The sequence below is a fragment of the Paenibacillus cymbidii genome (genome assembly GCF_004764705.1).
Taxonomy (GTDB): Bacteria; Bacillota; Bacilli; order Paenibacillales; family NBRC-103111; genus Paenibacillus_AN; species Paenibacillus_AN cymbidii.
Genome location: NZ_SHLX01000030.1, coordinates 1 through 57671, shown reverse-complemented (window position 1 = coordinate 57671; position 57671 = coordinate 1). Strand labels below are relative to the sequence as shown.

Here is a 57671-nt window from a genome sequence, read left to right as displayed (position 1 = left end):
CGAAACGCTCATGCAGTTGAGCGATTTTATTTTTTCCATTTATTATGTTAATCCGGCGCGCGGCATCGTGCTGACGTCCGGCTCGCTGCAATATGAAATCGGCCGGTTCTACGACAGCGGCTGGGATGCCCAACTCCAGCCCACGGCGCTTGGCTATCCGATCATGATGAATGTGCGCAATGCCAAGCAGGAGGACGGCAGTGTCAAACGTGTCGTTCCCGTCGTGTTCCGCCCGCTGGACGCGAAATATACGGTCGTCATCAACCTGGATGCCGACGCCTTCTATACGAATTTAATCAGCCGGCTGGAGTCGAAGGACAAGTCGTCGCTGTATGTATTTTCCCGCAATGGCGAGCCGCTCTTGTACGACAGCGACGCCGGCAAAGCGGGAGACTTGTCGCTTGTGCAGAGCGTCGTAGGAGGCCCGAACGTCGGTTTCGACGGCGGAACCAAATCGAACCAGGTGCTCAGCGGGCGCGAGCTCATCTCGTGGCGCTCGTCGGGCGTGCTCGGCTGGAAAATCGCCAGCGTCACCAGCCTGCACGACATGTACAGCAACATTTCGAGCATACGCAATCTGTTCTTTACGATCTCCGTGCTGCTGGCGATTGCGGCGGCGATATTGGCCGTGCTGACGAGCAGCCGGATGTATCGTCCGGTGTCGATGCTGCTGCAGTTCGTCAAGGAAGGCAGCTGGCGCGACCCGGGCGGCAAACCGGCGCAAGGCGAGTTCCACGTGATCCGCGAAGGGCTGGCCGACGCTTACGAAACGAAGCGCAACCTGCAAATTCGGCTGCGGGAAAGCTTGCCGGCGCACCAGGAGAAGTTTGTCCGCTCCCTGCTGAAAACGAACGCCTTCGACGAAAAATATATCGAGGAACGTTTCGGTTTCCTCGGCATCGGTTTGCCGACGCGCGGCCTCGTGCCGCTGCTCGTCTCCGCGGAAGGAAGCGACGGCGCCGCGGCCAGCATCGAAAGCGAAAAAATCGAACGTTTGCTCGTGACCGATACGATTGCCGGCGCGCTCGACCCGATTTTGGCCCACTGGGTGCTGGAGCTTGACGATCAGTTGTACCTCGCGCTCGTCCATTGCGGCGAAATGGAGATGGCCGTCGTGTTCGAGGCGGCGGAATCGATCCGCGACTTGCTTGCCGAACGGCACAACCTGGCGTGCACGATCGGGATCGGCACTTATTGCGGCACCATCGCCGACTTGCCGGGGGCGTTCCGGGAAGCGGAAGAGACGCTGCAGTTCCGGGGCATGAGCAGCGGCAGCGACATCATTTATATCGAAGACGTCCGCCTGCACGCGCACAAGCCGCTGCATTACCCGAAGGAGAAGGAGGCGGCGCTGCTCGTTTGCCTGAAGAACGGCGACAAGGACAAGGCGCTGGACGTATTCGCCGAAATGGTGCGCGACCTGCGGGCGCAAACGGGCAAAATCGCTTTTCCCCAAGTGCAGCAAACGTTCCTGCTCCTGCTTGTCAAGCTGATCGAAACGGTGCGCGATCTGCAGCTTGACATGGAGCAGATTGTGCCCGGCGAGCGCCCGAACGCGGTGGCGGCATTCCTGCAGAAGGAAGGCTGGCGCGAAATGACGATCTGGTTCGAAGGGTTGATCGGCACGATGGCGACCTACATCGGCCAGGCATTCCTGGAGAAGAAAAACGCCCACGTCGAAAACGCGAAGCAACTGATCGACACCGAAAACATCAATACGTTGTCGCTGACGTTTGTGGCGGATAAGCTGAACCTGAACCCGGCGTATCTCAGCCGCATTTTCAAAGAGTATACCGGCGTTACGTTCACCGATTACGTCACGCGGGCGAGGGTGCTGCGCAGCAAGGAACTGCTGCTGCACACGGAGCTGAAGGTGCAGGACATCAGCGAGCAGCTCGGGTACGCCAAGGTGACGCATTTTATCAAGCTGTTCAAGGAGATGAACGGAATCACACCCGGCGAATATCGCAAACAGCACATTTAAACTCACAATCGCACTCGAAAGCAGATAAGGAGGGCAGCAGCCACTGTCCTCCTTTTGTTTTCTTCGCTGCTCTCGGATATTCGCGATACCGTTATTTTTACTTTATCATCAAACAGGAGATCGAAGTCACGATTGCGGTATTCTCGGCAGGCGGGATCTCCCCGTACGATCAAAGAGCAACACACATGCCAAGGGGAGGAAGGGATTCGTTTGGAACAAGTCAAACAAATTGCATGGGGGAAAACGGCAAAATGGATCGCGGTAGCCGCGGTAACGACAACGATCGTCAGCGGCTGCAGCGGCAAAGATTCGGGCGAAGGCGCCAAAGCAAGCCCAAGCGCGTCGGCATCGTCATCGTCTCCGGCCGCGGGATCGGCGTCGCCGGTGGCGGGCCCGTACGCCAAACATCTTGATATTTCGTGGATCGGGCACAACCAGATCGGCAAAACGAATTTCAACAACGACAACAAGATCAAGAAGCTGATCGAGGAGAAGTTCAACGTCACGCTCACGATGGTGCCGCTCGACGTGCACAACAAGGAGCAGGTGAACCTGTTTTTCGCCGACGGCAAAACGGCAGACCACATCCGGCTCAACGTCGACTCGACGTTCGTCATGGAGCAGGGACTCGTCCGGGAAGTTCCGGAAGACAAGCTGCGCAAGCTGATGCCGAGCTGGATGAAAAGCATCGAAAGCATGGTCGATCCGAAAATCGTCTCTTCCACGATGAAGTACAAAGGCAAGCTGTACGCCGTGCCGTTCATCAACTACGCGGCGCTGCAGCCGTGGGTCATGGGCATCCGCAAAGATTGGCTCGACAACGTAGGCATTACCAAGCTGCCGGAAACGATGGACGAGTTTCACGAGGTGCTGAAGCGCTTCACCTTCAACGATCCCGACCAGAACGGCAAAAAGGACACGTTCGGCAGCCACGGCTTGCAGCTGTATTTGCGCGGCGCGTACGGTCTCGGCGGTTCCGCGGTGGGCGTGCAGTATTACGCCGACAGCGCCGGCAAAGTGAATGCCAGCGTGCTGGGCGACAATTACAAGGATTATTTGAAAACGCTTCAATCGTGGTACAAGGAAGGCTTGATCGATCCGGAATCGATCACCGACCTGCGTCCGCAGCAGCGGGCCAAGTGGGCCGACGGCAAGTTCGGCGTGCTCGCCGACCATCCGTGGTGGTACGCGTCGACGACGGCGACCAACGTCACGCAGATGGTGACCGACAAAAACCCGAAAGCGAAAATCGACTTCCTCAAGCCGTTTACCGGCCCGACCGGAGATAAAGGCGCAGGCGGCGCCGCTTATCCGTCGATGCAGCGCGGGTTCTTCTTCGGCAAAAACACAAGCGACGAAAAGATGGAGCGGATCATGGCGATCAAGGAGTACATGTCCGCGGACGACAAGTTCTATATCCGCGCCTACTTCGGCGAAGAAGGCAAAGGCTATACGCTTGACAAGGACGGCGTCATCCAGGTGCCGGCGGACTACTTGAACGTCGACAAGATCACGCAGGAAGGCATCGGCCAATATTTCGCGCTGCGTCCGGACAACTGGGATTTCTACAAAAAGAACAACGTGCTGAAGATAGACGCTCCCGCTTACGACGTCGCCATGGCCAGCCCGAAAAAGTACAACGACATCAACTTTACGGTCGCCGGCACGAATGATTCGCTGCTGAAGTACGGCACCGCAGTCAACACGGTCGTCACCGAATTCGAAACAAACGCATCCAGCGGCAAAATCGACATCGACAAGGAATGGGAAGGCTTCAAGAAAAAGTTCCTCGACGCCGGCGGCCAGTCGATCATTGCCGATTACCAGAAGCTGTACGACGAATCGAACAAGAAGTAAGCTTCTTGGACGCCGGGAAAGGAGACGATCCGCATGAGCGAAAACGCGGCCGAATTGCCGGCGCAAGGGGCGAACAAGTGGGCGGGAAGATGGAACAGGTACGGATTTTATTACTTGATGCTGGCCCCGGCGATCGTCTGTTTCATCGTGTTTAACTATGTGCCGATGTACGGCGTCATCATGGCGTTCAAAAACTACCGGTTTGTCGACGGCATTATCGGCAGCCCGTGGATCGGTTTGGAAAATTTCAGCCAGCTGTTTGGCGACATCTTTTTCTGGCGCATCTTGCGCAATACGCTGATCATCAGCGGACTGCATATTGTATTCGGTTTTCCGGCGCCGATCGTGCTGGCGCTGCTGTTCAACGAGCTGGCTGGCGGCAGGTTCAAAAAAGCGGTGCAAACGATCTCCTATTTGCCCCATTTCATGTCCTGGGTCATTCTGTCCGGGATCATGATCGAGCTGCTGTCGCCGTCGCGCGGCGCGTTCAACTATATCATTACGCTGTTCGGCGGCAAGCCGATCCACTTTCTGGCCAACCCGGACGCGTTTGTCGGCGTGCTGGTCGTCAGCCACCTGTGGCAAACCGTCGGCTGGGGCAGCGTCGTTTATTTGGCGGCGATCGCCGGCATCAGCCAGGATCAGTACGAATCCGCGCGCATGGACGGGGCGAACCGGTTCCAGCAGATGCGCTACATTACGCTGCCGTCGCTTGTGCCGATCATGACCGTGCTGTTCATTCTCAGCATCGGCGGCATCATGAACGCGGGCTTCGATCAAATCTTCAACCTGTACAACCCGGCGGTATACAGCGTCGCGGACGTCATCGACACGTACGTGTACCGGATCGGGCTGCTGGAGACCAAGTACGGTTTCTCCACGGCAGTCGGCCTGTTCAAAAATGTGGTGGCGCTCGTGCTCGTCGTCGGCACCAATTACATCATCAAACGCTTCAACGAATACGGCATTTGGTAAGCATATGCTTCCGAAGCAAGTTTTGCTCGCAGGAGGCAGATCAGGTAGTATCGCAAACCTTTCAGGGGGACGTCAAGATGACGACATTTCGCCGCAAAACGATGGCAGGCCAAGCTTTCGACGTGTTTAATATCGCTTTCATGCTCGTGCTGGCGCTGCTGTTTCTGTATCCGTTCTGGAACCTGCTGATGCTGTCGATGACCGCCCCCGCCTATGTCGACAAGCTTGGGCTGCGTATGTGGGCGGAGGGGATGAACCTCGCCACCTACAAGCAGTTGTTCGCCAGCGACGTCATCTACGTCGCTTATAAGAACACAATCATTCGGACCGTGCTGGGCGCGGGATTGACCGTGGTCGTAACGATGTGCGCCGCCTACGGGCTGTCGCGCCGGGATTTGCCGCTGCGCGGCGTCATTACGCTGTTCATGCTGTTTACGATCTTCTTCAGCGGCGGGCTCATTCCGACGTTTCTGAACATTCGCAAGCTCGGGCTGCTCGGCTCGATGTGGTCGCTCATCCTGCCGACGCTGGCGAACGCCTGGTACATTATCCTGGCGCGCAATTTCCTGATGGGTTTTCCGAAGGAACTGGAGGAATCGGCGCTCATCGACGGCGCGAATCCGGTGCAGACGGCGTTTCGCATTATCTTCCCGCTGTCGGCGCCGATCATCGCCGTCATCGCCCTCTGGTCGGGCGTGGCGCACTGGAACGCCTGGTTCGACGCGATGATTTATTTGCGCGAGAAGAACGACTTCGTTGTGCAGCTGCTCGTGCAAAAGATTTTCCAGCAGGATAAAATCGATCCGTCCAGCACCGGCACGTACATCCAGATTACGCCGGAAGTGACGAACCAGTCGGTAAAAGCCGCAACGATTATCGCCGCGATTGTGCCGATCGTCATCGTATATCCGTTTCTGCAAAAATATTTCGCCAAAGGCGTAATGGTCGGTTCGCTCAAGGGCTGACCTCAGGAAAGGTGGAGCCATGTCCAAAGTTACACCGCTGCAGCATGTGGAAATTTACCGGGATGCCCATTACAATTCGTTCCCTTCGGCCGTACGGCTGCCGGACGGCTCGTTCCGGCTGAGCTTCCGCCAGGCGCCCGATCGGCGCGCGGCATACGACGGAATGATTACGCACCTCGACGCCTCTTCGAAAGGCGTGTCGCTAAGCTCGAAGGACGGGATCGTCTGGGATGCCGCCGCGTCGGTCATCTGGGACGATTTTTTCCACGGCGTGCAGGATCCTTGTCTGAACGTGCTGTCCGACGGAACGCTATTTGCGACTTATTTTACGTGGAAAGTGTACGAGGAGCAGGACGCGCCGCCGCTGGCGGAACGGAGCTCCGGCGCATGGACGACCGCCGTGCAGGGCCGCTGGGTCGGGCAAATGGCCGGCACGTATTCGATCCGTTCGACGGACGGCGGAGCGACCTGGGATCGCCCGCTGCCGGCCGGCCTCGGCGACGTCGCCGTGCGCGGCAACAGCGTCGAACTGCCGGACGGCGCCATTCTGACGCCGTTCTACGGGCAGGAAGGCGACACGCACAACGTAGTCGTCGGGCGTACGGTCGACCGTGGGCAAACGTGGGAGCGGCTGGCGGTGCTGCCGGGGTACGAAGGGCAGTATCATTTTCATGAGCCGAATTTGTTCCGCACGGCCGGGGGCAAGGTTGTGCTGTTCATCCGCAGCGTCAAGCTGGAGAAGACGCCGGGCGAAGAGCATCTTGCGTCGCCGCTGTTTACGTCCGAATCGACAGACGGCGGGCGGACATGGAGCCCGGTTGAGATGTGGCCGATCTATTCGCCGAGTCCGTTCAACGCGCTGCAGCTGGCCGACGGACGGGTACTGCTTAACTACGGCTACCGGCTGAAGCCGTTCGGCGTGCGCGCGCTTGTGCTGGACGCGGAATGCACGAATCTCGGCAGCGCGGAGGAATTCGTCGTGCGCGACGACGGCCTTGGCGGCGACATCGGCTACACGAGCGCGGTACAGCTCGCGGATGGACGCGTGTTGATTACGTACTATTACTACCTGGCGGATGGAGTCCGGTTTATCGCCGGTTCCTTGTGCGCAGTCGAATAGCTCGCGCCAAAGCGAGCCCCAAAGGAGCGTGCCGTGATGGCCGAAACGGGCAACATTATCGCAGCGGATAACAGGGTGAAGGCGGCATTAGGCGAAGAAGTGACGATGCTGGAAGGCGGGCTGCAGCCGTTTCTGCTCGTAACGTCGCAAGGGACGATGGTGGCGCAGGCGCAGCTGCCGGAGAAACCGTTCGGCACGAAGCCGATGGTGTATGCGCACTTGATCGCAACGGTCGTTTCCCGGGACGGCGGCGTTTCGTGGCAGCGGACGACGCGCCGGGAAGGCTTCGACGAAGTGAACATCGAAGGCGGCGCGGCGCAACTGTCCGACGGGTCGATTATCGCGCTCGACACGTACGTGGTGGCCGATCCGGCAAATCCGGACCGCGGCACCGGGGAAGTGGCATACTCCTACGACGATTGGCATACGCTGGAGGAGCCGATTCCCGTTTCGTTCGAGCTGACGAATGTCGACGTCGCTTCGAGGAAAGACGACGGCGGCCACGACCATCAGGCGGCGCGGCTGCATCGCTCCGTGCTGGAGCTGCCGGACGGCGACCTGCTGACGCTGATGTACACGTGGTTTTACGGCGACGACATCCCGTGCTCCTATACGCCGAGCATGCACAAGTGCCGGACGATTCTGTACCGCTCCTCGGACAAGGGCAGGTCGTGGCGGCAAATCGGCTGCGTTGTCGACGGCACGGACGTCGGCACCGAAGGCTACGTCGAGCCCGTGCTCGTTCGGTTGTCGCAAGGGACGCATGAGGGCAGGCTCATCTGCATGATGCGCACCGGACGGGACATGATGTCGGCGTATTCCGACGACGAAGGGCTGACCTGGAGCGAACCGCGCGTGGAGCAGTTCGGCGACATCGACATTCACGCCACCGCGTCGTGGGCGGAGCAGTTCCGCGAGATCGCGGCCCAGACGCACGAAGATCGGCGCGAGCTGCGCGGCATGTACGCCGACCCGGATCTGATCGAGCTGCGGAACGGCGTGCTCGTCTGCGTCTTCGGCGTACGCATTTCGGAGAAGATGTGCTGGGCGGATCCAAGCCATCCGTGGAACGGCAATTACGTGGCGTTCAGCTTCGATCAGGGGGAGACGTGGAGCCATGTCGTGCAAGTGACGTCGGGCGTCATGACGACTCATTACATGGCGGTGCGCGAGCTTCAGCCGAACGTACTGTACATCGCTTACGACCTCGGCGCCTGGGGCAAACCCGGCCGGCGCGCGGTCGGGCGGCGGGTGGAGTTGAGCTTTTCGCCCGAGCTGTAATCGCGAAAATAGCCAATGAAAAATGGCTTATTCGCCCATTTTTAGTCGGCTCGGCGAAATAGCCAGTGAAAACACTGGCTATTCTGCCCAAGCAGCCTCAAAATCGAGCTTGTCGGCCAAATAGCCAGCGAAATCGCTGGCTATTTTTTTGCGGCAGGCTGTTTTTAACGAAATAGCCAATCAAACATGGCTTATTTTGAATCGGCCGCCAATGTCCGACGAGTAGCAACAGCTAATCGAGCGCTTGCAGCTCGAAATGAAGCGCAATCGCACGCGACTCGCGGCTTGTCCACTGCGCCAGCCGGTAGTGGCCGTTGCGGTTCGGCATCAGGCCGGGCAGCAGTTCGTACGTTAGCGGAGCGTCCCCGTCGACCGGACGAACGGTGTACCGGTACCTGTCGTGCGTAACCTGGACGCAGCGGGTATCGCCGGTAACGGCGGCCTCCCCGGCTCCATTGGTCGCAAGCAGCGGAACGCCGACGCCAAACGCCGTAATGTCGCCGCCCTCCGCCGCTTTCACACTCCAGGTTACCGTGACGCCATCTGGTCCGAGACGGTATTCCTCGACGATTTCCGCCGCGCTGCCCGCACCCGGCCGCGGCCGGATGTCTCCCATGGCCTTCTCGTACGTCGTTTGCGCATTCGCGCCATGCCCGTCGCTGCCGAACTCGGCTGTGCGGACGTTGCGGTCGGCAACGTAACGTACTTGCAGCCGGAGCCCGGAGGCAGCTTCTTCCACCGCTTCGACCGATGTGCGCCAATCCAGCTTCTCGCCGTCGATCGGCTGACCGTTTTCGTCCAGTTCGTGAAACACTTCGTGTTTTTTTCGGCCGTAGCGGGCGAGCCGGTCCCATGTTCCATGCTCGTCGCGCCACATCGGGCCGATCGCTGCGGCTTGGCGCGGGGAGGGAATGAGCAAACGCGGCCGGATGAATATCCACGGTACTTCGTCGTCCATCCCCGCAATGCCTGTCGAAAGCGCCGTTTCCTCCGCGACGCCGCGCTTGTGCAGGCGAACGAGGCCGGTTGCGTCGTGACCCATTTGTGCCGCCGTGTCCACAACAAGGTGGTAGCCGTTGCTGCTGGCGTACAGCCGGTGAAACGACGGCACGTGGAACGCGTAGCCGCCCGTATCGGCAGGCGCGGGAAGCTCGGCGATGCGCTCGTCCGCCGCTTCATAACAGGAAGCGGCGATTTGGGCGGCATACAGACTGTAGGGAGAATAGTACGCATACAGCTCCCAGCCGGCGCGATGCTTCGCGTCGAACCGATTTTTGAACAGCCGGAATTGCTCCGGATCGTCGCTCCAGCTGCGGATCGACTGCAGCGCGAGCCGCGCGGCCCGCTTGAAGCTTCCGGCCGTTCGCGTATCGCCGGCGGCATAATAAAGCGAAGCTTCTCTTTCGCACAGATGCGCGAACGTCAAGTCGTTCCAGACGATCTGGTTGCTGCGTCCGCCGCAGCTTACCGTGCCCGTCGTCGATTGCATGAACAGCATTGCCCATGCTCCGCGCCGCAGGACAGCGCGCAGAAACGGCGCATGTTCGCCGGTATATCCCGCGTCCAGCAGACCGCTTAATTGCTGGCGGGCGGCCAGGTCGTAGGCAACCGGCAAATTCGGGTCGCGATACAGCCCCTCGGGCGTAAAGCGGGTGAGCTGGGGCGCCAGGTACTTGTCCACGAAAGCGGCGGAATCGGTCAGCCCTTCGCGTTGCCGCATCATTTCCCCGTGCATGGCGTATGTCGCCCAGTTGCGAATCGATTTGAGATTGGCGAAATTGCGTTCGGTTTGGGAATAAGTAGCTTCCGGCACGATACGGGACAGGCTCGTTCGCCAGGACAACACGCGTTCGTCGGTCGTTTCCGGCGCCAGCAGCTGCAGCGCCCTGACCAGCATATGGGTCGTAAAATCGGCATGGTCGTCCGGTATCTTGTTTTCCCCGAGGCAATAAGACGCCCAGTCCATCGCCTTCCGCACCGATTCGCCCAGATCGCCGCAGCGTCCTGCGTTTAGCAGCACGGCTCCCGCTTTGGCGAAGCAGGCGGTCGCGAACTGGCGCTCGACGCCGTCGTAAGGATCAAGGATTGCGCCGCGTTCGTCCTGCTCCGATGCAAACTGGCGCAGCCGCTGTTCCGCAAACGCCAAATAATGCTCGCGTGTCGCGCCCGATTCCTCAAACGGTTCGCCAGTTTGCTTCGCGAGGAAGCGTTCCACATGCGGCGTTACCGGATCGTCCCGCAGCAGCCGCGTCAGGTATATTTGCTCGTGATTCGTCTCCATTCGGTTTTCCTCCACATTCTGTTCGCCATTCCGTGTGCCGGCGATGACCGGTTAGTCCCCATCGTATCACTGGCCGTATAAGCGCAGTTTTCCCGAATCGACCAATAATGTTGCGCAAATGCACAGTTTCGGAGGCAAGAGGACGGCAGGGGCGGCAGCGGACATGTCAAGAACGGGGCGATAAATCGCAAGATTGCGGCATAGGCTTCCGCCCGGGTGGCGGGGTACGATAACGATGCAACAAGATCCGAATAGGGGAGTGAAGCAAGTGGAACGATTCATCGCCATCGACAATGTATGCGCATGGCCGAACCTGACGCTGCTGCAGAATGGTGCGATCACCGCCGTCATCTTCGGCAAGCCGAATCACGGCGTAACGGAAGGCGACGTGGAATGCTGGATCAGCGGCGACGAAGGCCGAACGTGGGCCCGCGGCGGCGTGCCTTCCGGGCACCTGCCGAAGCAGAACCGGATGAACGTGGCGGCGGGGCTTGCAACGGACGGCTCCCTGGTCGTGCTCAGCTCGGGGTGGGACGACGTTTCACCCGCCAACGATCCGGCCCGCGTGTCGGGGCAGAGGGGCAATATTTTGCCGGCGAGGGTGAGCCGTTCCAGCGACGGAGGGCTTTCATGGACGATCGAAGGCGGCATCGAGCTGCCGGAAGGCACGGAAGCGGTCATCCCGTTCGGGGATATCGTCAGCAGCGGCGACGGCACGCTTGGCTCCGCCTGCTATTCTTTTTCGCGCGATGCGGCACGCACGGGACGGGACGCTGTCCTCAACCGCAGTTGGTTTTTCCGCAGCTACGATCAAGGCAAGTCATGGGTCAATCCGCGTCCGATCGCGCCGATCAAAGGCAACGAAACCGCTATCGTTGCGCTGGGGGACTCGCGGCTGCTGGCAGCGGTGCGCACTTGGGAGAGCGAGCACCTGGAGCTGTTCGGCTCGGACGACTTCGGCGACAGCTGGAGCCCGCGCGGAGCGGTATCGCTTCCCGGACAAATTCCGGCTCATCTGCTGAAATTGTTGGATGGACGCATTCTGCTTACCTACGGGGCGCGCAATAACGGCCACTACGGCGTCGACGCCCGAATCAGCGACGACAACGGCGCGAGCTGGAGCAAGCCTGTCTTCCTTGTCGACTTCATTACCGCAACGGACGGCGGCTATCCGTCGTGCGTGCAAACGAGCGACGGCACGCTTGTGCTTGCCTACTACGCCAACCGGGTGCCGCAGCATCAGCGTTACCACATGGGCGTCGTCCGCTTCCGCATCGACGAGTTGTTCTAACCAGCCCGGGCCGTCCATCGCCCGAAGGCGCACGAGTGCCGCATCGCCGGCACCGTGCGCCTGTTCCGCTTTTCCGCTTATCCTCCTCCACAAGTGAACATCAGGGCAACGAATGTCAAAATTAAAGCATGTCCCGGTCCCCGTCGATTCGCCTATACTGGACATATTACTACCAACGACGGAGAGGATGCCCCTTGTTCGACAAACTGCTGATTTATTCGCGGCACAAACGCTTTTTGATCCGTCTGGTCACTTATATGCTGCTCATTTGTACGATTCCGATCGTGACGCTCGTCTTTTTCTTCTATTACAATGTACAATCGTCGATGAAGCGGGAAATCGAACAAGCCAATGCCCGCTACCTGAAACAAACGGCCAACGCGATGGAGTTGATCGTCAATCAGATCGGCAGCGGCTACCGGCAATTCGCCACCAATAAATCGCTGCTGACGTTCGACCAGTCGCCGCTCGGCGATTATTACTCCGAGCTCGGCCAGTGGCACAACGCCGCCGAATCGGAGCGGCAGCGCATCGTCGACTATATCGACAGCAAGGCCAAAGTGCTGCAAAGCCTCGTCGATCTGAAAAATCTCAACGAATTTATTTATTCCGTTTACTATATCAATCCGAACCGGGGCATCGTGCTCACCTCCGATCATATGCAATACCCCGTCGGGCAATTTTACGATAGCAACTGGGACGAACACGTACACCAGAATGCGTTCGGCTATCCGATCATGACGGATGTGCGGGATGCCGCGCTGCCGAACGGCGGCGTCAAGCGCGTCATTCCGATCGTTTTCCGGCCGGCGCAAGTCAATTATGCGGTTGTGATCAATCTGGATGCTGAAGCCTACTATAGGAATCTGATCAGCAAGCTGGGCATTGACCGCGGCACGACGCTGATCGTTCTTTCCCCGGAAGGAGAACCGTTGCTGTACGACAATTCCGCCGCTGCGGCGCCGCTCGTCGACACCAGCCGCGCGGCGATCGCCGCCGCCGACGCGGACGGACGCACGCCCGGGGAACATGCCATGAGGCATAACCGCTGGCTTGTTTCCTGGCAGTCGTCGGAGCTGCTCGGCTGGACGATATCCAGCGTCACCGACATGAACGCCATGTACGCCACCATCGCCGGCATCCGCAATTTGTTCATCGTGTTTACGGCGCTCCTGCTGCTGGCAACCGCCTCGTTGGCGCTTGTCTCCAGCCGCCGCATGTACAAGCCGATCTCCCGCCTGCTGCAGCTGATCAAAAACGATCACCAGGGCGACGGTGAGCGCAAGCCGGTCGGATCGCCCGTCGTTCCTGGCCTTCGGACGCGGACCGCCGGCGAATTCCAGGTCATCAGCGAAAGCCTGACCGGCGCGTACGAAGCGCGCAACCGGTATCGGCAGCGGCTTCGCGAAAGCTTGCCCGCCTATCAGGAGAAATTCGTCCGCTCCTTGCTCAAGGAACACGACTACGGGCTGGAGGCGATCGAGGAGCGGCTGCGCTATTTTGGCGTCGAGCTGGGGACGCTTGACATCGGTCTGCTGCTGGTCGCCGTGGAAACGCAAGTACAGTGGAGCCGGCACGCCGACATCGAAGCGGAGAAGCTGGAGCAGTTGAAAGTGAAAGACTCCATCGCGGAATCGCTCGACCCGGTTGGAACGCGCTGGGTAACCGAAATCGACGACCATCTGTACGCCGTACTGCTCAATAGCGGCGGCAGCGGCATGGCCGACGTGTTTGCCGCGGCCGAAGCGATCCGCCGCTGCCTGCACGATCGGCACCGCGTCGCCTGCACGATCGGCATCGGCGGCTATTGCCGGACTGCCCTGGAGCTGCCGCGGGCTTATACGGAGGCGCAGGAGTCGCTTTGTTACCGGAAGCTGAGCGGAGAAGGGGAAATCATTTATATCGACGACGTCAGGCTGCAAGCGTACGATCCGCTGCCGTACCCGAAGGAAATGGAAGCGGCGCTTGTCGTCTGCCTGAAGAATGGCGAAAGGGCGAAGGCGCTTGGCGTGTTCGCCGATATGGTGCAAACGATGCGCGCCGGGTCAAGGCGGGCAGCCTTCCCGCAAGTGCAGCACGCCTTTCTGCAGCTGCTCGTCCGGCTGAACGAAACCGTCATGGATTTGCACCTCGACATGAAAGCGATCGTTCCGCAGGAACGTCCGCACCTGCTCGCCTCTTTTCTGCTGAAGAACGACTGGCAGGAGCTTTCCGTCTGGTTCGAAGGAGTGATCGCCGCCATGGCGGACTATATCGGTCAGGCGTTCCAGGAAAAACGAAACATGCACGTCGAGCATGCCCGGCGCATGGTAGAGCAAGATTGCGGCGATAAAATCTCGCTTTCGTCGGTTGCGGAAGCGCTTAACCTGAATCCCGCTTATTTGAGCCGAATCTTCAAGGAGCATACCGGCGGAAACTTCAGCGATTTCGTCACCAGGACTCGTATAACGCGAAGCAAGGAGCTTCTTCTCCTGCCCGGCGCCAAAATCCAGGATATCAGCAGCCAGCTCGGCTATATCAAGGTCAATCATTTCATCAAGCTGTTCAAGGAATCGACTGGCCTCACGCCCGGCGAATACCGGAAGCTGCACAGCTGAACGGAACGATCGCCGGCCGGCCCGGATTTTTCCCGCCATTGTCAAGATCGGGGCAATAAACGTCAAGATTGCAGCATTTCGCTCCGCGCCTGTCCGACCGTATGCTGGGCTGGCAACACCATTTCGAACGAGGAGTGAGACGATGGAGAAGATTGGCGGGGGTATCGTGGCAAGAAAAAAATGGATGGCCGGACTGGCGGGAGCAATCGCCATTGTAACGGTGCTGGCAGGCTGCAGCGGCGGCAAGGAGGAAGCAGGCAAGGGCGCGTCGCCTTCGCCGGCGGCGTCGGCGAAGGCGGGAGCATCGGCAGCACCCAATCCGTATGCGCAGAAGCTTGAGCTTTCCTGGATCGGATTCAACCAGACCGGCAAGGCGAACGACAAACTGGACAGCCCGACGAAGAAGCTGATCGAAGAGAAGTTTAACGTAAAAATCAATCAGGTCATGCTCGATATGTCCAACAAGGAGCAGGTAAACCTGTATTTCGCCGAAGGCAAAACGGCGGATTACATCAGCCTGAACGTGCCTTACCAGTTCCTGATCGATCAGGGCTTGCTTAAGGAACTGAGCGAAGAGAAAATTCGCTCCGCGATGCCCAAGTGGATGGAGAGAGTCGACGCCATGCTGGGCAAAGACGTCGCCAGCACGACGATGAAGTACAAGGGCAAAAACTACTTCATCCCGTTCCTCAGCTACGCGCAGCTGCAGCCGTGGGTCATGGCCTTGCGCAAGGACTGGCTCGACAACGTCGGCATCGCCAAGCTGCCGGAAACGATGGACGAATACCACGAGGTGCTGAAGCGCTTCACCTTTAACGATCCGGACAAAAACGGCAAAAACGATACGTTCGGCGGCCACGGCATCCAGCTTTATTTGCGGGGAGCTTACGGGCTCGGTTCGTCGAACACCGCCTTCTACGCGGACAAGAGCGGCAAAGTATCGCCCGTTGCGCTGTCCGACGGCTTCCGGGATTATCTGAAAACGATGCAGGCATGGAACAAGGAAGGGCTGATCGATCCCGAGTCGCTCACCGATCAGCGTCCGCAGCAGCGGGCCAAATGGGAAAGCGGCAAGTTCGGCGTGCTGGCCGACCATCCGTGGTGGTTCGCGTTGTCGACGGCAGCCAATTTGACGAGCATGGTAACCGATAAAAATGCCGCCGCCAAAATTGAATTCATCAAGCCTTTCACCGGCCCGACCGGCGACAAAGGCGCGGGCGGCATCAACTTCCCGTCAGCCGGCTTCGGCTTTGCGTTCGGCAAAAACACGAGCGACGACAAAGTGGCGCGCATCATGGCGATCAAGGAATTTCTGGTGGCAAACGACGATTTCTACAAACGCGTCTATTACGGCGAACAAGGCAAGGGGTATACGCTCGACAAGGACGGCATCATCCAACTGACGCCGGAATACTCGAAGGTGGACAAGATCAACGAGGAAGGCATCGCCCAATATTTTGGCCTGACTCCGGTCACGTGGGATTACGCCAAAAAAAATCTGGTCACCAAGGCGGACAGCCCCGCCTACGACGTGTCCATGTCGAGTCCGATCAAATATACCAACGTCAACTTCAGCTTCAGCGGCACGAACGAGTCGCTCGTCAAATACGGCACGGCGATCGCAACGGTAGCGACCGAATTCGAAACGAACGCGGTAGCCGGCAAGCTCGACATCGACAAGGAATGGGAAGCGTTCAAGAAAAAGTTCCTCGACGCCGGCGGGCAGGCGGTAATGGACGAATACCAGAAGCTGTACGACGCGTCCAATAAGAAGTAACGATGATGCGAGACCGCTTCGGCAAATACGGTTATTACTACCTGATGCTTGCTCCCGCGATCGTTTTGTTCGCCTTGTTCAGTTATGTGCCCATGTATGGCGTCATCATCGCCTTCAAGGACTACAGGTTCATCGACGGCATATGGGGCAGTCCGTGGGTCGGTTTCGACTATTTCGAACAGTTTTTTCACGACGTGTTTTTTTGGCGGATCATTCGCAACACGCTGACGATCAGCGGTCTGCATCTGCTGTTCGGCTTCCCGGCTCCCGTTGTGCTGGCGCTGCTGTTTAACGAGCTGATCCACGGCAAATTCAAAAAATTCGTGCAAAGCGTCTCGTACTTGCCCCACTTCATGTCGTGGGTCATATTGGCCAGCTTGCTGACCGAAATTTTGTCCCCGTCGCGGGGAGCGCTCAACTATGTGCTCACCTTCTTCGGCGGCAAGCCGATTCATTTTCTCGCCGATCCGGACACGTTCGTGGGCATGCTGGTCATCACGCATATTTGGCAAAGCGTCGGCTGGGGAAGCGTCGTCTATTTGGCCGCCATTGCCGGCATCAGCCAGGATCAATACGAATCGGCCACGATCGACGGCGCGGGCCGCTTGCAGAAAATCGTGCACATTACCTTGCCGTCGCTGGTGCCGATCATGACGATCCTGTTCATCCTGAATGTCGGCGGCATCATGAACGCGGGCTTCGATCAAATTTTTAACCTGTACAACCCGGCCGTGTACCGCGTCGCCGACATTATCGACACGTACGTGTACCGGATCGGCTTGCTGGAAACGAAGTACGGCTTTTCCTCGGCCATCGGCTTGTTCAAAAACGTGATCGCGCTCGCGCTTGTCATGGGCACCAACTTTCTCGTCAAACGGTTCAACGATTACGGCATCTGGTGAGGGGGAGGGCTCCGTCATGACCGTATTCCGCCGCAAAAGCCCGGCTGGCAAATTATTCGATGTGTTCAACGTGTTGCTTATGATCGTGTTGTCCATCCTGTTCGTGTATCCGTTCTGGAACTTGCTTATGCTGTCCGTGACCGGACCGGCCTATGTGAACCGGCTCGGACTGCGCTTGTGGCCGGAAGGCTTCAATCTGTCGGCGTACGGGCAGGTGCTGCGCAGCGACATCCTTTATTCGGCCTTCGGCAATACGTTGTTCCGCACGTCGTTCGGCGTTACGCTGACGGTGGCGGTGACGATGCTCGCCGCGTTTGCGCTGTCGCGTCGCGACTTGCCTTTGCGCGGGGCGATTACGCTGTTTTTGCTGTTTACGATGTTTTTCAGCGGCGGGCTCATTCCGACCTATCTGACGATGAAATCGTACGGCTTGATCGGCTCCTTGTGGGTGCTGGTGCTTCCCGGCCTGGCGAACGCTTGGTACATTATCCTGGCGCGCAATTTCCTGATGGGATTCCCGCGGGAACTGGAGGAATCGGCGCTGATCGACGGGGCGAATCCGGTGCAAACGGCGTTTCGGATCATTTTTCCGCTGTCGATGCCGATCATTGCCGTCATTGCGCTTTGGTCGGGGGTGGCTCATTGGAACGCTTGGTTCGATGCAATGATTTATTTGCGCGAAAAAAACAGCTTCGTGCTACAATTGCTGGTGCAGAAGCTGTTTCTGCAGGAGCGGATCGACCCGACCAACACCGGCTCCTATATCGACATGACCGAGCAGGTGACCAGCCAGTCGATCAAAGCGGCGACGATCGTCATCGCCGTTGCGCCGATTATCGCTTTTTACCCGTTCCTGCAAAAATATTTCGTCAAAGGCATCATGATCGGATCTCTCAAAGGGTAAGCAAGGCGGGGGCGGGACAAATCCGATAGAAACGGGAAGTGGCTGTGGGCACGACAAGACCAAAAGAAGCGGGGAAATGGAATGGATGGAGAAGACAGGCTGCGCGGCATGCTTGGCGCCGATGAGCTGGATCAGCCGGCAGCCGGCGGGGAACCGTCCGCAGCGGGCGGCCGGCGGGGAGTACCGTACAATCCGGCCGCCTTCGCACGGAACCGGATTATCGACACGTGGGACAAATACGACGGGGCGCTGAGCTGGGGCAAAGGCCAGTGCCTGGCCATTCTGGACGACGGCTGCGACTTGTCCGTTCCCGAGTGGCAGGCCCGGCTGCCATGGGGACCGAAGGTGATCGCCGCCTACAACAGCATCGACGGCAACGACGATCCGACGCCGGTCCCGCCGGGTTATCACGGCACCAGCGTCGGTTATCCGTCCTCGCTCCACTACAACGGCTTGCTGGGCGCCGCTTACAACAATCACGTCGCGCACGTTCGCTGCGCAAGCATCGTTCATTTGCGGCGGGACGAATCCGCTTCGATCGCGGAAGGGCTGCAATGGGTCGTCGATCATCGCGAACGGTACGGCATCACGGCTGTCAACTTGTCCGTGCTCGACGACCTAATGCATGAAACGCCGATCGCGACGATGATCGACGCGAAGCTGGAGGAACTGCGGCGCCTTGGCGTGTGGGTAAGCGCGCCGTGCGGGAACAACGGCTACACCGCCGGCATTTCCTGGCCCGCCTGCCAACCGGCGTGCTTCGCGATCGGCGCCGTGCATCCGGACACGGGCGAGGTGCATCTGGACCGGGGCGCCGGCACGGACCTGCTGGTCGCCGCAACGGCGACCTCTTCGTCGAACGCTTATGCGGCGGCGTGTGCGATGATTTTGCGCGAAGCCGTGGCTGTCAGCGGGTTTCGCTGGGAAGCGTGGGGCGCCACGCTGCCGGATGCGCTGATGGCGATTTTTCGCCATACGGGGACCGCAGTCGACGATCCGGCTTCCGGCCGCAGCTTTCTTTGCCTCGACCTGCTGGCTGCCGTCGACTTCCTTTTTGCGGCACCGATGCGGACGAAATAAGCCAAGAAAAATGGCTTATTGGCCCGATTCGGGGTGCCTCGTTGGAAATAGCCAGTGAAAACATGGCCTATTTGCTCCGTCAGGCCCCGGATCGGGCCTTTTCGCCGGAATAGCCAGTGATTTCACTGGTTATTATGGAGGGACTGGGTGCCGATTTTGGTGAAATAGGCAATAAAATAGGGCCTATTTTTCAAGAAGCTTCATCGGAGCGGCACAAAAGCGAATTGGTTAGTTGGCGGAGGGCAGAATGCCGCGCTTTGTGCAACATGTCTGCATGGAGAGGGTTAAACAGGGGGCGAGGGGCGGGAGCGGAGAGCGGGGGTTGGTATGGAGAAGCTGAGCGCTTTCTGCAAGAAAGCGGCTTCGGAAGCATACTCTAGCGTTCGCCTTTGTTTTCCGGATTCCCCCTTGGCTGATCGTTCGAAGAATCCGGAAAACAAGAATCGATCGGAGTACCAACCCCCGCGCGCAGCGGGAGCCGGTTTCGCCGGGGTTCGCAGTTTGTCTTGCTCTGACGACCATACTCAGTCGACGCCAAACAACCGTCGCTTCCTCCAAAAGGGGAATGCGGCGGTTGTTTGGCATGTTCGCTACTTACAATACAACCGTACGCCCTTCGGCGGCGGAACGGTTCGACGCTTCCATCAGCACAGTCAGCTGACGGCCTTGATCGATCGTAATCGTCGGCGCCGTGCCGTGCACGATATGATCGACCCATTGATTGAGCGGTTGTGGCGGCACGGCCGGCAGCCGGTCCGGCGTCACCCAGCCGTCGTTTGCGCCGAGGCCAAGCTTGCGGCTGCGCAATTGGATCGTGTTGCCGATGAGCAGGCAGCCTTCGGTGCCGTGCACTTCGACGCTGAACGGGCTGAAGCGGCTGGCGAAGCCGGCTTCGACTACCGCCAGCGCGCCGTTCTCGTACGCCAGCACGGATACGGCGTTGTCTTCGACATCGCGGCCGGTTACATGACCGAACTGTGCGGTGACGCTCTTCGGCATGCCGAGATAGAACGCGGCCAAATACATCGGATGGCAGCCCAGGTCGATCAGGGCGCCGCCGCCGCATTGCTCGCGGCTGAAGAAATGCTCCGGCAGCCAGCCTTTGTCCGAACTCGCGGTCGGCAGCGCGCCGTCATGGGCGAGCCGGATGCGAAGCAGCGTCACGTCGCCGACGAGACCTTGGTCGATGACTTGTTTGGCATAGAGGAACTTGTTCTCCGTCAGCCGCGGCAGCGAAATCATGAACGATTTGCCGGAGGCGTTCACCGCTTCGATGATCCGGTCGGCGTCCGCCGTTGTGATGGCAAGCACTTTTTCCGTAAAAATATGTTTGCCGGCATTCGCCGCCGCGATCATCACTTCCGCGTGCAAATGGGAAGGCGTGTCGACGACAACCGCATCGATATCCGGGTTGTCCAGCAGTTCCTGCAGCCGTTCATAGAAAGGTACGCCCAACTCGTTTGCCATTTGCCGGCCGCGATCCGGCAGTTCGTCCCATACGGCGACGATTTGACATTCGGGTCTTGCCTGCACTTGGCGGGTATAATCTTTGGCATGTACGTGCCAGTAGCTGAGCATCGCGACTTTGATCGTCATCGGTCGTTCCACCATCCTATTCTGGCGTTTTGTTTCATAAGGAGCCGTGTAACTGACGGCTTTCCCCAACGATCATACCACCATCTGCCCGGGCAAATATATTGTGAATATGCGACATTTGTCTGAGATTTCGGGACATGCTATGATAGGCGTGGAAGTTTGTGATGACGTTCGTCGCCCGGTCACGGGAGGAACGCCGAAACCATGACGCGGGGTGAACATAATGTGGAACTGGATCATACCGATCGTAACGCTGATTGTCGGCGCTGTCGCCGGATTTTTCGTCGGCGTGTACTACTTGCGCGGGCAAATTGAGCGGATGCAGAACAACCCGGACATGTTGGCCAAGATGGCGAAGCAGATGGGCTACAACATGAACAAGCAGCAGTTGAACAAGGCGCAGCAAATGCTGAAGAAACAGAAGTTCAAATAAATCCGCGCCGGTTTGCCGGCAAGCGGACGGAACCAAAGACAGCGGGGGGTGCCGACGCTACGTCGGTGCGCCCCGCTTCCTGCCATTATAGCGATGAAAGGAGTACTACCTCCATGCCTGCCAAAGATTACAGAAACGAAAGCGTCGCCCGCAACCGGGAGCAACTGGAATATCATGTCCGCGAAATATTGCGGTTGATCGGCGAGGACGTGGACCGCGAAGGCTTGCTGGACACGCCCGCCCGCGTCGTCCGCATGTACGAGGAAATTTTCGGCGGTTACGAAGCCGATTTGAACGACGTAATCGGCGTTACGTTTGACGAAAACCACAAGGAGCTCGTGATCGTCAAAGATATCGTCTACTACAGCCAATGCGAGCATCATATGGCCCCGTTCTATGGCCACGTGCACATCGGCTATATCCCAAGCGGCAAAATAGCCGGCCTCAGCAAGTTCGCCCGCCTGGTCGAGGCGGTCACCCGCAAGCTGCAGGTGCAGGAGCGCATCACGTCGGAGCTGGCGGATGTGATCGACGAAGTGCTGAAGCCGCAAGGCTGCATGGTCGTCGTGCAAGGCGAGCATCTGTGCATGTGCGCCCGCGGCGTGAAGAAGCCCGGCAGCAAAACCGTCACCTCCGCGGTGCGCGGCGAATTCAAGTCGAACGCGGCGCTGCGCTCGGAGTTTCTGTCGCTGCTCAAGGAGTAGCGGCAACGCGGGCGCGTTCGCCGCGCCAGCGGCCGATCAGCGCGACGGCAAGGCAAATGCAGCCGCTCGCGGCGAATAACCAGCGCAGGCCCGATGCGGTCTGCGCTTGTGCCGCTGCGCTGGCGTCGGTAGCGCCTGCGCCGATGAGCAGCACGGCAAGCGCGATGCCGCCGACCATGCCGAGATAGCGGATCAGCGCCAGCATGCTGCCGACGAGGCTCGCTTTGCTGCCGGGCGCGGCGCTCATGATCGTCGCATTGTTCGCGGCGAGGAACAAGCCGGTGCCGAGGCCGAACATCGCGTTGAACGCGATCAGGTCGGCAAGCGTCGGCGTTCCTCCGGCCGCAACCGGCACGGTGGAAGCGGCGCAGATCAGCATGCCGGCGGTCGTCGGCCATGCCGGGCCGAAGCGGTCGCGCGCCCAGCCGGACAGCGGGCCGGACAACCCCATCAGCACCGGCTGGACCGCCAGCACCAGCCCGGCCGAGGAGACGGACAAACCGAGCCCGTGCAGCAGGTAGAAGCTGAGCGGCAGCTGCGTGCCCGTCTGCGCGGCGTAGTACAGGAAGTTCGACAAGTTGCCGATGCCGATATGGCGATTGCGGTACAGGATGCTGTCGACGATGGCGTGCTCGCGCCGCCGTTCGATCCGCCACAGTGCGGCTGCCGCCAGCAGGCCGGCGGCGCCGACGATCAGCACGGGCGCGGAGAAGCGCTGCTCCTGCGCCATGATCGCGGCGGCGAACAGCAGCGTGGCGGCAGCGGCCAACACGAGGGCGCCGGCCGTGTCGAGCTTGCGCTGCGAGCGTTCGGTTTGGGGAAACAGCCGCAAGCCGTAATAAGTCGCCGCTGCGGCGAACGGCACGTTGATCAGGAACAGCAGCGGCCATCCGCCCCACTGGGCGAGAAAACCGCCGATCGCCGGGCCCGCCAGCGTGCCGGCCGACATGAACACCGTATTCAGGCCAAGCGCCTTGCCCCGTTCGTTGTCCGGGAATACCGCGCGCACCATCGCCTGGCTGTTGGCCATCATCATCGTGGCGCCGATCCCCTGCACGACGCGCGCGGCGATCAGCAGCCACAGTTGCCCGGCGAATACGGCAAGCAGCGAACCGAGGCCGAAACCGAACATGCCGAAGCTGTAAATGACGCGCCGCTCCAACCGGTCGCTGAGGCCGCCCAAGATCGGCAATAGTCCGATCATCGTCAGCAAATAGGCGGTGATCACCCACTGCACGTCCCCCAGATTCGCCCCGAATTGCTCCGCCACCTGCGGCAGCGCCAAATGGACGATGCCGACATCAAGCGTCGTCATAAACGTTCCCAAATTGATGACATGCATGATTTTCCATCTTTGCGGATTGACGGTTGTTTCTCCTGTTGACACGCGTTATCCTTCTTTCCCGACGTTCACCGAAGCCTGCGATCGTTCGTTTTACTCGATTGTAGCGCATTTTTGCGTGCGGCGGTGGACCAATTCGCAAACGGGGCGGACAACTTTTGGCCTCATTATGTTCGGCCTTGCTTCGGAGGGCTGTTTGAACGCGCCGCGCCGCGGGTAAATTCGTTCTAACCTACCCCGAGGGAGGATGAGACCGATGACCGTTCAGGAGCTATTCGACCGGTACGAACGGGCGCTGGAAGCGGGCGACATTGAAGGCGTTGCGGCGGCTTACGGGCAACAGGCGCTGATGAGCGGACCGGACGGCGTCTATTATATCGAAAACAACGACGGGTTTCGCGAGGCGCTGCGCCAGGCCTCCTCCTTCTACAAAAGCATCGGCGTCGCGTCGATCGGCCGGCGCAAGTTTACCGAGGCGCCGCTCGGCGACGATCACATGCTGGTCAAAGTGAACTGGAAGCTGGAGTTTGCGACCGGTGATCCGGTCGATTTTGACATGACGTATGTGGTTCGGTGCAATCCGGGCGGGGAGCCGCATTTCGTGTTCCTGATCGCGCACAATGAAGAGGAGCGGCTGCGCGAGTCGGGCCGCAAGTGGAAAGCGTAATCGAACCGCAAGCTGCATATTTGCCGCGTCCGTCGGATGCGGTTTTTTTTGTGGCGTGATTGGATCGAATTATAATGAAACTATAGTTTTATTATGCTAAAATGGGAGCGATGACGACGGGGAGGTAAATATGCGGTGAAGAGGCTGAACGCGGAAGACATTAAAGGGACATGGGGCACGGTGCTGCTGCCGCTTGGGGAAAACGAAACGATCGATTATGCGCGCATGCGGACGCAAATCGAAACGATTGCCGCGGCGGGGGTTAACGGCATTTATTCGAACGGTACGGCGGGCGAGTTTTATGCCCAATCCGAGGCGGAATACGAAACGATCAGCGAGCTGGTTGCGGAAGTGTGCGAAGCGCGCGGATTGCCGTTCCAGCTCGGCGCGTCGCATATGAGTCCGCAAACGTCGCTCGAACGGATTCGCCGCGCCGTCAAGCTGGCTCCCGGAGCGATCCAGGTCATTTTGTCCGACTGGTATGCGCTGACGGACGACGAAGCGATCGATTGCTTGCAACGGATGGAGGATGCGGCGGACGGCATCGGGCTGGTGCTGTACAACCCGCCGCACGCCAAACGGGTGCTGCAGCCGGAAACGTACGGCAAGCTGAAAGCCGCCGTGCCGAACTTGATCGGCGCGAAAACGGCAGGCGGCGACAGCGCCTGGTACGCGTCGATGCGCGAGCATATGCGCGGCATGTCGGTGTTCGTGCCCGGCCATCGGCTCGCGACCGGCATCTCGCAAGGGGCGCACGGCTCCTACTCCAACGTGGCGTGCCTGAGTCCTGCCGGCGCGCAGCGCTGGTATGAGCGGATGCAAACCGACCTCGCGGGCGCGCTGGAAGCGGAGGAACGCATCTTCGGCTTCATCCGCGACAGCATCGTGCCGTATATCACGGAGCAAGGCTACAGCAATGCGGCCGTCGACAAGCTGCTCGCGGCGATCGGCGGCTGGTCCGACGCCGGGACGAAGCTGCGCTGGCCATATCGTTCGATTCCGCTGGAAGAGGCGGAGCGGCTCCGCCCGATCGCCGTGGCGCAAATGCCGGAACTGTTCGCCTGACACCGCTTTTTCAACATACGGGACCCTGCCAGGCAGGGTTCTTTCTTTTTTCATTTCCGACAACACAGTGACATATTCGGGCAACCGTTTCATATTAAGAGGCGGCTGCAGCGAGTATAGTAAGGGCAAGACCTGACGGGAGGCGGAAATCGACGTGAACGCGATCGGTTTGACAGAATTGACCTTAAAGCAACTGAAACGGGTGTTGGAGGAAACGCCGGCCTGGACCGGGACTGAGCACTTGTTCCCGGAGACGGCTCGTGTGGGCGCACTCCGCGAAAGTGACGGGAACGGGCTTGTGAACGAGGCGTTCTGGTCGGAACTGAAGGAGCGGGGCGAACGGTTCGCCGAAACGCCCATTGTGCAGCTGCCGCTCGCGGAGTTTTGGGCGTTCGGGCGCACGGGCGATCGCGGGCGATTCGAGCATGCGTATTTCGAGCGCAGGCGGAAGCTGTCCGTTTACGCGATGCTGCAGTTGACCGAAGGCGAAGGCGGCGACCGGTGGCTGACCGCGCTGGAGGAAGTGATCTGGGCGATCTGCGACGAATACACGTGGGTGCTTCCGGCGCATGTCGGCCTGTACGTGATCGAGTATCCGAACGGCATCTGGGACAAGCCTGCCCCGCCGCGGGAGACGGTCGACTTGTTTGCGGGCGAAACCGCTTTTGCGCTGGCGGAAATTATGCGGCTATTCGAGCAGCGTCTGCATCCCTGGGTTGTGCACCGGGTGAAGGAAGAGATCGAGCGGCGCATTTTCCGCGTTTATTTCGACGATCCGACTCCGCAAAACTGGGAGATGAAAACGAACAACTGGCCAGCCGTTTGCGCGGCGAGCTCGGCTTGTGCGGCCATTTATTTGGTCGACGACGCCGAGAAGCTGGCGGGGATGATCTGGCGGGCGCTGCATGCGCTGCGGGCGCATATTTCCGGCTTCGACGAACAGGGCGCAACGCCTGAAGGCGTCGCTTATTGGCAGTTCGGTTTCGGGTATTACGTCTTTTTTGCCGAGCTGCTGCGCGCCCGGACCGAAGGGAGAGTCGACTTGCTGCAGGGCGAGCATGTGGGCAGCATTGCCCGGTTCCCGCAAGCGTGTTTGCTGACGGGCAGCCAGGTCGTCAATTTCTCCGATTCGCCGAGCGTCGTCGATCTTTCCGTCGGCTTGTTCGCGCGGCTTCGCGACCGCTGCGGCGGCGTTTCGCTGCCCGAAGCGGAAGCGGGGTTCGGCGACGCGCAGCTTCGCTGCTGGGCTGCTTTCAGCCGCAGCGTGCTTTGGGCGCTGACAGGCGAAACGGCGGAGCCGGCTGCCGAGCCGCAGGAGGATTTCCATTTCCGCGGCAACCAGTGGGTCGTTTCGAAGCGCAGGCTCGGCGGCGGTCCGGTCGTTTTTGCCGCGAAGGGCGGCCACAACGAGGAACCGCACAATCATAACGACCTGGGGCATTTTGTGCTGCATACGCAGGGCGGCAGCGTGCTCAAGGATATCGGCATGGGCGAATACACGCGGCAGTATTTCCAAACCGGGATCCGCTACGGCTTGTGGACGGCCGGTTCGCACGGTCATTCGGTGCCGGTCGTGGACGGCGTGCGGCAATCGTACGGCAGCGCGTTCCGCACCGAAACGCTGGCTTATGAAGCGGGGCCGGACGGCGGGTTGTTCCGGCTCGATTTGACGCGCGCTTACGAGTGCGAGCATTTGCAGTCGCTGCACCGCACGTTCGAGTGGGCGTGGGCGGAAGAAGAGCTGACGCTGACGGTCACCGATGAAGCGGCTTTTGCGCGCGCGCCGGAATCGTTCGAGGAAGCGTTTATTGCCGATGCGGAGCCGGTGTGCGAAACGCCGGGCACGGTGCGCATCGGGCCGGTGACGCTGGCGTACGACGCGGCGGCGTGGAGCTACGCGGCGGAGCAGCTCGTCGCGCGCGTGCACGGCGGCGCGGACGGCGCGTTCTGGCGCATCGCGCTGCGCGCTATTCAGCCGGAAGCGAAGCTGGCCGGGCGGTTTACATTCCGCACGCGGTAGAGCGTCTCATGCACGTAACTGCGCCGGTATTGCCCGGTGTTTAACAAATTCAAGCTTCTGAAATGCACCCGCGCCCATCAGGCGCACATGTTGCCCCATCCCGAGCGTTATAGCGCGATCCAGGCGTTATTTTGCAAAGGCTGGGGCTTTTCGTCGACCCATCAAAAAAATTGCCCATGAAAAATGGCTTATTTGCCCGATTGGCCGGCCTCGTGGGACTGCCCGTTTTGGGCGAAATAGGCAAAAAAATAGGGTCTGTTTTTCAAAGTTGTCGCCGCAGGGGGGGGGCACGAAAGCAAATTAGTTAGTTGGCGGAGGGGAGAAGCGCTTTGTGCCACGAGTCCGCTTTTGCGGAGGTTAAAACAGAGGCGAAGGGGGGAGCGGAGAGCAGGGGGTGATATGGAGAAGCTGAGCGCTTTCTGCAAGAAAGCGGCTTCGGAAGATTACGCTGCGTTCGCCTTTGTTTTCCGGATTCCCCCTTGGCCTGATCGTTCGAAGAATTCGGAAAACAAGAAGCGATCGGAGTACCAACCCCCCGTGCGCAGCGGGAGCCGGTTTCGCGGGTATTCGACAGTTGAGGCGACTTTCTAATCGGCATGAAAAGTTATCGCCGCAGCCGGCAGTCGCGCTAGCCTCTGCCGACAAAAAAGATTGCGCTCAGCCCGAATTTCCCCTATAGTAAAACTGTTAACAGTTTTACTATAGGGTTTCTTAGTCGTACACTCCACTGAGGAAACGAGGCGGTCCCGATGACGGTCGTCAAACGCCACATGCTGGGCGACGCCATCTCCAAAAGGCTGCGCAAAGCGATTATCAGCGGCGAATACCCGCATCATTACCATTTGGCGGAACCGCAGCTCGCCGAACAATTGGGCGTCAGCCGCGGGCCGGTGCGCGACGCTTTGCAGCTGCTGGTCCAGGAAGGTTTCGCCGAGCGGCTGCCGAACGGACGGGTACGCGTCAAAGCGGTGGAGCTGCAGGATATCCGCAACTTGTACGAGTTCCGCACGATGCTGGAGACGATGGCAGCGGAGAAGTGGATGGCAGGCGGCGGTACGCTATTTCCCCGGGCGGAGTTCGACGACATTCTCGCGCAGATGGAGAAGCGGACGATTACGTCGGAGGAATTTGCCGGCTGGGACGTGCGCTTTCACCAGCGGATCGTCGAATTGTCGGGGAACAAAACGCTGATGCAGGCCTGGATCGGGCTGGAGGAAGTGATCCAGTCGATCCTTGAAATTACGAACCAGGGCAACCCTCGTGCCGAGACGATTTTGTCGCATCACGCGGACATTGTACAAGCGCTCGCCGCCCGCGATCTGCAGGCAGCCAAGGCTACGATCGCGGCGCATCTGAAGGAAGCGGAAGAAGTGATGATAAGCGAGTTGGGCAAATGGATTCCGCACCGCTGACGTCCGCCCGGGCTGCGGCAAACTGCCGCAAGCCGCGGCGCTCAGCTACACACCGAAAGGGGAAACGACGAAGATGACAACGGCGACGATGAACGCGCTTGTTTACGAAGGACCACGAACGATGAATATCCGGGAGCTGCCGATTCCCGAGCCGGCTGAAGACGAAGTGCTGATCCGCGTCGAAAAAGTCGGCATATGCGGCTCCGAGCTGGGCGGCTACCTCGGGCATAACTCGCTGCGCAAGCCGCCGCTCGTGATGGGGCACGAATTCGCCGGCAGCGTCGAACGGATCGGCGCGGCGGTCAGCCACCTGCAGGCCGGCGACCGTGTGACAGTCAATCCGCTCGTGTCGTGCGGCATTTGCCGCTATTGCACGAACGGGCAAGCGCAGTTGTGCCCGAAGCGCAGCTTGCTTGGCGCGCATCGGCCGGGCGCTTTTGCCGGCTATGTCGCCGTGCCCGTCAAAAACGTATTCCGCCTGCCGGACGGCGTCTCGATGGAAGAGGGAGCTTTCGCCGAACCGTTCGCTTGTGCGGTGCATCTGCTGCGCATGTTGCGTCTGACGCCGACCGACAAGCTGCTGATCGTCGGCGCCGGGCCGATCGGCCTGTTTACGCTGCAGGCGGCGCACGTGTACGGTTTGCGCGACGTAACGGTGCTCGACTTGAACCGCAGCCGGCTCGAAATCGCCGCCGAGCTGGGAGCGGTGTGCGCCACAACGCTTGCAGAGCTCGACGAATCGCTGCGAGAAGGCGCTTATGACGCCGCCGTTGACGCGGTTGGCGCTGCTGTGACACGCCGCCAGTGCATCGATGCGGTGCGGCCGGGCGGCCAGGTGATGTTCACCGGCCTGCACGAGGCGGACAGCAGCTTGCCGATCAACACGGCGATCCGCAGCGAAATTCGGATGACCGGCGCTTTTGCTTATGCGCCGGAGGATTTTGCCGCCGCGCTGCAATGGATCGGCGAAGGGCGCGTCAGCATGATGCCGTGGACGGAAACCGTCGCGCTTGCCGCCGGCGGGGAAAGCTTCGAGAAGCTGATCCAGGGCCCGGGCAAAACGGCAAAAATTTTGCTCGACCCGTGGCAATAAGCGGATCGTTCGCCCGATCGATGCAAAAACCCCCGGAGCCGTTCGGTTCCGGGGGTTTCACTATACGCTCAACGGCCAACGCCTTGCCAGATCAGCTCGACGATGGCGCGGGCGGCAGCGGAGGTCGAGGCGAACAGCGGCTTCTCCTCCGCATAACGCGTGTTGCCGATGCGCATGACGGCGATATAGGCGTGGCCGGCGACGGCAGGGTCGACGTCGCGGATTTCGCCGGCGCGGGCGGCCGCATCGAATGCGTCCACCACGACGCGGTAAATGGCAGCTTCCGCTTCCCGCATCGCTTGCGTCTGCTCCGGCGTCATCGCTTCCGCCGCTTTGGCCAGCATGATGTCCATATCGAAATGGGGGACATTCAAATATTGCTCCGCGATGCGGATCAAACGCGCCTGGAGCGGTTCCGGCAGCTCGAGGATCGACAGAATGCGCGTCTTGACGTTGCCGAGCATCCGCACGATCGTGGAGGTAAACAAGTCCGATTTGGTCGGAAAATAGTAGTAGACCGTCGCTTTCGTCACGCCGCAATCATCCGCGACAGATTGGATGGAGACGCCTTCGTAGCCGAAGCGCATGAACAATTGCGCCGCCGATTGGAGAATTTGTTCCCGCATCGGCGCGGCGATCGGTTCGGCGTGCGGCCTGCCGGGCGAACGTTTGCGTTTCGGTTGCATGAGGGTCGCCTCCTGTAGCATTGCATCGATTAAGGAAATCATTACCGCATGGGGCTGTTCCTCAGGTCCAATCGGCAATGATTTTCACTACTTGCGCCGGGCCAGCTTCGCTGAATTGCATCGATTAAGGAAATCATTACCGCATGGGGCTGTTCCTCAGGTCCAATCGGCAATGATTTTCACTACTTGCGCCGGGCCAGCTTCGCTGAATTGCATCGATTAAGGAAATCATTACCGCATGGGGCTGTTCCTCAGGTCCAATCGGCAATGATTTTCACTACTTGCGCCGGGCCAGCTTCGCTGAATTGCATCGATTAAGGAAATCATTATATCACACTGCAAAAACGAACAAAATATGACGGCATTGAAAATTAACCTTCCAGTATATATAATAAAAAGCGGAAGTTTTTCTTGCGAAAGTAAGGTAGTGTTGGTTAAGTAGGTTGGGTTTCCTTGTCTTGTCAAAATAGGCCCTGAAAAATGGCTTATTGACCGCATTTCGGGTGCCATTTGACAAATAGCCAGTGAAATCGCTGGCTATTAGCGCCAAACTGCCTCCCAATCGGCCATTTCTGTGAAATAACCAGTAAAATCGCTGGCTATTCCACAGCGGCTGCCCATTTTCCGCGGAATAGGTCATGAAACAGGGCCTATTTCCGAAGCCGCGATCTGCAGCGGTGCAAAGACGGTCTCTTTTTGCGCGAATAAGGCTTATCAATCAGGAGGTATCGCATGACCCGGAAACGTTCCCATTGGCTGGAGAAATACGGCGGCCTCGTCGCCGGACCACGAACGCGCTGGCTGACGCTGGCGGTGTGGATATTGCTGGCCGGGCTGCTGTCGTCGCTCGCCCCGTCGGTGAACGACGAGGAAAACAACGCGGCACCCAATTTGCCGCAGGATGCGCTGTCGGTGCAGGCCGATGCGCTGCTGCAGCGGGAGTTCCCGAACAGCGCCGGCGTTCCGGCGCTCATCGTCTGGTACCGCAGCGGCGGGTTGGCGGATGCGGATTACGCAGCGGTCCAGCGCCTCGTCAAGGAGCTGCAGGAGCAGCCGCTTGACGCGATGACCGGCGTGCCGCCGCTCGACAAGCAGCCGCTGCCGGCGCTCAAGGCGCAAGCTGCCAAAGACGGCACGACGTTCGTGTTGCCGGTATCGTTCGGCGAGCAGGAGCAAACCGAAACGCTGAAAGCGTCGCTGGACGACTTGAAGAAGCGCGCCGCCGTCATTCTCGGCGCCGATGCGTTCGAGTCGGGCGCGCTGGAGGACAACCAGCTGCACGCGCGGATTACCGGCCCCGTCGGCATCCAGACCGACGCCACGGCGCTGTTTCAGAACGCCGACGTGTCGCTGCTGCTGGCGACGGTAGCGATTGTGCTCGTACTGCTGATTCTGTTATACCGTTCGCCGCTCCTCGCTATCGTGCCGCTGATCGGCGTCGGGTTTGCCTATGGCGTAATCGGCCCGATTCTCGGTTTTCTTGCGCACGAGGGCTGGATCGTTGTCGACAGTCAGGGCATATCGATCATGACCGTGCTCCTGTTTGGCGCCGGCACCGATTACTGTTTGTTCCTTGTCGCCCGTTACCGGCAGGAGCTCCTGACGGAAACCGACAAGTACCGGGCGATGAGAGCAGCGATAAGCGGCGCTTCCGGCGCCGTAGCCATGAGCGGCCTTACCGTCGTCGTTTCGTTGCTGGCGTTGCTGGTGGCCGAATACGGCTCAAACCACAGGTTTGCGATTCCGTTCTCGCTGTCGATCCTGATTATGGGTCTGGCAAGTCTGACGCTGGTGCCGGCGCTGCTGGCGATATTCGGTCGCGCGTCGTTCTTCCCGTTTATTCCCCGCACGGCGGAGATGCGCCGCACGTACGCCGCCGCCAAAGGAAAGCCGGCCCGCGAGCTGAAGCCTGTCGGCAAGCCGAGCCTGGCGCTCGGCCGGCTCGTCACGAACCGTCCCTGGACGGTTATGCTCGTCTGCGTTGTGGTGCTCGGCGGGTTCGCGTGGCAAGCCGCTTCGATTAAAACGACGTTCAACCTGCTGCAGTCGTTCCCGAAGGACATGGCTTCACGCGAAGGCTTTGCCTTGATCGGCGACCACTTTACGCCGGGCGATCTGGCGCCGGTGAAAGTGATCGTCGACAGCGGCGGGAAGGAAGCTCCGGTGCGGCAACGACTGCAGGAACTGCCGTTCGTGGCGCAAGTCGCGGAGCCGGTCAAAGGCGCGCATAACGCTTCGCTGCTCGCTTACGACGTGACGCTGCGAATCGATCCTTACTCCAACGAGGCGCTCGCCGCCATCCCGAGTATTCGCAATGCGGCCGAATTTGCGCTCGAGCTGCCGAATGCGGACCAGCGCGTCTGGGTCGGCGGCCAAACCGCCACGCAGCGCGATACGCAGCAAACGAGCGCACGCGACACGCGGCTTGTCATTCCGCTTGTGATTGGGCTGATCGCCCTGCTGCTGCTCGTCTATCTGCGCTCTGTCGTCGCGATGCTGTATTTGATCGCTACCGTGGTGTTGTCTTACTTTTCCGCGCTGGGGGCGGGCTGGTTCGTACTTCACGATCTGATGGGCGCCGAGGCGATTCAAGGCTTTATTCCGCTGTATTCGTTCGTGTTCCTGGTGGCGCTTGGCGAAGATTACAACATCTTCATGATTTCGGGCATCTGGCAAAAAAGGCGGCACATGCCGCTGAAGGACGCCATCGCGCAAGGGGTGGCGGAGACGAGTTCTGTCATTACGTCGGCGGGCCTTATTCTGGCGGGCACGTTCGCCGTGCTGGCGACGCTGCCGATCCAGGTGCTCGTCCAGTTCGGCGTCGTAACGGCGATCGGCGTGCTGCTCGATACGTTCGTCGTGCGGCCGTTCCTTGTGCCGGCGATTACGACGCTGCTCGGGAAGCGGGCGTTCTGGCCGGGCAAAGCCGGGGAAACGGCGGCGGAAACAAGCCGCGGTTAACGCCGCGCCGACTCCGCCGCATACCCGCGCCGATGCACGCCACTGCGCCACACCGCTGCCACCGCGCTACGCCGCAAGCCGCCCGCTATCCGCGAACGGCCGCCGCGAAGCGCGCTTCCGCCGCCGGCCAGTCGACGACGGTCCACCAGGCGGCGATGTAGGCATCGGCGTCCGCGCCGTACCGCCGCAAGTACGCATGCTCCCACATGTCGAGCGCCAGCAGCGGCACGGCGTGCCGGTCCGCCAGCCAGCGGTCGTGCGCCGCGCTGCCGATGCCAAGCCGGCGTCGCTGCGGGAGCCAGGCGAGGAACGCCCAGCCGCAGCCGGCGACCGACCGGGCCGCGGCGGCGACCCGGCGGCGGAACGGCTCCGCGCCGCCGAAGTCTCGCGCCAGCGCATCGGCCAGCGCGCCGCCCGGGGCCGGACCGCCCCGGGCGTCGGCGTCGCCAGCCCGCCCGGCGGCCGGGCGCATGCTGCGCCAATACAGCGCGTGCAGCTCATGCTCCATCGCGCGGTAGGCGGCTTCGCGCATCCAGGCGACGCAGCCTGCGGCGTCGCCTGCCGCATCGGCTGACGACAGCATCACTTCGGCGCGGTTCAGCGCCTCGACGTGGCGGCGATGATGCACGCCATGATGCTCGCGCACCGTAACCGCATCGATCGCCGGCTCCAGCGCGTCGAAGGAGTAGGGCAGCAGCGGCAAAACATAAGAAGGCGCAGCCGAATCTGCCTTTGCCGCCGCGCCGCTTTCCGCTGCTGACGCATCCGCCAGCGGCTTTATCGACCAGCTGCCTTCGCCGGTTATCGTCAAGTCGCCGGGCGGCCCGCTCGCGTGCATCGTAACTTGCTCTTGCGTGATATATCGCGCGGTGCGTTGCTCGCGCAAGATGAACCGCAGCGCCGCCTCCGTCTCCGCATTCGTTCGCAGCGTTTCGTTATCGCCCGCCAGCCGCTCCAGCTGGCGGGCGAATTGTTGTTGCTGCGCTTCGGCGAACCGCTGCAGCGCCTCCGCTTGCCGGCGCCGGTCATCTCCGCCGGCGCCGAGCAGCCGGTCTGCGGCTGCTATCGTTTGCCCGAACGAAAGCTCCCACTCCCGCAGCCATTGCAAGTACCTCGGCTCCAGCCCGAGCGCTGCCGCGCGCATCAACGTCGCATGCGCAAGGCAGTCGAACGCCTGCCGCCGGGCGAGCATAAGCCCGTGCAGCCCAGTCGTACCTCCCATAGGAATCCCCTCGCTTATACCGCTATTTACCTTGCCCGCAACGCTCTTTACCTCGCCTGTACCGCTCTTCCCTTCACGCGCATCTTGCCTATACCTATTCCCGCCCCGTTCGTGCTATGCGGCGCCTTCACGTTTTGCGATATTCAAAGAAAGTATCCACCATTGCAAGATCGTTCCGTTGAACGCGGCCGGAAGGCACCATTACAATGAAGGCGTCTGCGGGCAAAGGTAGACAGGAGCAGCACCGTTTGTTTCACGACAAGGAGGAACTTGCAATGGACAGGCAGCAAGGAAGCTGTTATTATGTCGCGCCGGAAGGCGACGACCGGAACGACGGCCTAACGCCGGAAGCTTCGTTTCGCACGATCGGCCGGGCGGCGTCGCTTATGCAGGCGGGGGATACGTGTTATATTCGCGCAGGCGTCTACCGGGAGACGGTCAAGCCCGCCCATTCCGGCACGGCGGCGGCGCCGATCCGGTTCGAAGCGTATGCGGGGGAGCAAGCAGTCGTCAGCGGCTGCGATCTCGTCACGAACTGGAAGCGTTGCGACAACACCGGCGCCATTTATCAAGGCGAGATGGACTGGACTATGGCGGACGGCAACGGCAATATCGTTTTCGTAAACGGCGAGCTGTATCACGAGGCGCAGTGGCCGCATCCGACAGACCGGCTGGATCTGGCGTCGTATGCCGTTGTGGATCGCGCCATGCATGAGGATGGCGAAAGAGCCATTTTCGACGAGGACTTGACGGCTTTTCCCGACGGCTATTGGGACGGCGCCATCGTCGCTTGCGTGCACGGCGTCGGTTATTTCATCTCGACCGCTCGGGTAACGCGATTCGCTGGCGGCACGCTTTACCACGAGCCCTGGATAAGCTCGGCCGCAGCGTATCGGACGCAGGCCGGGGACCGTTATTTCCTGACCCGCAGCCGCCGGGCGCTGAACGGCGGGAAGGTTTGGCACTACGATCCGCAGGAGCGGCAATTGTATCTCGCGATGGAGGACGGGAACGATCCGCGGCAAACCGAAGTCGAAGCCAAACGCAGGGAATACGCGTTCGACCTGCGCGGGCTGGCGCACGTGGAAGTGATCGGCATCGATTGCCGCGCGTCGTCGATTACGACGGAGCGGGCGCATCATTGTTTGATCGCCGGCAGCCGCCTGACGGCGCTTGACCGTTATTTCGGCTCCAGGCAAACCATTTACGGAAGAACGAAAGGGGTGGAACTGGGCGGTCACGACAACGAGCTGCGCGACTGCGAAATTTGCTGCTTCGAAGGAATTGGCGTTCATGTCGAGGGACGGCGCAACAAGGTGGTCAATTGCTACATCCACGACGGCAACTGGGAAGCTTCCTATGCCAGCCTGGTCAAGCTTACCGGTTCGGAGCATCTGGTCAGCCACTGCACCATTACGCGGGCGGGCAGAGCTTGCGTATCCGGCGTTTTTGCCCGTTCGGTCATCCAATATAACGATATTTCGTTCGCCAATTGTCTGGTGAAAGATTCGGGCATCATTTATTTGTTCAATCACGACTTCGACAACAGCGAAATTCACCACAACTGGCTTCACGACAATATTTCCACTCATCTGAGCTTCGGCTTCTACATGGATGCCTGGACGAGCGGCGTCAACTTTTTCCGCAATGTGGTGTGGAACGTTCCCCATCACGGATTGCATCTCAATCGGCCGCTGCAGCGTACGCTGGTGTACAACAACACGTTTTACGGCAGCGGCGACGCCCATTCGAGCGTATTTTGCTTCGACGATATGTGCGGCGTGCAGGTGGCGAACAATATTTTTGCGGACGGGGTTATTTCCGACTGGGGCGAGGACAGCTTGATGGCGCACAATCTGATTGGCGCGGGTGCTGCATTTGTTGACCCGCAGAACGGAGATTTCCGCTTGCGCGGGCATTCGGCGGCCATCGATGCGGGTGTGGAGATCGCCGGGGTGACCGACGGATACAACGGGACGGCTCCCGATCAAGGGGCTTACGAATATAACGGGGACGATTGGATGCCCGGCCATCGGTTCGGGGTTCGCCGGGAAGCGGAATGGCGGCTGACGAATTTGACCTGCGGCAGCAAGCTTGGCAATTGCGGGTTCGAATCCGGCGACTGGGGCCCATGGCGAGTGGCGGGCGGCGATCCGCGCGTCGTGGAGGAATGCGCCTGGGATTACAGTTGGTACGGTTATCACTCCGTCGCGCGCAGCAATAAATTTGCCGCGGCGCTCGGGAAAGGCGACCGGATCGAGCAGCACATTACCGGGCTTGCGCCGAACACAACCTATACGTTCTGGATCGGTTCGCGGACGGGAGAGCTGTACCGGCAGGCGATCCGCTATGACGAGTGCCGCGCGGGGGAGGCTTGGGAGACGGATGCGGCGGGCAGCCATGCGGTTTATCGCGATGCCGCTTATGTGGGGCCGATGCGCGAAGGGGACTGGCTGAAATTTGCCGATGTCGATTTTGGCGATACGGGGCAATACAACCATCTGTCCCTGGGGCTGAACAAAATGAAAGGTCCGCTTGCGATCGAAGCCAGGCTCGACCGGCCGGACGGGGAGCTGCTGTGCCGGCTGGCCATTGCCGACGACTACGACGGGGTATGGAAATACGTGCAGACGACGATTCGCCCGGCGGGCGGGAAACGGCACTTGTACCTGCTGCTGCACGGAGGAACGGGGCAACTGCTGCTGCAAAGCTTCAAGCTCGGGCATTCGCACGCGGCCAGTCCGCTGCGCGTGTCGGTCGGCGGGCACGGGAACGAGACGCAGGGGACGGTGTCCAAGGTCATCCGCAGGCTGAATTGGGACGCCAGGCCGGAGCAGCTCCATTTTACAACAGGGGAGAACGGAACCGAAGCGGTCGTGTCGATTGCAAACGAGGGCAAGTATTTCGTCCATGTGGACGATTGCGGGCTGTGGAACCCGCACCTGTGAAAGATAGTATTGTCGTTTCGATGATATTACAATTGTTATTGCGCTCCGATCTTCGTAAGATGCGAAGTACCGGTAAGCGTTTTCTTCGCCGGTGCCACTAATTTGTAAAGGGGATCAGCAAACATGGGCATCACCAAACGATGGATGGCCGGGGCGATGATGACCGCCCTGGTAATGGGCGTGCTTGCCGCCTGTTCGTCCAAGTCGGGCACGGAATCGTCGCCCAAGCCTTCGGGCGCGGCGGCAACGGCAACGCCGGCGGCATCCGCGGCTCCGGAGAAACCGATCGAAATTACCTGGGCCAACATTTATCCGCCGAACGACGACAACAGCAAGGTGCAGCAGTACCTGGAGAAGAAGTTTAATGTCAAAATCAAAAACGTCCGCATCGACCGCTCGAACTGGGACGCGCAATTCAACGTCAAAATCGCCGCGGGCGAAATTCCCGACATCATTCCGTTCGCGCTCGCGGGAACGCCCGAAGCGTACAAAAAACAAGGCATTATCGCCAGCGTGTCCGTCGATGAAATTCGCAAGTACATGCCCAAGTACATTGCCAGCATCGAAGCGCTTGACCCGCTCGTCTGGGAAAGGGCTACGGTCGACGGCAAAAACTACGGCATTCCCCGCATCTTTTCGGCCGGCTCTACACCGTTCCTGCCGATCTACCGGGCGGATTGGATGAAAGCCGTCGGCGTGACAGAGGCGCCGAAGACGATCCAGGAGCTGGAGGACTTGCTGTACAAGTTCCGCAACAACGACCCCGACGGCAACGGCAAGAAGGATACGTACGGCCTGGACGCCCGCGGCAAGGACGCGCTTGGCACCAATACGTTCTCCGTCGTATTCGGCGCGTTCGGCATCAATTCATATTCCTGGCAGCCGGACAAGGACGGCAAGCTGCAGTTCGGCATGGTCACGGAGCAAGCCCGTCAGGCGTTCAAGCTGCTGGCCAAATGGTACAAGGACGGCGTGCTCGACCCCGAGTTCGTGACGGAAGATGCGGCGAAATTGCAGCAAAATATCGCCGGCAGCCGGGTCGGTTATATCGATGCCGGGCTGTGGTACCATTACATCGCCGGCGGCGCGTACGAAACGCCGTTCAAGAAGGCGAATCCGAATGTGGAGCTTGTGGTCGGCCCGCTGCTTTCGGGACCGAACGGTCCGGGCGTCGGTTATTCCTTCGGCATCAAACAATATCCGATCGCGTTCGGCGTCCAGCTGGAGAAGGACGAAAAGAAACGGATCAAAATTTATGAGATGATGGAAGCGCTGGCGACCGATGACGAAGTTTATCTGATGGCCACTTATGGCGAAAAAGGCGTCGATTGGGAAATAAAGAACGGCGTGCCGGCGATGATTAACCCGGATTACAACGATATGGTCAAACGCGGCGCGGCGCTTGGCGCGGGCAACTTCTATTCCTACTTCACCGGCGCCAGCCCGCTGATGGACAAGTACAGCTATTCGCAGGAGCAGCTCGCTCAGCGCGACAAGTGGACGAAGGGCCAGAAGACGATCGAAAACAGGTATCCGCTGAACGCCAAACCGAAGGCGGAGCATCCGAACCTCGACAAGATGCAGAAGGAATACTACCTGAAATTCATTCTTGGCGAAGTGGATTTGGACAAAGGCTTCGACGATTTCGTTGCCCAGTGGCGCAAAGAAGGCGGCGACGATTTGACGGAAGCGGCCAACATCGCTTACCAGGCGAACAACAAAACCAAATACTGATCCGACTTGACCAGAAGCAGCCGGACGCCACCCGCGTCTACGGCTGCTTCTTTTTTGCCGCCGCACCCGATTTTCAAAGATAATGCACATGGGTGAATGATGTTATCGTAGCGGGGGCGCCGCAGCGCGGATAAGATGAAGCTACTCGACGATAAAGGTGTGACGCATAGTGCAGGCTGATTCCCGCTTTTGGAAGCGCTATACCAAAAACAAATATTTGCTGCTTTTGCTGCTTCCCGTGCTCGTTTGGTATGTAGTGTTCGCTTATATTCCGATGTACGGCATCATCATTTCGTTCAAGGATTTTAAGCCGCTGCTCGGCATTACGGGCAGTCCCTGGATCGGGCTGCGCAATTTCGAACTGCTGTGGGACCCGTACAGCGGGTTCGTCCCGGCGGTCAAAAACACGCTGATTATCAGCTTCTATCATATCGTGTTCGGCTTTCCGGCGCCGATTGTGCTGGCGCTGCTGTTCAACGAATTGAGAGCCAAGCTGTTCATGAAAGTGGCGCAAACGATTTCGTATTTGCCGCATTTTTTCTCCTGGGTCGTGATGGCGGGCTTGCTGAGCGCCGTGCTGTCGCCTTCCTCGGGAGCGGTGAACGAGGTGCTGAGTTGGTTCGGCATCGATCCGATTTATTTTCTCGGGGATAAACATTGGTTCCGGTTTACGCTGGTCGTGTCGAGCATCTGGAAGGAAATCGGCTGGGGCACGATCATTTATTTGGCCGCGCTTGCCGGCATCGATCCCGACTTGTACGAAGCCGCGGTGCTGGACGGCGCCAGCCGCTGGAAGATGATGCTGCATATCACGTTGCCGTCGCTTCTGCCCGTCGTTTCGATCATGTTCATTTTGCGCATCGGCGGCATTATGGACGGCGGCTTCGACCAAATATTCAACCTGTACAACCCGGCGGTATACGCGGTTGCCGACATTATCGACACCTTCGTTTATCGCACCGGCTTGACCTCGTTCCAGTACAGCTTCGCCACGACGGTCGGCCTGTTCAAGAACGTGATTGCGTTCCTGCTGATTCTGCTGACCAACTACGCGGTGAAAAAGGCCGGCCAGGAAGGATTGGTGTAACCTTATGCTCAGTCGGATGTCCTACGGGGAGAAACTGTTTCAATGGTTCGCCATGGCCCTGATCGTTGCAATGTGCGTATTGATGCTGTACCCGTTCCTGCATGTGCTTTCCATCTCGATGAGCACCTACAAGGAGTCGCTGCGCATCGGGCTGCACTTGTACCCGCGCGCCATTTCCTGGGACGCGTATGAGAATGCGTTTGCCGCGGGAGATATTTGGCTGGCGATGGGCAATTCGGTCTTCCGCACTGTCATCGGCACGTCGCTGTCGATCGTGCTGATGAGCTTCGGCGCCTATGCGCTGTCGAAGAAGCATTTGCCGGGCCGGTATTTTTTTACGATGGTTATCGTGCTCACGATGTTTTTCAGCGGCGGTCTGATTCCGTCGTACTTGCTGATCAAAGCGCTCGGTCTGATGGATTCCAGATGGGTGCTGGTGGTGCCCACGCTGTTCAATACCTTTTCGATGATGATTCTGCGCAACTTTTTCATGAGCCTGCCGGTCGAGCTCGAGGAGTCGGCGAAGCTGGATGGCGCGAACGATATCCGTATCCTGTTCTCGCTGGTCATGCCGATGTCGAAGCCGATTCTGGCGACGGTGGCGCTCTGGACGGCGGTCGCCCATTGGAACGCCTGGTTCGACGCGCTGATCTACATCAGCGATCACAAGAAGATGGTGCTTCAGCTTTACTTGCGCAAGCTGATTATCGAGAACCAGGACCAGGAAATGCAGAGCATTATGCTGCAAGCGACCGGAGGAGCGAAAATGACCGCCGAAACGGTCAAGGCCGCCGTGCTGATGATTGCGACGATTCCGATCGTGCTGGTGTATCCGTTCCTGCAGAAATATTTTGCCAAGGGGCTGATGGTCGGTTCGTTGAAAGGATAACAGGAATTAACCGGGGTTGGCCGTACGGAAGAAAGTACACTACAATATAGAAAGAGAGCGGCATTCGCAGGGGGGATAACGATGGGGATTGTATCGAAATATACGAGTCGATTCTGGGTTCGCCTTGTTTTCTCCTACCTGATTCTGGCTGTTCTGATCATCGGCTTGTTCGGCGGCTTGCTCTACACGCGCGCGAACAACATGATGGTGGAGGAAGTGTCGCAAAGCAGCAAAATCAGCCTGGACACGATCCGCGACTACACGGAGCGCACCTTTCTGCCGCGATTCGTGGAGACGAACAAATTGATGGCGACGATCAATCCGGACAGCGCCAAGGAAACGATGTTTCTGCTTGACAATCATTACCGCGACAACGGTTATTTGATTCCGGAGCTGAACAGCAGCCTGAAGGTCGCCGCTTACGCCACCCCCGGGACGAAAAATATTACGTTTTATTATCTCAAAGACCGCATTGTCGTCGACGCCAACTATTTCTACGAATCGACGGACCGTTCGCCCGACAGCGAATTCGTGTCCCGGCTTGCCGAAGTTCCGAAGATGACGTGGCTGCGCCGCAACGTGCAGGCGGATAACGGCACCGAATATGCGGACAGCCGCGTGTTGACCTATGTGTATACGCTTCCATTCATGGCCGAAGGGGACGCTGTCAAAGGGTATATGTACATCGACGTCGACGTGGCGTATCTGGAAAATGTGCTGCAGACGATGCTGGCCCCGCAGCTCGAGAAAGCGTATGTGTTTGCCCCGGACGGCGAGCTGTTGTTCAGCACCGCTGCCGCGGACAACAGCCAGCTAAGTTCGTTGCGGCAGGAGAGCGGGCAGCGCCAGCCCAGCTTCCGGGTACGAACGGAGGACGGGGTCAGGGAGGTCGTTTCGCACTCCCCCGCCTCCTTGTCGCAGTTGGATTGGTCCTACGTCATCGTCCGTCCGATGCAATCGTATTTCCTTTCGGCGAACAAGTTCAAGGACGACATTATCAATGGCTGCATCCTGCTGCTGGTTCTCGGCGTGCTTTGTTCCTATTTCCTGTCGCAGCGCTTCTACATGCCGGTGAAAAAAATCGTCTCCTACATCCGCAAGCAGCATGCGGACAATATCGCGCCGCATACGCGCAACGAATACGCCATCATCGACAACGTGCTGCATTCGCTGGACAGAAGGCTGAACGAGCAAACGCGCGTCAGTCTGGTTCATCATGCGATTCACGGGAACGTCGAGGCGCTGGCGGACGGGCGGCTGCTTCCCGCCGATTCCTGCTGCATCGTTGCCGTCGTTCGGACCGACGGCGGCGCGGAAGCGTTCAAGCGGCGGCATCAGGCGGCATCGCAAGCGGTGCGCAGCGAGCTTGTTTGCATGAACGCCGATGAAATCGTCATCTTGTTCTACTTGCCGGGCGAGGACAACAAGGCGCCGGGGGCGGCGGTGCGTGCGTTTATCGAGCGGCTGCGGACGGCCCGGCCGGAGGAGGCCGGGTTCAGCTGCGGTTTTGGCCGTCCGGCGTTTGCAGAGGAAGACGTTCACTTGTCCTACAAACAGGCGCTTCATGCGCTCAAATACACCTTTCTCTATGGCATGAACGTCACCATCGGCTACGATCAAATCGATTCGCGGCGCGGCTTCGGCAAGAAATTTGCCTACGACGGCTATCAGAACGCGCTGCGCGCCGCGGATGCGGAGTTGGTCGAAACGTTTCTTGCCGATTTTTCCCGCGAGCTTGGCCGCGAGGACCTGCAGATCGAAGTGGTCGAATTCGAAATCATGCAGCTGATCACCCGGCTTTCGCATACGATTATCGAGCTCGACCTGCATGAAGCGGTCATATCCAGCACCGACTTGTTCAGCGAATTTAAAAAAAGTACGCTGGCGGAAACGCTCGACTGGCTGCGCCACATCAATACGGCGATTATGGACCGCCTGCGCGTCAGCTCGGAAAATCCGCATTATGCGATTATCCACGATTTGAAAGCGTATATCGACACGCATCTGGAGGAGGACATCTCGCTGGACTCCTTGGCCGAACGGGCGTACTTGTCGCCTTCCTACATCTCTTCATTGTTTGGCGAAATACTTCACGTGTCGTTTTCGACTTATTTGACGAACGCGCGGGTCGACAAGGCGGCGGAGCTGCTGCGCGGCAGCACGCTTACGGTCACGGACATCACGACGGCCGTCGGCTACCACAACATTCAATACTTTTGCCGCAAATTCAAGGAGAAGTACGGCGTGACGCCGATGCAGTACCGCAAATCCGCGACCCTTGCGCCGGAGCAGCTGCTGACGCCGGAGAGCGGTTGATCGATTACAAGCCGATTGTGGCGATTCTCCAAGGATGTTTATACTGGCAAGCTGGGCGAAGACGAGTTGAAGGAGCTGACGGCGATGGATAGCATGATCGAAAAGACGGAAGCGAAGCTGGAGCAACTGAGCGGCGATCCGCTGGCAATCGAATTGGCGGAAGCGCGGGAGAAGGCCATCCGGGACTGGAATTCGTCGATGGCGGGAAGCCGGGAGGAAGGACGAGAAGAAGGCAGGGAGGAAGGGATCCTGCTTGGCGAAACGAAGAGCAAAACGGAAACTGCCTCCAAGCTGCTGAAGAGCGGGATGAAACGAGGTTTCGTGGCGGAGATGACCGGATTGACGCTGGAACAAATCGACCGTTTGGACGCGGAGCGGCAACCATGAACAGTGAAGTTGCAGAGTATTTACTATGAATTTTCGATTACAATCGATGGATCGGGAGTGAATTCGGCGCATTCTATATGATTTTTCGAACATAATGGATGGGTTGGGAGCGAGTGCGGCGAATTCTGTATGATTTTTCGACTATATGCGGCTTTCTGTACTTTCCCGATGGTGCACCGTTAATCAATAACCACAAAAAGATGGCTTATTTCGCCATCGCCCCATACTCGAGTTGCGGGACAACGACGTGCTATCGGCACTCTTGTTCCTTTTTGTTGTGCTCGGCGACACCAATCATATATACTAAGTGTAACCGAGTTTCATGAGGTGAAACGAAAAGGGGCGGAGCCGCGGATGGATGACGGCAAATTAACGGTGCGTGCCGTGGAACGGGCGCTTGATGTGCTCATCTGCTTCACAGACAGCGCCGAACTGAGTTTGACGGAAATTTCCGCTCGCGTGGGGCTGCACAAGAGCACGGTGCATCGGCTGCTTGCTTCCCTCGAAGGCAGAGGCTTCCTCGTTCGCAGTTCGGCTACGGATAAATATAAGCTCGGGCTGCGCATCTGGGAGCTGTCCGCGCATCTGTCGCACAGCGACGATCCGGCGGTTGCGCTGCTGCCCGAGATGGAGCGGCTGCGCGATACGATCGGCGAAACGGTCAGTCTGTACATTCGCGACGGGCTGGAGCGGGTGCGCATTCAGGCGGTCGAAAGCACGCAGGCGATTCGCCGCGTTGCGCCGGTCGGCGCGCGCATGCCGCTGTATGTCGGCGCATCGGGCAAGGTGCTCGTCGCCTTCGAGACGCGCCAAGTGGAGCGCGACCTGTTGTCCGCGCGCGATTGGCCGGCGTCGCTCGACCCGCAGGCGTACCGCGGCAAGTTGGCCGAAGCGCGCAAAACCGGCTTCGCCATGAGCATTGAAGAGCGCGAGCCCGGCGCGGCCGCCATCGCGGCGCCGATTTTCAGCCGCTCGCACAAGCTGGTGGCGGCGCTCGCCATATCCGGCCCTTCGAACCGGCTAACCGCGGATAAGATGCGCGAGGACGCGCCGCATCTTATCGCTTTCGCCGCGCGCATGGGCAAGATGATTCGCTGATGAGTTCCGTATGCGGCCGGATAACAAAATAGTCCATAAAAAATGGCTTATTTGCCCGATTTGGCCTGCCTCGTCGGAAATAGCCAGTGGAAACATGGCCTATTTGCTCCGCCAGGACCCCGAATCAGGCCCTTTAGCCAAAATAGCCAGTGACTTCACTGGCTATTTTGGCGAGGTACCCCGTTTTTGGCGAAATAGGCAATAAAGCAGGGCCTATTTTATTTCCGTAATAGGGTCAGAAGGGCAACTCCCGAATTTCGTCCCGGGTTATTCGCACCGTCCGGTCGTTGAGCCATTCGATGCCTTCTCCCTGTTTTCCGTTCGTCTGCGGGGCGAGATAACCGATTTCCAGTACGAACGGTGCCGCAAAACGCGTGAACGGCGCAATATCGCCCATGCGCCGCACGGCTCTGGCCGCACCCTCGCGCACGACCCGGCAAGCTTCTTCGCCGCTCAAATGTTCGGCTGCTTCGATTCCTTTGCCCCGCTTCACGACGGCCGTTTCGATCTCCGGTACGAACATGAGCGCCTCCAGCGCGGCTTTATCGTCGCCGGCAAGAAATACGGTCGGCACGCCCTGCAAGCCTGCGATCAGCGCCCGCGCGCCGAATTCGCCGATAAACACGCCGTTCAGCCTGTAGTAGGCGATCGCCCGCGAGGAGTACGTATGATTGAGCGGCGCGTCGATCGTCCCCGCCATCGCGTGCTGGCCGACGAATAGCAGCGCATCGTAACCTTCCAGCTGCTTGTAGGGCTGATTTTCCCGCAAATATCGGCCGCCGATCACATCCGCCGCGTTCAACCCGCCCGGACCATGCCCGTCCCAGACGTCGATAACGGCATCGGCATATACGCTGCGAATGCCTTCGATGCACGCGTTCACTTCGCGCGCCAGCAGCTTCTTCGCGGCTTCGATCCGCTCCGGCGCCCCGTCGCCCGGACGCGTCTGCTTGAAGCTGTCGACACCGGCCGGCCCCTCCAGATCGGTAAGAATGAAAAAAGACTTCATCCGCAATCAGCCTCCTTTAAAAACACTTCCATTAGCATACTATCGATACCCGGAAAAGAAAAGCTCCGCCCGAGCTTGCAAAGCTCGCCTCACGGCGGCATTCCTGCGGTTGCGGGCAGCGCATGCAGCCACATTAATTTATGAAGCACCGGCAAAAAGTAAACGTATACATTTTCGAATCGCATTTGTACAATGGGGTCGTGACGGGCGCCCGTCACCAATTTTATTAAAAAAGGGTGGTACACAAATGCAGAACAGGACGAATCGACTGCGGATGCTTTCGAGCGCGCTGTTGGTTGTCACGCTTGCCGTCGCCGGATGCAGTTCTTCGAATTCTTCGGGTTCTTCGACCGCTCCAAGCTCATCGCCAGCATCAACGACCGCTGCATCGGCGTCGTCTGCCCCCAAAGAACCGATCACGCTAACCGTCTGGATGCCTGTAGAGTCGCAGCAGCTGACGTACTACAACAATCTTGCCGAAGCTCCGGTTGCCAAAGAGTTGATGAAACGTACGGGAGTTAATCTGAAGTTTATCCATCCGCCGTCCGGGAATGAGAAGGAACAGTTTAACGTGATGGTTGCGGCGCGCGATTTGCCGGATGTGGTAATGGGCTACTTCGACGGCTATAAGGGCGGAGCGTCGCAGGCGGTCAAAGACGGACTGATCATCGACCCCAAAGACTACATTAAGGACTATGCGCCCAATCTGACGAAAATATTGAATGCCGACCCGGATATCGGCAAGCTGATGAAGAATGACGAAGGCCAGTTTATCGGATTTGGAGCGCGTGTCAATAACGACGTGAAGCGGGGCCAGGGCATGGCTTACGCCGGGCCGATGATCCGCAAGGACTTGCTCGATAAGGCCGGTCTGGCCGTTCCGGAAACGATCGACGAATGGTATAACGTGCTCAAGACATTCAAGGCCAAGTTCCCGGACCTGCAATCGCCGCTGGGCTGGTCGGATATGAGCGAAACCTCTTACTTCATCGCCAGCGCCTATGACATTCCGAACAAAGGGTGGTACCTGAACGGCGATAAGATTGCTTTCTCCAATATCCAACCGAATTACAAGACGTATTTGGAAACGGTTAATAAATGGTATAAAGAGGGATTGATTCAGAAAGATTTTGCGACGGACGGCTATACCGACAAGGTTCTCCCGCTGGTGAAAACCGGGAAAGTTGCTGCAGCGCCGATGCACTTGTACTGGTACGGCGTAATTCAACCTGAATTGCCAAAAGACTTCGAGTTTGTCGTTGCGCCGCAGCCTACGTTAACCAAAGGCCAGAAACTCCACATCCGGGTAGACTCCGGCTGGGGCGTGCTCATGGCGAATACGAAGTACATCACGACCAAAAACAAGTATCCGAAGGAAACGATCAAATTTTTCGACTACCTGTATTCGGACGAAGGCAAGCTGCTGACGAATTGGGGCATCGAAGGCGAATCGTACAAAATGGTGAACGGATCGCCCGAGTTTACCGAGGCATACACCAAGGAAATAGCCAAGATGGGTTACCTGTACACGCCGAATGTGCTCAAGGAACGGATCGACGACCGGATGAACCGGATGCAATACAAGCTGCCGATCCAGCAGCAAGGGTTCGATCTGTGGGCCAAACAATCCGATACATCGATGGTACTGCCTCCGGGATTGACCTTTACCAGCGAGGAGCAGGCGGTGAATACGAAAATCATGACGGATGTCGATACGTATACGAAAGAAATGAACCTGAAATTTATGATGGGCGTGGAATCGCTGGATAAGTTCGATTCGTATGTGAAAAAAATTCAGGATTTCGGCATCGATAAAGTGACGGCCAATTACAATGCTGCTTATGAGCGCCTGAAGAAGAGATAATAGCAAGTGGATTCGGGACAGGGCAGCGGCCCGGAGGCCGCTACTCTGTCCTATTCTTGGCAAGGAGCGGGAAGCGCATGCTGACAACGTTACGCAAGGATTTCGCCAAGTACAAATATTTATACCTGATGGTAGCTCCGCTGGTGATATACTACGTTGTATTTCATTACATGCCGATGTACGGGGCGGTCATTGCGTTCCAGGATTTTAGCCCGGGCCTCGGGATCGCGGGAAGCAAGTGGGTCGGGTTGCAGCATTTCAGCGATTTCATCAACAGCTACTACTTTTGGCGCCTGGTGAAAAACACGTTTCTGCTGAGCTTCTACAGCCTGATCTTCGGTTTTCCGGCGCCGATTCTGCTGGCGCTGCTCATCAATGAGCTGGGGAAGGATTTATTCAAGCGGTTTGTGCAAACGATCAGCTATTTGCCGCATTTTATTTCAACGGTGGTCATCTGCGGCATCGTCATCGACATGACGAGTTCCGACGGATTGATCAACGACATCATTGCCATGTTCGGCGGCGAACGCGCCTCGTTGCTGTCGAATCCCGGGCTGTTTCGCACCATTTTTGTGTCCTCGAGTATTTGGACGGAGCTTGGCTGGGGCACGATCATTTATTTGGCGGCCCTTTCCACCGTCAATCCGCATTTGTACGAGGCGGCGGAGATGGACGGCGCCGGTCGATATACGAAGATTCGTCATATTACATTGCCCGCGATCGCGCCGGTCATCGTCATTTTGTTGATTTTGCAAATGGGCAGGCTGCTGTCCGTCGGCTGGGAGAAAGTCATGCTGCTTTACAATCCGCTCGTCTACGATACGGCCGACGTCATTTCCACGTACGTATACCGCAGGGGGCTGGAGCAGGCGGATTACAGCTACAGCACGGCGATCGGCTTGTTTAACGCGGTCATTAACTTTATCCTGCTTGTGATAGCGAACAAGATCGGCCAAAAAACGAATGAAACCAGCTTGTGGTGAGGTCTGTTATGAAAATGAGAACCGGCTTGGGCAGCAAAATGTTCGACGGCTTCAACCTTGTATTCATGGTCGTGCTGATGGCCGTCACGTTGTATCCGATCCTTTATGTGCTGTTCGCATCGTTCAGCAACCCGACCGCCGTGGCAACGTCAAGCGGCATTTTGTGGCATCCGGTCGATTTTACAACCGCAGGATATAAACTCGTGTTTCAGAACAAAAATATTTGGCACGGGTTCCGAAATACGCTCACGTATGTGTCGGTGGGCACGATTCTCAGCCTGAGCAGCACGGCGCTTGCCGCGTATACGTTGTCCCGGAAAGGGCCGCTGTGGAATAAGCTCATCATGATGATGATCGTAGTTACGATGTTTTTCGGCGGCGGTTTGATCCCGATGTTTCTGCTCATCAAGAAGCTCGGCATGATCAACACGATATGGGCGATCGTGCTGCCCCCCATGATTTCGGCGTATAATATTATTGTGATGAAAACGTTCTTCCAGGGGATTTCCAATGAACTGATCGAGTCGGCCAAGATGGATGGCGCCAATGACTTGACCGTATTTTTCCGCATCGTGATGCCGGTGTCGTGGGCGGTTATTTCCGTCATCGGCCTGTTCTACGCCGTAAGCGAATGGAATTCCTGGTTTGCGGCGAGCATTTATTTGCGCGATCGCGAGCTGTATCCGATGCAGTTGTATTTGCGCGAAATTCTGGTGCAGAACAAGGTGGACTTCTCGATGGTCAGCACCTCGGACATGGACGGGATCGCGGCCAAACAAATTATCAAATATGCCGCCATTATTGTCACCACATTGCCGATCCTGTTCGTGTACCCGTTCCTGCAAAAATATTTTGTCAAAGGCGTCATGATCGGCTCACTGAAGGAATAGGGGGAATGAGCAATGGCCAGAAAACTGCTGTTCGACTTGCGTGTCAAGGCGGAAGAGGGAGCCGTCCGATTGTATTTCGGCAAAACGACGCCGCTGTTTCAATCCGATCCCGGAGACCGGGACCCGCTCGTTATCCGGATCTATCGCAAGGAGGAGCCGGCGTTCGAGTTCGGCCGCGATTACGGGGAATATTTCATCGGACTTGACGTTGCGGACGCCGAGTTGATCTACGAAGGGCGGCTCGAGGCGGTCGACGCCAGGATGTACAGCTACACCGACCGTACCGTCAAAGTGGGAGGCACTTACGCTTATTGGGTATCGGGCGACCGTGGCGATATTCCCGTAGGACCGGTGCCCGTGCGTTTGCGCGATACGGAAATCTGGTGGCCGCAAGCTAAGGTGGAGCGATATATGGAAAGGCTCGCCGCGACATATGCGGACCAAGTCGCAACAAGAAGCTTCGGTCGCACGATCCGCGGACGCACGATTAGCGGGCTGTTCGTCGGCAACATGCAGAACTGTATCGCCCTCGTTGGTCTCGTGCATGCCGGCGAAGCGGGGCCGGAGCTGATCCTGCCTGCGATCGAACGGCTGCTGCGGGAGCACGCCGACTTGCTGCGGCACGTCGGGGTGGCGGTTCTGCCTTCCGTCAACATCGATATGCGCGAGCTGCAGGTGTTGGGAGAGCCGTCCTATTTGCGCACGAATTATAACGGCGTCGATATCAACCGCAATTTTCCGGCGAATTGGGAGACGATCGATCATTCGTACGGACAAGATACGAGCAATCCGCACGTCAGCACGTATCGAGGAGAAGCTCCTTCCACCGAGCCGGAAACGCAGGCGTTGATGGCGTTTATCCGGCAAACGGCGCCGCGCGGCGTATTTTCGTTCCATTCGCTTGCCAGCATTTGCGGCGATACTTTCCTGACCTCCAAATATGCGGCCGGCGACAGCGAGTTTACGGGCAAATGCTTGCAGTTGATCAAAGCGTACAGCCACGGATTTGCACTCGGCGAAGCGTACAAGATCCAGTTCCATTACGGATGCCGCGCCGGAAGCTTGCCGCATTGGTTGTACGCGGAGTCCGGCATCCCCGGCTTCGATCTGGAATGGGACCGCCGGGAGCAGTCGAAGGCGTCGCTTGTTGATGAGACGACGCGGCAAATGCTGGAGGAGTATCAGACGCGGCATTATCACGGGATCGCCAGCGTACTGCAATGGCTGCACGAGCATCCGGCGGAACAAGCGGCGCAATTATAATCGGACGCATAAAGTGGGGGACAGGCAATGAAGACAGCGGATGCGGACAAAACCGCCATAACGCTCGGCAGCAAGCGGCTGCGGCGCAAGATCGAAATTCATGCCGGAGGAGCCGGAACCGTCAGTTTGACCGTAGACGGGGAAGAGCTGCTGTCGGCTTGCAAGGAGTTTTCTTTTCAGGTGAAGCAACGAACGGTCGATGCTCCGCCCCGGGGCATCGACAAGGAGAAGGCGCCGGTCATTGAGACGACGGCTGCATTTACAGAAACGGACTTTTTGGCGGTTACCGAACAGGGCGTCTATCATGACGATTCCGCCGCCTGGGGCGAGCCGCTCTCCGTCGACGGTTCCGGCTGCGACGCCCGCATGAAGCCAATGACGGTGACCCATGAGCGGGAAACGGACGAACGCGGAATCGAGCGCCATCGTTTCGCCATGAACGGCTGGCCGTTGCCGGGACACGGATCGTTCGCGGTCGCGCTCGTGTACGAAGCGTATCCGTCCGACGCCGCCGTCCGCAAGCGGATCGAAGTTCGCAATGACAGCCCCGGCTGGTTGAAGCTGGAGCAACTGCTGATTGACGACATTCAGCTGGCGGGCGATAACAGGAGCCAGGTGGAGCTGACGCCGTCCGAGCGCGGCGCCAAGTCCAGTATACTGGCATTCGGCAATGCCGAACATACGAGAGGAGTGCTTGTGTGCAGCGAAGTGCCGTCCGCCTTGCGGGAAATGAACGACTCGGGCGGAACCGGCTATGCCGACAGCCACTTCGAATGGGTGCTTGCCCCGGGAGAAACGTTCGTTAGCGAAGCGGTTTTCCTGTATGCTTATTATGGAACCGCTGTCGACACGGGGGCCGGCATCTCGCGGCCGCTCGACCGAACGGTCGAACGCGATTTCGTCCCGTTCCTGCAGCGCGAGCTGGGCGTAAGCGCGCCTCCCGTCGAGAAGCTGGCGCCGGCGTGGTGCTCCTGGAGCAACTTCGGCAACCGGATCGACGACGCGATTGTGCGCGAGCAAGCGGGCATTGCGGCGAAATGCGGGTTTGCGACGATCATTCTCGATCAAGGCTGGCAGCGCGGGCTGCTTGGGACGGAACCCGATACGAACAAGTTTCCGGACTTTCACGCCACCAGCGCGTTCATCCGATCGTGCGGACTGCAGCTTGGGCTGTGGGTGTCGTGTTTCCGCGATCCGGACTCCAAGGATATGACGGCCATGCCGCGCGCGGAAGTGTTGCCGCTGCTGAAACGCATCGACGGGTACGGCATGAGCTTCGCCAGCCCGTGGCGCTATTATTACGCCGACGATTTGGCGGCGCTCGCCGGAGCATACGGCGCAATCCATTTCAAGCAGGACTTTACGAATGTGAAATTCGGCGATATTGCGGACGGGCACGAGAGCCGAACGCGCAAGGAGTCGCTGCTCAGAGGGCTGCGGGGGCTGCTCGAGGCGCAACGACTGGTGAGCGAGCGGGCCCCGGGCGCGGTTCCCGAATTGACCCATGAAATTTATTGGGGTACTCCCGGTACTCCTTGCGATATTGCGGCGTTGCGACATGCGGGCATGTATCACATTCCGCCCAACGACTACTCCGGGGCCGGTCATCAGAGCAGGCGTTTTTTCGAACTGGATCGGTTCGATCCTGAGACGCTGCGCCAGGGATTGATTCGCGGCTGCTTCAACGCCCGTATGCGATTGTACGCGCACCGCGGGCTGCCGCTCTGTTCGATCAATTATTACGGCGCGGCCACGATCAGCGTGCGCGGCAGCCTGACACCGGACGTGCAGGACCGGCAACTATGCAGCTGGCTGATGGGCGCGCCGCTGCTGTATGCCGGGGATCTATCTTCGCTGACGGAAGAGCATGCGGCGCATTACCGGCAACGCTTCGATCTGCTTGCGCGGCTGCAGCGCGACTACGGCATATACCGCCACTTCCAATACAGCGGCGTGCCGGAACCGACCGATACCGATTGGCATTGGTGGGGCAAGCTGAACGGCAGCGGCGAAGGGGCCGTTGTTGTCATCAGGGGCAGTCATGGAGCGGAGCGTCGTCCGATCGTCATTCCCTGGGTAGACGAAACGCACACGTACCGGGTGCATGCGCTTCTCGGTTCCGCCGCCCTCGGTACGTTCACCGGCAAGCAGCTGCAGAACGGCGCCTTGGTATTGGCGCTTCCCGCATACGGCCAGGAACTGCTGGAGCTTGCCAGGGCAACGGGTGAATAAGCGGCGCGGCTTATCGTGCGGCCAAACCATTCGGGTTATTTGAGCGATGGGTGGGGGAGTGACTGCAAATGCCTGAATTCAAACGATTTCTGCACAACAACCGGACGTTGTTTTCCTTTGTGGTTCCCTATCTGCTCATCCTGTTCATTCCCGTCTTGTTTTGCGCGGTCATTTATTTCAAGTCGATGGCCATCATCGAAAGCGAAATCGCCCGTTCGGACGATTCGATTCTCCGGCAGGTCGAGCAAAGCATGGACAGCCGGTTGCGGGACATCGAGCGGCTGGCGATTACGATCGAGCTCGATTCCAGAATCAGAGGGCTGTTGTACGTAACCGACGACGAAGATCCGATTCATAGCTATAACAAGTATTGGCTGAGCAACGAATTCCGCACGTACATGCTGGCGAACAAGTTCATCAGCCGCTTCTATATTTATTTGTACCAGTCGAATTCCATCCTGGCCTCGAACGGCGTGCACGATCCCGAGTTTTATTACTCGCAAAATTATCAGTTCAGCCACATCAGTCCGGAGGAATGGAAAACGAATGTCCTGCGGCCGGCTGTCAAGGGCTACTTGCCGATAGACGATTCGATCGTGTTTGTCAAACCGCTCGTGCCTTACGCTTCGATTCATCCGGAGGATGCGATGGGAACGATCGTGTTTCAGTTGGATGTCAGCGAGTGGCGGCATGAGCAAACGATTCTGATCGTCGACGATCAGAATCGGCTGATGTACACCTCGGAGCCGACGCGATTCAGCGAGACGATCGATTACGGGCTGCTTCGCAATCAGGAGGCGGTGAAGCTCGATTACGCCGGTCGGGAGATGGTCGCCTACACTGTTCCTTCGCAGGTTGCCAACTGGAAATACGTGTCACTCGTCCCCCGGGAATTGTTTATGCAAAAGGCGTCGGCGATCAAACGACTGACCGTCGTCGCGTTTGCGATTACGCTGGCGATTAGCGGTTGTCTCGTCTACATCTTTTCCCGCCACAACTACCGGCCGATCCATCGTCTATTGCGTGTCATCACTCACAAATCGGGTATTGCCCGTGACGCTCGCGCGAGCGAATACAAGTTTATCGAAGAAACCGTCACCCATATCGTAGCGGAAAATAAACAGATGGAGCAGAAAGTCGATCGGCAAAACAGCTCCTTGCGCGATTATTACCTGATTCGACTGATGAAAGGCAAACCCGACGACCATTTGACAGCCGCGGATATGCACGACTACTACAGGCCGTATTTTGTGTCGGACCGGTTTGCCGTTTTGCTTTTTTATATGGAAGACATTGCTTATGAACGAGGGGAAGACCTGATTTTTTTCATGACGAAAAATACCGTCGAGGATCTGGTTCGGCAAAGTCACGCGGGATACGTCGTGGAAGTCGATCAATTCATCGTCTGTTTGGTCAACTTCGATCCTGCGGACAGCGGCGATGCCAAAAAGGAGCTGCTGCATATCGCCGAACAAGCGAAACGAATCATTTCGAGCAAATTCGGTATCGTCTTCACCGTTTCGGTCAGCAGCACGCATCGTTCGCTGGAAGGAATCAAGTCCGCTTATAACGAAGCGATGGACGCGATCGAGTACCGGCTGATTTTCGGCAGCGAAAGCGTGATCCATTACGACGACATCCAGCACCGCAAGCAGGAGCATATCACGGGCAACGAGCGGTTCCGGGTCAAGGAGCGCCAGTTTGCGAATTATGTGAGAGCCGGCGATTTTCAGGGAGCGAAACAGATCATTCACGAGTTGATCGGCGACACGGCGTTTTATGCGCAAGTGCCGGTGGACATTGTCAAATGCAATATGTTCGGGTTGATCAACACCGTGATCACCACGATCGGCGAATTCAACGTCGTGCTGGACAAATCGTTTCTGACCGCACTCAGTCCGATCGACAGGCTGGTCAATTGCCGGACGCTGCCGCAGCTGGACAAGGAGATTCGGGCGATATTGGACGAAATCGAAGCTTATGCCTCGCGGAAAGAACAAATCCATGAAAATTATTTGAAGGACAATACGATTTCGTTCATCGAGGAAAATTTCCGCAACCCGGATTTGAGCGTATCGATGATTGCCGACCGGATGCAGGTTAGTTTGCCGTATTTATCCAAATTTTTCAAACAACAAACGGGCGAAGGACTGCTGGAGTACATCCAGAAAGTGCGCATGCAAAAAGCCCAGGAGCATATGGCCAAACAGGATTTGAGCGTCAAAGAAGCGGCGGCGCTTGTCGGCTATGAGAATACGATCACGTTTACGAGGCTGTTCAAAAAGTATACCGGCATCACGCCGGGGAAATTCAAAGGCGATTGAATGAGAGCATGCAATGCGCCGACAAAGGCGCAACATGAGCAAATCCTCAGGAAAATCCAGAAAAGTGGCTGCGGCGAGCGATTGCTTCCGAATTTTCGTTGCCTATGAGAATGCGCGCAGTCGAACTGTGAAAAACGTTGGATTGCGAATGGAAAAATGAATATGTTAAGTGATGAAGGGGAACGAATGGGAGGGGTATAGGTGAGGCTCGACTTTAAAGGCGATACGGCCGATCTGAATGACGGCATCCGGATCTTGGCGAAAAAACTGCCATTTGAGGTCGCCGAGGGCGGATTCCCGGTATATGTGAAACGTCATGATGCCGAGCCGTTAACGGTCGAAAAAAACGCGAGCTCGGCCACCATCTCCTATGAGCGGAAGATTCATTTTTTTCGCGCTTTGGGGCTGCTGCTGGAGCATATGGATGAGGTGGAATGGAAAACCGAAGAAACCCCGCAATTTGCGACCAACGGTATCATGTTCGATGTCAGTCAAGGCAACGCCGTCATCAATGTAGCGAACGTAAAAAAAGTATTGACCTATATGTCCCTGATGGGCCTCAATATGATGATGCTTTATTGCGAAGATTCTTACGAGGTCGAAGAGGAGCCGTATTTCGGCTATATGCGCGGGAAATATAGCGAAGACGAGCTGAGGGAATGCGACCGGTTTGCCGATCAATTGGGGATCGAGATGATTCCGTGCATTCAGACGCTGGCGCATCTGATCGACGTGCTGAAGTGGGATCGGTACAGCAAGCTGAAGGATGACGACGACACGCTGCTTGTCGGCTATGAACCGACGTATGAATTTATCGAGCGCATGATCAAATCCGCCACGGCCCCTTTCCGGTCGAAGCGGATTCATATCGGCATGGACGAAGCCTGGAAGCTGGGGCAAGGGAAATATTTGCTGCAGAACGGATACCGCAATAAAGCGGAGATCATGAACGAGCACTTGCACCGCGTCATTCAGATTGTCGACAAGCTCGGTTTGCAGCCGATGATTTGGAGCGACATGTATTTCCGGGCGGCCTCCCCGAAAGGCGCCTATTTTGATTTGTCCATTCAAATACCGCAGGAAGCGATCGACGGCGCGCCGAAACAGATGCAGCTGGTGTTTTGGGATTATTATCATCATGACGAGCATTTCTACCGGGAATTTATTCGCAAGCATCAGGCTTTCGGCCAAAATCCGATATTTGCGGGCGGCATCTGGGGCTGGAGCGGGTTCGCGATCGATTACGACAAAACGTTCCTGGCGACGAACGCCGCGCTTCGGGCATGCAAGTCGGAAGGGATTGACGAGGTGTTCGCTACGATCTGGGGAGACGGCGGCGTGGAAAGCAACCTGTACGGCCATTTGCTCGGCTTTCAGTTGTTTGCGGAGCATGGTTATTCCCGCGAGCTTGACATGGAGAAGCTGAAGAAGCGTTTCGCCTTCTGCACCGGCGGAGACATGGACGATTTCCTGGAATTTACCTGGCTGGACAGGCCGCCGGGCCTGGAGCCGGAAACTCGTTACCGGCCGGCCAACCCTTCGAAGTATTTGTTGTGGCAGGATCCGCTTGCCGGGCTGTTCGACAAAAACATCGAAGGGTTGGGCATGAAACAGCATTATCGCGAGCTTGCCGACCGTTTGCGCGCACGGGAGGCGGCGAACGCCGAGTGGAAATTTTTGTTCCGGTTTATGGGCAATATCGCTTCCGTGCTGGCGGATAAAGCGGAGCTCGGCATCGAGCTTTACGAAGCGTATCACGCCGGCGACCGGGAACGGTTGCGTTCGTTCATGGATTCGGTCCTTCCTGCGCTCATCGAGGGGATCGGCGAGCTGCGCATCAATCACCGGCAGCTGTGGATGGAGATCAACAAACCGCTCGGCTGGGAGGTTCTCGACATCCGTTACGGGGGGCTGCTGGCGCGAATGGATACGACCATTCGGCGGCTTGACGACTATTTGAACGGCTGCATCGACAAGATTGACGAGCTGGAGCAGGAGCGGCTGTATTATTCCGGGAAGCCGGGTTTGGTCGTGTGCAACATGTACAGCAGAATGCCAAGCGCCAGCCGCTTGTCGTTCAGCTGGGGATTCTAGCGGCGGTGACGGTCCGCGTGATAATTAAGCCGGGAAATCCGGCTTAATGGTGCCTGCCGGGGCCACAGGGAGGGAATAAGCCGGGAAATCCGGCTTAATGGTGCCTGCCGGGGCCACAAGGAGGGAATAAGCCGGGAAATCCGGCTTAATGGTGCCTGCCGGGGCCGCAGGGAGGGAATAAGCCGGGAAATCCGGCTTAATGGTGCCTGCCGGGATGACGTACAATAGTGTGTGTAACCAAGATTTGGAGCCTAGCCAGGCAACAAAAAAGTAGGGTATTCTCGGGATGGTCAAAGTCACCAAGAAAGGAACCCTACTCGATGACTACTATAGCGGAA

Annotated in this window: 40 protein-coding genes (1 of these 40 running past the window's edge); 34 read left to right on the top strand and 6 right to left on the bottom strand. The window is 58.5% G+C overall.

What is annotated here, in order from left to right:
* The 6 genes from EXY20_RS30290 to EXY20_RS30265 all read left to right on the top strand — a co-directional run.
* Window positions 1-1984: the 3' portion of a helix-turn-helix domain-containing protein gene (locus tag EXY20_RS30290; RefSeq protein WP_135556168.1), read on the top strand. 374 nt of this gene lie to the left of the window's left edge; only the last 1984 of its 2358 coding nucleotides appear in the window; its start codon lies beyond the left edge, outside the window; its stop codon occupies window positions 1982-1984.
* A gap of 210 nt (window positions 1985-2194) precedes the next feature.
* The gene (locus EXY20_RS30285) at window positions 2195-3841 is read left to right on the top strand and encodes a DUF3502 domain-containing protein (RefSeq protein WP_135556167.1); all 1647 of its coding nucleotides are present in this window, start codon (window positions 2195-2197) and stop codon (window positions 3839-3841) included.
* Between the two features lie 33 nt (window positions 3842-3874).
* Complete coding sequence (locus tag EXY20_RS30280; RefSeq protein ID WP_135556166.1) at window positions 3875-4816, top strand: ABC transporter permease; 942 nt, start codon at window positions 3875-3877, stop codon at window positions 4814-4816.
* A gap of 77 nt (window positions 4817-4893) precedes the next feature.
* Window positions 4894-5781, top strand: a complete 888-nt coding sequence (locus EXY20_RS30275) for a carbohydrate ABC transporter permease (protein WP_135556165.1) — start codon at window positions 4894-4896, stop codon at window positions 5779-5781.
* A gap of 19 nt (window positions 5782-5800) precedes the next feature.
* Window positions 5801-6901, top strand: coding sequence for an exo-alpha-sialidase (locus EXY20_RS30270; protein ID WP_135556164.1), 1101 nt, complete (start codon window positions 5801-5803; stop codon window positions 6899-6901).
* Window positions 6902-6937: 36 nt separating this feature from the next.
* The gene (locus EXY20_RS30265; protein ID WP_135556163.1) at window positions 6938-8182 is read left to right on the top strand and encodes a sialidase family protein; all 1245 of its coding nucleotides are present in this window, start codon (window positions 6938-6940) and stop codon (window positions 8180-8182) included.
* Between the two features lie 232 nt (window positions 8183-8414).
* On the opposite strand, the gene EXY20_RS30260 is transcribed toward EXY20_RS30265, so the two are convergent.
* Entirely contained in the window at window positions 8415-10463 is a 2049-nt protein-coding gene (locus EXY20_RS30260; RefSeq protein ID WP_135556162.1) for a hypothetical protein, read from the bottom strand.
* Between the two features lie 268 nt (window positions 10464-10731).
* Between EXY20_RS30260 and EXY20_RS30255 the strand changes: the two genes are divergently transcribed.
* From EXY20_RS30255 to EXY20_RS30230, 6 genes are all read left to right on the top strand, one after another.
* Complete coding sequence (locus EXY20_RS30255) at window positions 10732-11754, top strand: sialidase family protein (protein WP_167859638.1); 1023 nt, start codon at window positions 10732-10734, stop codon at window positions 11752-11754.
* Window positions 11755-11948: 194 nt separating this feature from the next.
* Complete coding sequence (locus tag EXY20_RS30250; RefSeq protein WP_167859637.1) at window positions 11949-14351, top strand: helix-turn-helix domain-containing protein; 2403 nt, start codon at window positions 11949-11951, stop codon at window positions 14349-14351.
* A gap of 166 nt (window positions 14352-14517) precedes the next feature.
* Window positions 14518-16128, top strand: coding sequence for a DUF3502 domain-containing protein (locus EXY20_RS30245; RefSeq protein ID WP_135556159.1), 1611 nt, complete (start codon window positions 14518-14520; stop codon window positions 16126-16128).
* 2 nt (window positions 16129-16130) lie between these two features.
* Entirely contained in the window at window positions 16131-17030 is a 900-nt protein-coding gene (locus EXY20_RS30240) for an ABC transporter permease (RefSeq protein WP_135556158.1), read from the top strand.
* A gap of 16 nt (window positions 17031-17046) precedes the next feature.
* Window positions 17047-17934, top strand: a complete 888-nt coding sequence (locus tag EXY20_RS30235; protein WP_135556157.1) for a carbohydrate ABC transporter permease — start codon at window positions 17047-17049, stop codon at window positions 17932-17934.
* A gap of 81 nt (window positions 17935-18015) precedes the next feature.
* Window positions 18016-19014, top strand: a complete 999-nt coding sequence (locus tag EXY20_RS30230; RefSeq protein ID WP_135556156.1) for a S8/S53 family peptidase — start codon at window positions 18016-18018, stop codon at window positions 19012-19014.
* A gap of 594 nt (window positions 19015-19608) precedes the next feature.
* On the opposite strand, the gene EXY20_RS30225 is transcribed toward EXY20_RS30230, so the two are convergent.
* Complete coding sequence (locus EXY20_RS30225) at window positions 19609-20610, bottom strand: Gfo/Idh/MocA family protein (protein ID WP_135556155.1); 1002 nt, start codon at window positions 20608-20610, stop codon at window positions 19609-19611.
* 223 nt (window positions 20611-20833) lie between these two features.
* Here EXY20_RS30225 and EXY20_RS30220 point away from each other — a divergent pair, with 223 nt between their 5' ends.
* Both EXY20_RS30220 and folE read left to right on the top strand, forming a co-directional pair.
* A complete protein-coding gene (locus EXY20_RS30220) occupies window positions 20834-21043 on the top strand; it encodes a YneF family protein (protein ID WP_135556154.1) in 210 nt (69 codons plus the stop codon).
* Between the two features lie 113 nt (window positions 21044-21156).
* Entirely contained in the window at window positions 21157-21747 is a 591-nt protein-coding gene (gene folE / locus EXY20_RS30215; protein WP_135556153.1) for a GTP cyclohydrolase I FolE, read from the top strand.
* On the opposite strand, the gene EXY20_RS30210 is transcribed toward folE, so the two are convergent.
* A complete protein-coding gene (locus tag EXY20_RS30210) occupies window positions 21737-23134 on the bottom strand; it encodes an MFS transporter (protein ID WP_135556152.1) in 1398 nt (465 codons plus the stop codon). The genes folE and EXY20_RS30210 overlap by 11 nt on opposite strands.
* A gap of 211 nt (window positions 23135-23345) precedes the next feature.
* Here EXY20_RS30210 and EXY20_RS30205 point away from each other — a divergent pair, with 211 nt between their 5' ends.
* From EXY20_RS30205 to EXY20_RS30185, 5 genes are all read left to right on the top strand, one after another.
* Complete coding sequence (locus tag EXY20_RS30205) at window positions 23346-23756, top strand: Cif family virulence factor (protein ID WP_135556151.1); 411 nt, start codon at window positions 23346-23348, stop codon at window positions 23754-23756.
* A gap of 135 nt (window positions 23757-23891) precedes the next feature.
* Window positions 23892-24821, top strand: coding sequence for a dihydrodipicolinate synthase family protein (locus EXY20_RS30200; protein WP_207671356.1), 930 nt, complete (start codon window positions 23892-23894; stop codon window positions 24819-24821).
* 154 nt (window positions 24822-24975) lie between these two features.
* Window positions 24976-26841 carry a heparinase II/III family protein gene (locus EXY20_RS30195; protein ID WP_135556150.1) on the top strand — a complete coding sequence of 622 codons (1866 nt, stop codon included), beginning with the start codon at window positions 24976-24978 and terminating at the stop codon, window positions 26839-26841.
* A 749-nt stretch (window positions 26842-27590) separates the two neighbouring features.
* Window positions 27591-28253, top strand: coding sequence for a GntR family transcriptional regulator (locus EXY20_RS30190; protein WP_135556149.1), 663 nt, complete (start codon window positions 27591-27593; stop codon window positions 28251-28253).
* 73 nt (window positions 28254-28326) lie between these two features.
* On the top strand, window positions 28327-29346 hold the full coding sequence (locus EXY20_RS30185) for a zinc-dependent alcohol dehydrogenase (RefSeq protein WP_235886272.1): 1020 nt from the start codon (window positions 28327-28329) through the stop codon (window positions 29344-29346).
* A 68-nt stretch (window positions 29347-29414) separates the two neighbouring features.
* On the opposite strand, the gene EXY20_RS30180 is transcribed toward EXY20_RS30185, so the two are convergent.
* Complete coding sequence (locus tag EXY20_RS30180; protein ID WP_167859636.1) at window positions 29415-30032, bottom strand: TetR/AcrR family transcriptional regulator; 618 nt, start codon at window positions 30030-30032, stop codon at window positions 29415-29417.
* A gap of 732 nt (window positions 30033-30764) precedes the next feature.
* Here EXY20_RS30180 and EXY20_RS30175 point away from each other — a divergent pair.
* A complete protein-coding gene (locus EXY20_RS30175; RefSeq protein WP_135556147.1) occupies window positions 30765-32993 on the top strand; it encodes an MMPL family transporter in 2229 nt (742 codons plus the stop codon).
* Window positions 32994-33078: 85 nt separating this feature from the next.
* Here EXY20_RS30175 and EXY20_RS30170 read toward each other — a convergent pair whose 3' ends face one another.
* Window positions 33079-34215, bottom strand: a complete 1137-nt coding sequence (locus tag EXY20_RS30170) for a superoxide dismutase (RefSeq protein WP_135556146.1) — start codon at window positions 34213-34215, stop codon at window positions 33079-33081.
* Window positions 34216-34490: 275 nt separating this feature from the next.
* Between EXY20_RS30170 and EXY20_RS30165 the strand changes: the two genes are divergently transcribed.
* From EXY20_RS30165 to EXY20_RS30135, 7 genes are all read left to right on the top strand, one after another.
* Window positions 34491-37163 carry a right-handed parallel beta-helix repeat-containing protein gene (locus tag EXY20_RS30165; protein ID WP_167859635.1) on the top strand — a complete coding sequence of 891 codons (2673 nt, stop codon included), beginning with the start codon at window positions 34491-34493 and terminating at the stop codon, window positions 37161-37163.
* A 123-nt stretch (window positions 37164-37286) separates the two neighbouring features.
* Window positions 37287-38897 carry a type 2 periplasmic-binding domain-containing protein gene (locus EXY20_RS30160; RefSeq protein WP_135556144.1) on the top strand — a complete coding sequence of 537 codons (1611 nt, stop codon included), beginning with the start codon at window positions 37287-37289 and terminating at the stop codon, window positions 38895-38897.
* Window positions 38898-39066: 169 nt separating this feature from the next.
* Window positions 39067-39984, top strand: a complete 918-nt coding sequence (locus EXY20_RS30155; RefSeq protein ID WP_235886271.1) for an ABC transporter permease — start codon at window positions 39067-39069, stop codon at window positions 39982-39984.
* 4 nt (window positions 39985-39988) lie between these two features.
* Complete coding sequence (locus EXY20_RS30150; protein ID WP_135556143.1) at window positions 39989-40873, top strand: carbohydrate ABC transporter permease; 885 nt, start codon at window positions 39989-39991, stop codon at window positions 40871-40873.
* An 81-nt stretch (window positions 40874-40954) separates the two neighbouring features.
* Window positions 40955-43189: a helix-turn-helix domain-containing protein gene (locus tag EXY20_RS30145; protein WP_135556142.1), complete on the top strand. Its 2235-nt coding sequence runs from the start codon at window positions 40955-40957 to the stop codon at window positions 43187-43189.
* 15 nt (window positions 43190-43204) lie between these two features.
* Entirely contained in the window at window positions 43205-43576 is a 372-nt protein-coding gene (locus EXY20_RS30140) for an Rpn family recombination-promoting nuclease/putative transposase (protein ID WP_328592607.1), read from the top strand.
* Between the two features lie 354 nt (window positions 43577-43930).
* On the top strand, window positions 43931-44674 hold the full coding sequence (locus EXY20_RS30135) for an IclR family transcriptional regulator (RefSeq protein WP_135556213.1): 744 nt from the start codon (window positions 43931-43933) through the stop codon (window positions 44672-44674).
* 235 nt (window positions 44675-44909) lie between these two features.
* On the opposite strand, the gene EXY20_RS30130 is transcribed toward EXY20_RS30135, so the two are convergent.
* Window positions 44910-45683 (bottom strand): M55 family metallopeptidase, encoded by a 774-nt coding sequence (locus EXY20_RS30130; protein ID WP_135556140.1) that lies wholly within the window; start codon window positions 45681-45683, stop codon window positions 44910-44912.
* Window positions 45684-45930: 247 nt separating this feature from the next.
* Between EXY20_RS30130 and EXY20_RS30125 the strand changes: the two genes are divergently transcribed.
* From EXY20_RS30125 to EXY20_RS30095, 7 genes are all read left to right on the top strand, one after another.
* On the top strand, window positions 45931-47547 hold the full coding sequence (locus tag EXY20_RS30125) for a type 2 periplasmic-binding domain-containing protein (RefSeq protein WP_167859634.1): 1617 nt from the start codon (window positions 45931-45933) through the stop codon (window positions 47545-47547).
* A 77-nt stretch (window positions 47548-47624) separates the two neighbouring features.
* Window positions 47625-48530 carry an ABC transporter permease gene (locus tag EXY20_RS30120; protein ID WP_135556138.1) on the top strand — a complete coding sequence of 302 codons (906 nt, stop codon included), beginning with the start codon at window positions 47625-47627 and terminating at the stop codon, window positions 48528-48530.
* Between the two features lie 8 nt (window positions 48531-48538).
* Window positions 48539-49420: a carbohydrate ABC transporter permease gene (locus tag EXY20_RS30115; protein WP_135556137.1), complete on the top strand. Its 882-nt coding sequence runs from the start codon at window positions 48539-48541 to the stop codon at window positions 49418-49420.
* Between the two features lie 12 nt (window positions 49421-49432).
* Window positions 49433-50683: a M14 family metallopeptidase gene (locus EXY20_RS30110; protein WP_135556136.1), complete on the top strand. Its 1251-nt coding sequence runs from the start codon at window positions 49433-49435 to the stop codon at window positions 50681-50683.
* Between the two features lie 27 nt (window positions 50684-50710).
* Entirely contained in the window at window positions 50711-52915 is a 2205-nt protein-coding gene (locus EXY20_RS30105) for an alpha-galactosidase (RefSeq protein ID WP_135556135.1), read from the top strand.
* A gap of 68 nt (window positions 52916-52983) precedes the next feature.
* Window positions 52984-55239 (top strand): helix-turn-helix domain-containing protein, encoded by a 2256-nt coding sequence (locus tag EXY20_RS30100; protein ID WP_135556134.1) that lies wholly within the window; start codon window positions 52984-52986, stop codon window positions 55237-55239.
* Window positions 55240-55440: 201 nt separating this feature from the next.
* Window positions 55441-57333 (top strand): beta-N-acetylhexosaminidase, encoded by a 1893-nt coding sequence (locus EXY20_RS30095; protein ID WP_135556133.1) that lies wholly within the window; start codon window positions 55441-55443, stop codon window positions 57331-57333.
* Window positions 57334-57671: the final 338 nt, after the last annotated feature.

Coding starts and splice junctions, on each gene's coding strand:
- EXY20_RS30280 (WP_135556166.1), top strand. CDS start 3,875: ATGAGCGAAAACGCGGCCGAATTGCCGGCGCAAGGGGCGAACAAGTGG.
- EXY20_RS30275 (WP_135556165.1), top strand. CDS start 4,894: ATGACGACATTTCGCCGCAAAACGATGGCAGGCCAAGCTTTCGACGTG.
- EXY20_RS30270 (WP_135556164.1), top strand. CDS start 5,801: ATGTCCAAAGTTACACCGCTGCAGCATGTGGAAATTTACCGGGATGCC.
- EXY20_RS30265 (WP_135556163.1), top strand. CDS start 6,938: ATGGCCGAAACGGGCAACATTATCGCAGCGGATAACAGGGTGAAGGCG.
- EXY20_RS30260 (WP_135556162.1), bottom strand. CDS start 10,463: ATGGAGACGAATCACGAGCAAATATACCTGACGCGGCTGCTGCGGGAC.
- EXY20_RS30240 (WP_135556158.1), top strand. CDS start 16,131: ATGATGCGAGACCGCTTCGGCAAATACGGTTATTACTACCTGATGCTT.
- EXY20_RS30235 (WP_135556157.1), top strand. CDS start 17,047: ATGACCGTATTCCGCCGCAAAAGCCCGGCTGGCAAATTATTCGATGTG.
- EXY20_RS30230 (WP_135556156.1), top strand. CDS start 18,016: ATGGATGGAGAAGACAGGCTGCGCGGCATGCTTGGCGCCGATGAGCTG.
- EXY20_RS30225 (WP_135556155.1), bottom strand. CDS start 20,610: ATGACGATCAAAGTCGCGATGCTCAGCTACTGGCACGTACATGCCAAA.
- EXY20_RS30220 (WP_135556154.1), top strand. CDS start 20,834: ATGTGGAACTGGATCATACCGATCGTAACGCTGATTGTCGGCGCTGTC.
- folE (WP_135556153.1), top strand. CDS start 21,157: ATGCCTGCCAAAGATTACAGAAACGAAAGCGTCGCCCGCAACCGGGAG.
- EXY20_RS30205 (WP_135556151.1), top strand. CDS start 23,346: ATGACCGTTCAGGAGCTATTCGACCGGTACGAACGGGCGCTGGAAGCG.
- EXY20_RS30190 (WP_135556149.1), top strand. CDS start 27,591: ATGACGGTCGTCAAACGCCACATGCTGGGCGACGCCATCTCCAAAAGG.
- EXY20_RS30185 (WP_235886272.1), top strand. CDS start 28,327: ATGACAACGGCGACGATGAACGCGCTTGTTTACGAAGGACCACGAACG.
- EXY20_RS30180 (WP_167859636.1), bottom strand. CDS start 30,032: ATGCAACCGAAACGCAAACGTTCGCCCGGCAGGCCGCACGCCGAACCG.
- EXY20_RS30175 (WP_135556147.1), top strand. CDS start 30,765: ATGACCCGGAAACGTTCCCATTGGCTGGAGAAATACGGCGGCCTCGTC.
- EXY20_RS30170 (WP_135556146.1), bottom strand. CDS start 34,215: ATGGGAGGTACGACTGGGCTGCACGGGCTTATGCTCGCCCGGCGGCAG.
- EXY20_RS30165 (WP_167859635.1), top strand. CDS start 34,491: ATGGACAGGCAGCAAGGAAGCTGTTATTATGTCGCGCCGGAAGGCGAC.
- EXY20_RS30160 (WP_135556144.1), top strand. CDS start 37,287: ATGGGCATCACCAAACGATGGATGGCCGGGGCGATGATGACCGCCCTG.
- EXY20_RS30150 (WP_135556143.1), top strand. CDS start 39,989: ATGCTCAGTCGGATGTCCTACGGGGAGAAACTGTTTCAATGGTTCGCC.
- EXY20_RS30145 (WP_135556142.1), top strand. CDS start 40,955: ATGGGGATTGTATCGAAATATACGAGTCGATTCTGGGTTCGCCTTGTT.
- EXY20_RS30135 (WP_135556213.1), top strand. CDS start 43,931: ATGGATGACGGCAAATTAACGGTGCGTGCCGTGGAACGGGCGCTTGAT.
- EXY20_RS30130 (WP_135556140.1), bottom strand. CDS start 45,683: ATGAAGTCTTTTTTCATTCTTACCGATCTGGAGGGGCCGGCCGGTGTC.
- EXY20_RS30125 (WP_167859634.1), top strand. CDS start 45,931: ATGCAGAACAGGACGAATCGACTGCGGATGCTTTCGAGCGCGCTGTTG.
- EXY20_RS30120 (WP_135556138.1), top strand. CDS start 47,625: ATGCTGACAACGTTACGCAAGGATTTCGCCAAGTACAAATATTTATAC.
- EXY20_RS30115 (WP_135556137.1), top strand. CDS start 48,539: ATGAAAATGAGAACCGGCTTGGGCAGCAAAATGTTCGACGGCTTCAAC.
- EXY20_RS30110 (WP_135556136.1), top strand. CDS start 49,433: ATGGCCAGAAAACTGCTGTTCGACTTGCGTGTCAAGGCGGAAGAGGGA.
- EXY20_RS30105 (WP_135556135.1), top strand. CDS start 50,711: ATGAAGACAGCGGATGCGGACAAAACCGCCATAACGCTCGGCAGCAAG.
- EXY20_RS30100 (WP_135556134.1), top strand. CDS start 52,984: ATGCCTGAATTCAAACGATTTCTGCACAACAACCGGACGTTGTTTTCC.